Source organism: Natronosporangium hydrolyticum, assembly GCF_016925615.1.
In the GTDB taxonomy this organism is placed as follows: Bacteria; Actinomycetota; Actinomycetes; order Mycobacteriales; family Micromonosporaceae; genus Natronosporangium; species Natronosporangium hydrolyticum.
The window spans coordinates 1,320,908-1,378,578 of record NZ_CP070499.1 but is presented as its reverse complement, the minus strand read 5'-3'; the positions used below and the strand labels follow the sequence as shown (position 1 = coordinate 1,378,578).

The 57,671-nt window shown below is 70.2% G+C and carries 51 protein-coding genes (2 of these 51 running past the window's edge); 28 read left to right on the top strand and 23 right to left on the bottom strand.

Annotated elements, in window-relative coordinates:
- The 4 genes from JQS43_RS06345 to JQS43_RS06330 form a co-directional block, all read right to left on the bottom strand.
- Nucleotides 1-322, bottom strand: partial view of a response regulator transcription factor gene (locus tag JQS43_RS06345; RefSeq protein ID WP_239678136.1) — the 5' end (the start) only. 449 nt of this gene lie to the left of the window's left edge; 322 of the gene's 771 nt are visible here — the first part of the coding sequence; it begins with the start codon at nt 320-322; its stop codon lies off the left edge, out of view.
- 388 nt (nt 323-710) lie between these two features.
- Nucleotides 711-1,346 (bottom strand): NAD(P)-dependent oxidoreductase, encoded by a 636-nt coding sequence (locus JQS43_RS06340; RefSeq protein WP_239678135.1) that lies wholly within the window; start codon nt 1,344-1,346, stop codon nt 711-713.
- A 91-nt stretch (nt 1,347-1,437) separates the two neighbouring features.
- Nucleotides 1,438-2,229, bottom strand: a complete 792-nt coding sequence (locus JQS43_RS06335; RefSeq protein WP_239678134.1) for a maleylpyruvate isomerase family mycothiol-dependent enzyme — start codon at nt 2,227-2,229, stop codon at nt 1,438-1,440.
- Nucleotides 2,226-2,831 (bottom strand): NADPH-dependent FMN reductase, encoded by a 606-nt coding sequence (locus JQS43_RS06330; protein ID WP_420847654.1) that lies wholly within the window; start codon nt 2,829-2,831, stop codon nt 2,226-2,228. The genes JQS43_RS06335 and JQS43_RS06330 overlap by 4 nt, the downstream gene beginning before the upstream one ends.
- A gap of 466 nt (nt 2,832-3,297) precedes the next feature.
- Between JQS43_RS06330 and JQS43_RS06325 the strand changes: the two genes are divergently transcribed.
- From JQS43_RS06325 to JQS43_RS06295, 7 genes are read left to right on the top strand one after another with little or no spacing between them, the layout of a single operon-like run.
- Nucleotides 3,298-4,482, top strand: a complete 1,185-nt coding sequence (locus JQS43_RS06325; RefSeq protein ID WP_239678132.1) for a cytochrome P450 — start codon at nt 3,298-3,300, stop codon at nt 4,480-4,482.
- Between the two features lie 28 nt (nt 4,483-4,510).
- A complete protein-coding gene (locus JQS43_RS06320) occupies nt 4,511-4,708 on the top strand; it encodes a ferredoxin (protein WP_239678131.1) in 198 nt (65 codons plus the stop codon).
- A 3-nt stretch (nt 4,709-4,711) separates the two neighbouring features.
- On the top strand, nt 4,712-6,922 hold the full coding sequence (locus tag JQS43_RS06315) for an aminotransferase class III-fold pyridoxal phosphate-dependent enzyme (RefSeq protein ID WP_239678130.1): 2,211 nt from the start codon (nt 4,712-4,714) through the stop codon (nt 6,920-6,922).
- The gene (locus tag JQS43_RS06310; protein ID WP_239678129.1) at nt 6,919-7,944 is read left to right on the top strand and encodes a methyltransferase; all 1,026 of its coding nucleotides are present in this window, start codon (nt 6,919-6,921) and stop codon (nt 7,942-7,944) included. Before JQS43_RS06315 ends, JQS43_RS06310 begins: the two co-directional genes overlap by 4 nt.
- 18 nt (nt 7,945-7,962) lie before the next feature.
- Complete coding sequence (locus JQS43_RS06305) at nt 7,963-8,655, top strand: antibiotic biosynthesis monooxygenase family protein (protein WP_239678128.1); 693 nt, start codon at nt 7,963-7,965, stop codon at nt 8,653-8,655.
- Nucleotides 8,656-8,667: 12 nt separating this feature from the next.
- Nucleotides 8,668-9,090, top strand: coding sequence for an ester cyclase (locus JQS43_RS06300; RefSeq protein ID WP_239678127.1), 423 nt, complete (start codon nt 8,668-8,670; stop codon nt 9,088-9,090).
- Nucleotides 9,091-9,106: 16 nt separating this feature from the next.
- Entirely contained in the window at nt 9,107-10,309 is a 1,203-nt protein-coding gene (locus tag JQS43_RS06295) for an NAD(P)/FAD-dependent oxidoreductase (protein WP_239678126.1), read from the top strand.
- On the opposite strand, the gene JQS43_RS06290 is transcribed toward JQS43_RS06295, so the two are convergent.
- Complete coding sequence (locus JQS43_RS06290; protein WP_239678125.1) at nt 10,306-11,136, bottom strand: helix-turn-helix transcriptional regulator; 831 nt, start codon at nt 11,134-11,136, stop codon at nt 10,306-10,308. The genes JQS43_RS06295 and JQS43_RS06290 overlap by 4 nt on opposite strands.
- Before the next feature lie 117 nt (nt 11,137-11,253).
- Here JQS43_RS06290 and JQS43_RS06285 point away from each other — a divergent pair, with 117 nt between their 5' ends.
- Nucleotides 11,254-12,789, top strand: a complete 1,536-nt coding sequence (locus tag JQS43_RS06285; protein ID WP_239678124.1) for an MFS transporter — start codon at nt 11,254-11,256, stop codon at nt 12,787-12,789.
- Between the two features lie 45 nt (nt 12,790-12,834).
- Here the strand turns inward: JQS43_RS06285 and JQS43_RS06280 are convergent, their stop codons facing one another.
- On the bottom strand, nt 12,835-13,728 hold the full coding sequence (locus JQS43_RS06280) for an aldo/keto reductase (protein ID WP_239678123.1): 894 nt from the start codon (nt 13,726-13,728) through the stop codon (nt 12,835-12,837).
- A 95-nt stretch (nt 13,729-13,823) separates the two neighbouring features.
- Entirely contained in the window at nt 13,824-14,279 is a 456-nt protein-coding gene (locus tag JQS43_RS06275; RefSeq protein ID WP_239678122.1) for a nuclear transport factor 2 family protein, read from the bottom strand.
- Between the two features lie 271 nt (nt 14,280-14,550).
- Between JQS43_RS06275 and JQS43_RS06270 the strand changes: the two genes are divergently transcribed.
- From JQS43_RS06270 to JQS43_RS06220, 11 genes are all read left to right on the top strand, one after another.
- Nucleotides 14,551-16,341, top strand: a complete 1,791-nt coding sequence (locus JQS43_RS06270) for an acetyl/propionyl/methylcrotonyl-CoA carboxylase subunit alpha (RefSeq protein WP_239678121.1) — start codon at nt 14,551-14,553, stop codon at nt 16,339-16,341.
- Nucleotides 16,342-16,360: 19 nt separating this feature from the next.
- Nucleotides 16,361-16,690, top strand: coding sequence for a TcmI family type II polyketide cyclase (locus tag JQS43_RS06265; protein ID WP_239678120.1), 330 nt, complete (start codon nt 16,361-16,363; stop codon nt 16,688-16,690).
- Nucleotides 16,687-17,958, top strand: coding sequence for a beta-ketoacyl-[acyl-carrier-protein] synthase family protein (locus tag JQS43_RS06260; RefSeq protein ID WP_239678119.1), 1,272 nt, complete (start codon nt 16,687-16,689; stop codon nt 17,956-17,958). Before JQS43_RS06265 ends, JQS43_RS06260 begins: the two co-directional genes overlap by 4 nt.
- On the top strand, nt 17,955-19,166 hold the full coding sequence (locus tag JQS43_RS06255; RefSeq protein ID WP_239678118.1) for a ketosynthase chain-length factor: 1,212 nt from the start codon (nt 17,955-17,957) through the stop codon (nt 19,164-19,166). Before JQS43_RS06260 ends, JQS43_RS06255 begins: the two co-directional genes overlap by 4 nt.
- 54 nt (nt 19,167-19,220) lie before the next feature.
- Nucleotides 19,221-19,481, top strand: a complete 261-nt coding sequence (locus tag JQS43_RS06250) for an acyl carrier protein (RefSeq protein WP_239678117.1) — start codon at nt 19,221-19,223, stop codon at nt 19,479-19,481.
- A 16-nt stretch (nt 19,482-19,497) separates the two neighbouring features.
- Nucleotides 19,498-20,283, top strand: a complete 786-nt coding sequence (fabG, locus tag JQS43_RS06245) for a 3-oxoacyl-ACP reductase FabG (RefSeq protein ID WP_239678116.1) — start codon at nt 19,498-19,500, stop codon at nt 20,281-20,283.
- Nucleotides 20,284-20,308: 25 nt separating this feature from the next.
- Nucleotides 20,309-21,253: an aromatase/cyclase gene (locus JQS43_RS06240; protein WP_239678115.1), complete on the top strand. Its 945-nt coding sequence runs from the start codon at nt 20,309-20,311 to the stop codon at nt 21,251-21,253.
- Nucleotides 21,254-21,262: 9 nt separating this feature from the next.
- On the top strand, nt 21,263-22,702 hold the full coding sequence (locus JQS43_RS06235; protein ID WP_239678114.1) for an FAD-dependent monooxygenase: 1,440 nt from the start codon (nt 21,263-21,265) through the stop codon (nt 22,700-22,702).
- On the top strand, nt 22,699-24,165 hold the full coding sequence (locus JQS43_RS06230) for an FAD-dependent monooxygenase (RefSeq protein ID WP_239678113.1): 1,467 nt from the start codon (nt 22,699-22,701) through the stop codon (nt 24,163-24,165). Before JQS43_RS06235 ends, JQS43_RS06230 begins: the two co-directional genes overlap by 4 nt.
- A gap of 99 nt (nt 24,166-24,264) precedes the next feature.
- On the top strand, nt 24,265-25,806 hold the full coding sequence (locus JQS43_RS06225) for an acyl-CoA carboxylase subunit beta (protein ID WP_239678112.1): 1,542 nt from the start codon (nt 24,265-24,267) through the stop codon (nt 25,804-25,806).
- 43 nt (nt 25,807-25,849) lie between these two features.
- Nucleotides 25,850-26,062 (top strand): acyl-CoA carboxylase subunit epsilon, encoded by a 213-nt coding sequence (locus tag JQS43_RS06220; RefSeq protein ID WP_239678111.1) that lies wholly within the window; start codon nt 25,850-25,852, stop codon nt 26,060-26,062.
- Between the two features lie 52 nt (nt 26,063-26,114).
- Here the strand turns inward: JQS43_RS06220 and JQS43_RS06215 are convergent, their stop codons facing one another.
- From JQS43_RS06215 to JQS43_RS06185, 7 genes are all read right to left on the bottom strand, one after another.
- Nucleotides 26,115-27,803: a coenzyme B12-dependent isobutyryl-CoA mutase large subunit gene (locus tag JQS43_RS06215; RefSeq protein WP_239678110.1), complete on the bottom strand. Its 1,689-nt coding sequence runs from the start codon at nt 27,801-27,803 to the stop codon at nt 26,115-26,117.
- 88 nt (nt 27,804-27,891) lie between these two features.
- On the bottom strand, nt 27,892-29,274 hold the full coding sequence (locus JQS43_RS06210; RefSeq protein WP_239679329.1) for a YibE/F family protein: 1,383 nt from the start codon (nt 29,272-29,274) through the stop codon (nt 27,892-27,894).
- Between the two features lie 105 nt (nt 29,275-29,379).
- On the bottom strand, nt 29,380-30,105 hold the full coding sequence (locus JQS43_RS06205) for an Asp23/Gls24 family envelope stress response protein (protein WP_239678109.1): 726 nt from the start codon (nt 30,103-30,105) through the stop codon (nt 29,380-29,382).
- 102 nt (nt 30,106-30,207) lie between these two features.
- Nucleotides 30,208-31,089 carry an ABC transporter ATP-binding protein gene (locus tag JQS43_RS06200; protein WP_239678108.1) on the bottom strand — a complete coding sequence of 294 codons (882 nt, stop codon included), beginning with the start codon at nt 31,087-31,089 and terminating at the stop codon, nt 30,208-30,210.
- The gene (locus JQS43_RS06195; RefSeq protein ID WP_239678107.1) at nt 31,089-34,145 is read right to left on the bottom strand and encodes an FtsX-like permease family protein; all 3,057 of its coding nucleotides are present in this window, start codon (nt 34,143-34,145) and stop codon (nt 31,089-31,091) included. The genes JQS43_RS06200 and JQS43_RS06195 overlap by 1 nt, the downstream gene beginning before the upstream one ends.
- Nucleotides 34,146-34,239: 94 nt before the next feature.
- Nucleotides 34,240-35,199 carry a methylmalonyl Co-A mutase-associated GTPase MeaB gene (gene meaB / locus JQS43_RS06190; RefSeq protein ID WP_239678106.1) on the bottom strand — a complete coding sequence of 320 codons (960 nt, stop codon included), beginning with the start codon at nt 35,197-35,199 and terminating at the stop codon, nt 34,240-34,242.
- Nucleotides 35,196-36,368 (bottom strand): acetyl-CoA C-acetyltransferase, encoded by a 1,173-nt coding sequence (locus JQS43_RS06185; protein ID WP_239678105.1) that lies wholly within the window; start codon nt 36,366-36,368, stop codon nt 35,196-35,198. The genes meaB and JQS43_RS06185 overlap by 4 nt, the downstream gene beginning before the upstream one ends.
- A gap of 46 nt (nt 36,369-36,414) precedes the next feature.
- Between JQS43_RS06185 and mce the strand changes: the two genes are divergently transcribed.
- The 3 genes from mce to JQS43_RS06170 all read left to right on the top strand — a co-directional run bounded on the left by mce (nt 36,415) and on the right by JQS43_RS06170 (nt 39,950).
- Nucleotides 36,415-36,858, top strand: a complete 444-nt coding sequence (gene mce, locus JQS43_RS06180; protein WP_239678104.1) for a methylmalonyl-CoA epimerase — start codon at nt 36,415-36,417, stop codon at nt 36,856-36,858.
- Nucleotides 36,859-36,995: 137 nt separating this feature from the next.
- Complete coding sequence (locus tag JQS43_RS06175; RefSeq protein WP_239678103.1) at nt 36,996-38,231, top strand: coiled-coil domain-containing protein; 1,236 nt, start codon at nt 36,996-36,998, stop codon at nt 38,229-38,231.
- A gap of 126 nt (nt 38,232-38,357) precedes the next feature.
- Nucleotides 38,358-39,950: a coiled-coil domain-containing protein gene (locus JQS43_RS06170; protein WP_239678102.1), complete on the top strand. Its 1,593-nt coding sequence runs from the start codon at nt 38,358-38,360 to the stop codon at nt 39,948-39,950.
- Here JQS43_RS06170 and JQS43_RS06165 read toward each other — a convergent pair.
- Complete coding sequence (locus JQS43_RS06165; protein WP_239678101.1) at nt 39,937-40,497, bottom strand: hypothetical protein; 561 nt, start codon at nt 40,495-40,497, stop codon at nt 39,937-39,939. The two genes, JQS43_RS06170 and JQS43_RS06165, sit on opposite strands and share 14 nt — an antisense overlap.
- A gap of 45 nt (nt 40,498-40,542) precedes the next feature.
- Nucleotides 40,543-43,098, bottom strand: a complete 2,556-nt coding sequence (locus JQS43_RS06160) for a malectin domain-containing carbohydrate-binding protein (protein ID WP_239678100.1) — start codon at nt 43,096-43,098, stop codon at nt 40,543-40,545.
- 198 nt (nt 43,099-43,296) lie between these two features.
- On the opposite strand from JQS43_RS06160, the gene JQS43_RS26015 reads away from it, so the two are divergent.
- Nucleotides 43,297-44,025 carry a class I SAM-dependent methyltransferase gene (locus JQS43_RS26015; RefSeq protein WP_275581033.1) on the top strand — a complete coding sequence of 243 codons (729 nt, stop codon included), beginning with the start codon at nt 43,297-43,299 and terminating at the stop codon, nt 44,023-44,025.
- Here the strand turns inward: JQS43_RS26015 and JQS43_RS06150 are convergent.
- Genes JQS43_RS06150 through JQS43_RS06130 form a run of 5 tightly spaced genes read right to left on the bottom strand, consistent with a single transcriptional unit; the run spans nt 44,003 to nt 50,777 of the window.
- Nucleotides 44,003-45,598: a lipopolysaccharide biosynthesis protein gene (locus tag JQS43_RS06150; RefSeq protein WP_239678099.1), complete on the bottom strand. Its 1,596-nt coding sequence runs from the start codon at nt 45,596-45,598 to the stop codon at nt 44,003-44,005. The two genes, JQS43_RS26015 and JQS43_RS06150, sit on opposite strands and share 23 nt — an antisense overlap.
- A complete protein-coding gene (locus JQS43_RS06145; protein WP_239678098.1) occupies nt 45,562-46,452 on the bottom strand; it encodes a sulfotransferase in 891 nt (296 codons plus the stop codon). The genes JQS43_RS06150 and JQS43_RS06145 overlap by 37 nt, the downstream gene beginning before the upstream one ends.
- Before the next feature lie 10 nt (nt 46,453-46,462).
- Nucleotides 46,463-47,677, bottom strand: coding sequence for a protein kinase family protein (locus JQS43_RS06140; protein ID WP_239678097.1), 1,215 nt, complete (start codon nt 47,675-47,677; stop codon nt 46,463-46,465).
- On the bottom strand, nt 47,677-49,116 hold the full coding sequence (locus JQS43_RS06135; RefSeq protein WP_239678096.1) for an O-antigen ligase family protein: 1,440 nt from the start codon (nt 49,114-49,116) through the stop codon (nt 47,677-47,679). Before JQS43_RS06135 ends, JQS43_RS06140 begins: the two co-directional genes overlap by 1 nt.
- Entirely contained in the window at nt 49,113-50,777 is a 1,665-nt protein-coding gene (locus JQS43_RS06130; protein ID WP_239678095.1) for a Wzz/FepE/Etk N-terminal domain-containing protein, read from the bottom strand. Before JQS43_RS06130 ends, JQS43_RS06135 begins: the two co-directional genes overlap by 4 nt.
- A gap of 216 nt (nt 50,778-50,993) precedes the next feature.
- On the opposite strand from JQS43_RS06130, the gene JQS43_RS06125 reads away from it, so the two are divergent.
- From JQS43_RS06125 to JQS43_RS06105, 5 genes are all read left to right on the top strand, one after another.
- Nucleotides 50,994-51,920, top strand: coding sequence for a core-2/I-branching beta-1,6-N-acetylglucosaminyltransferase family protein (locus JQS43_RS06125; RefSeq protein WP_239678094.1), 927 nt, complete (start codon nt 50,994-50,996; stop codon nt 51,918-51,920).
- Between the two features lie 139 nt (nt 51,921-52,059).
- Complete coding sequence (locus JQS43_RS06120; protein WP_239678093.1) at nt 52,060-52,533, top strand: glycosyltransferase family protein; 474 nt, start codon at nt 52,060-52,062, stop codon at nt 52,531-52,533.
- On the top strand, nt 52,530-53,078 hold the full coding sequence (locus tag JQS43_RS06115; RefSeq protein WP_239678092.1) for a glycosyltransferase: 549 nt from the start codon (nt 52,530-52,532) through the stop codon (nt 53,076-53,078). Before JQS43_RS06120 ends, JQS43_RS06115 begins: the two co-directional genes overlap by 4 nt.
- Complete coding sequence (locus JQS43_RS06110) at nt 53,075-54,067, top strand: sulfotransferase family protein (protein ID WP_239678091.1); 993 nt, start codon at nt 53,075-53,077, stop codon at nt 54,065-54,067. The genes JQS43_RS06115 and JQS43_RS06110 overlap by 4 nt, the downstream gene beginning before the upstream one ends.
- Nucleotides 54,064-54,984 (top strand): glycosyltransferase family 2 protein, encoded by a 921-nt coding sequence (locus JQS43_RS06105; protein ID WP_275581032.1) that lies wholly within the window; start codon nt 54,064-54,066, stop codon nt 54,982-54,984. The genes JQS43_RS06110 and JQS43_RS06105 overlap by 4 nt, the downstream gene beginning before the upstream one ends.
- A 39-nt stretch (nt 54,985-55,023) precedes the next feature.
- On the opposite strand, the gene JQS43_RS06100 is transcribed toward JQS43_RS06105, so the two are convergent.
- Both JQS43_RS06100 and JQS43_RS06095 read right to left on the bottom strand, forming a co-directional pair.
- Entirely contained in the window at nt 55,024-56,634 is a 1,611-nt protein-coding gene (locus JQS43_RS06100; RefSeq protein ID WP_239678090.1) for an amidohydrolase, read from the bottom strand.
- 55 nt (nt 56,635-56,689) lie between these two features.
- Nucleotides 56,690-57,671: the 3' portion of a gamma-glutamyltransferase gene (locus JQS43_RS06095; RefSeq protein WP_239678089.1), read on the bottom strand. Its footprint extends 530 nt past the window's final position; only the last 982 of its 1,512 coding nucleotides appear in the window; its start codon lies off the right edge, out of view; it ends in the stop codon at nt 56,690-56,692.

The window sequence follows — 57,671 nt, the reverse complement described above, 5'->3', positions numbered from 1 at the left end:
CGTCGCAATCCGACCTGATCTTTCGGCAGATCTCCAACCCATCCAGATCGGGCAGTTCCAGTTCGAGCAAGATGATCTCGGCTTCGTTGTATGCTGCCAGCGCATCGCCACCATTTTCCACAGTGGTAACCTCGTGGCCGTGCCGGCGCAACCCTCTCGATAGCGCTTCTGCCTCGGCAAGATCAGCCTCGACAACGAGAATTCGCTTAAAGCCAAAGGAAACACTGGCATACCCTCGGCCCTCCGTGTCACCCGCGTCCGCATGCCTGACGCATGAGCATCGCTTGCCAACCTCGTGAAGTCTTGTCGATTGCGTCTGCATCGTTCCCTCAACCGGTCTTCGCAGGTCTATGGAAGTGGAAGTCCTTCGGATCCTACATAGGCCGGCGGCAGTCAGTCAAAGTTTTCGATCAACCGTCCATCGATGACGGGTGCGGTGATCCACATCCGAGCACCGGCGAGGCCTCCCAACAAATGGATTTATCCTGAGCAACCGTCCACTTCGACAGACGTCTGGTTTGGACACGAGCGAAGGCAGCCTGGCGCGGGTCAACCCCGGGGCCACATCTCCGAATTCCTATGTAATGTGACGGAAGTCTCGCCGTGCCTGGCCGACTGGGCTAACGGATCAAGCTCAGCCTGGCCGCACTGCCCGCGACCATCGCAGATGCGTCACCCTTCCTGGCGAGCGAATGTTGTTGCCCCAGAAACTAATTGGCGACGTAGGCGGCTTGGCCACTCAGCTCGTCGCGCCCCACCGCATCCAGGAGCGCGGCGGCGAGGTCGGGGTAGGTGAGGACACGAGCCTTCGGCAGCGGGCCGGCCGTGCTGAGCCGGTAGCCGCCCGTCGCCGGCTTATCCGTCAGCCGCGGCGGGCGGATCGAGGTCCACTCCACCTCGCTGCCGGCCAGGATCTCCTCCATCCGACGCATGTCCCGGTAGGTCGCGCCGAAGAACCGCTCAAGCAACGGCAGCACGACGTACCGATCGAAACGGGCATGCTCACTCCACGGACCCACCGGCATCGCGGAGACCACGATGATCCGCTTGATGCCGTGCCGCTGCATCCCGTGCAGCAGGTTGGCGACGCCCTGCGAATACGTCACCGAGGCAGCCTTCGAGGTGCCGATGCCCAGCGTTGAAATCACCGCGTCGACACCAGCGAGACCTGCTGCGACCGCATCGCGATCGAGCACATCGACCACCGAGGTGGTCAACCCCGGCTGGCTCCGGGTGGCCCGAAACTCCTGCCGCGCCAAGGCTGCCACCTGGTGGCCACGCGTGAGGGCCTGTTCGACGGTGAGCCGGCCGGTGCGACCGTTTGCTCCTACAACCGCGATCCTCATGACACTCCGATCTTGATTCTTGGAGGGGGCAAGAATCACCGCCAACCGAAAGAGCGCGGCTGGCGAGTGTGGCGGCGAGCATCTTGGTGGCTCAGTACCCCGGGAAAGTCTCGCGAAGATGATCGAGCGTCAGCTCGCCGCCCTCGACCACCGCCTCCGCCGGGGTATGGTCGAGCGCTAGCCGGCCGGTTACCAGCCGGATGAAGGCTTCAGCGGGGATGGTGAGCGTTGCCTCGGCGGCCGACGGTGGATCCACGATGCGTACCGGCTCGCTCAACTCCAGCCCGAAAGACCGGGTGGGCGCCTCGGTCCGCACGGACACCACGGCGCCGGCGGCGACGCTCACCGGTTGCCCGATCCAGCCGATGAGCATGTCCACCGGCTGGAATAGAAACTCGACCGCCGCCGCAGTCAACGTCTGGGTTGGCCGCGACACGACCTTGACATCCCAGCTATGCAGGACAAACTCGTGGAGCCGCAGCGACGCGGTGGTCAGCACGTCGACCGGCTCCGGCAGGAATCCGAGATCGATCCGGAGCCGTTCGAGTTGCTCGTCGTCGAACTCCTCGAACTGGCCCAGGAGGAGCTCGTTGCTACTGACAAAGGTGTCGGCCTGCTCCTGCGGTGGCATGGCGTTCCATCGGTCCCACACCGCGTGGCGCGACTCGGACTCTGGCGGCGGATCGCCTGCCAGCGTGGCCTCGATCGTGCCTCGCATGATCTCCGCGCCGCTGCCTAGGTGGCTCAGCACCTGGGCAATGCTCCACTCGCTGGCGGCGGAGCTTCGCTTCAGCTCGGACGGGGGCATCGCGCTGACGTAGGTGACGAGATCTTCGTGGGCATCACGAAGCACTGTGATCGCCCGCTTCGTACGCGCGGTCATGGCTGATAAGGGTTGTTGGTCCGTGCCTCCAGCAGTGCCTCTCCCCACCAGGCCAGCTGGTTCAGCAGCTCCGTTGCGGCACCCTGCGCCAGCTCCGGCTCGGCGAGGCTGCCATCTTCCTGGAACGACTCCCAGTAGTTGGCGAAGCTGACGGAGTTGCGCACCGTCGTCGCATGCATCTCAGCGAAGACCTGGCGAAGTTGCTCAACGGCGCGCAGCCCACCGGAAGCACCCCCATACGAGGCGAACCCGATCGGCTTCGCGCGCCACTCTGTGAAGTGCCAGTCGATCAGGGCCTTCAACGACGCTGGAAAGCTGTGGTTGTACTCAGGGGTAACGACGAGGAACGCGTCAGCCTCCTCAAGCGCCGCACTGACCTGTGCCAGCGCGGGTGGTTTTGAGTCCGCGGTGGCGATCGCGGGCGGCTCCGGACCGAGCTGCAGCGGTAGCTCGACCTCGGCCAGATCTATGAGGTTGACCTTGAAGCGACCGTGCTGCTCCGCCCGCTCGGCTATCCACTCCGCGACCACGGGGCCGAATCGCGCCTCACGGACGCTCCCCACGATCACCGCAAGTTTGAGAATTTTTGCCGACACGAACATCCTCCTTAGCGCGCCACCTGGCGACATTGCACCGCCGCTGACTGACGTTGCACCCGCTGCTAACGCACACCTTACGCAAATCCTGGCCGAAATCCGTGCGCGCTGCCAGGCCGGGACGAGACTGGCACCGTGAGGGCTACCCTGCGCCGCGACCGAGCGCTTGCTGCGCCCCGCCGGATCATGGCGCCCCGCCAGATCATGGCGCCCCGCCGGATCATATGCCTCGTCGGCCTGGCAGGTGCCGCAGCTCCGGCACCCGATCAGGATCTCCAGCGAAGTGTCACGGCGATCTTGACATCGAACCATCGAAAGTTCGCGAAGACTTGGAAAACGACGACTTGACCATTCAGGTGACGCCATCAAGACTGATGGCAGCCGCATCGAGAAGGGCCTCGACAGCAATTCTCAGATGCCTATTACTGCGCACTTTTATCGTTCTCATCGACGCAAAAGAGGAGGGCTCGACGTGACTATCACCGACATTCCCGTCTTTGACGTCGATCTCTATTCAGACGAATCCGTGCTCGACCCCTACGAGAACTACCGAAGGCTTCGAGAGCTCGGCTCCGCGGTCTGGCTCAGCAAGTACGAGGTGTGGGCGATGGGCCGCCACGCCGACGTCTACACGGCGCTGCACGATCACGAGACCTTCTCCTCCGCGGCCGGGGTCGGCCTCAGTGACGAACTAAACCGGGTCATGGCGGGCGGCACGATCGCCAGTGACCCGCCCGAGCATGACCGGATCCGGCGGGTCATCGGCCGGCAGCTCACCCCGAAAGCGCTGCGACAACACCAAGATCATGTACAGCGACGGGCGACCGAGCTCGTCGAGCACCTAGTCGAGCGCGGGTCGTTCGACGCGGTCGCCGACCTCGCCCAGAAATTCCCGGTCTCGATGGTTCCGGATCTGCTCGGCTGGCCGGAGGACAAGACCGACAACCTGCTGGCATGGGCGGCGGCCGGGTTCAACGCCCTCGGCCCCATGAATGAACGGACCGTGGCAGGCTTCCCGACTCTACAGAATCTCTGGGAGTTCCTCGCCGAACTCTCCAACTCCCGCGACCTCCGTCCCGGCAGTTGGGGTGCGAATCTGGCGGCGGCGGTGGACGCCGGGGAGGTCGAGGCGGATCGACTACCCACGCTGCTCGGCGATTTCCTCGTGCCCTCCCTCGACACCACCGTCAGCGCACTCGCGAGCGCCATGTGGTTGTTCGGCACTAATCCAGAGCAGTGGCAGCGGGTACGAAGCGACCCGTCGGCCATCCCGGACGCGTTCAATGAGGTGGTCCGTATCGAGACCCCGGCGCGCGGTTTCTGTCGGCTCGTCACCACCGACTACGAGGTCGCGGACGGCGTAACGCTTACGGCCGGATCAAGGATATTCCTGCTCTACGCCTCGGCCAACCGGGACGAGCGGGTCTTCAAGAATCCGGACACATTCGACGTACGTCGCCCCAACGTGGCCAGTCACCTAGCCTTCGGTCATGGCATACACGGGTGCGTCGGTCAGGGGCTAGCCCGGCTGGAGGCGCACGCCCTGATGAAGGCGCTCGCCGCCCGGGTGTCCCGGATCGAGGTTGGCGAGGCCGGATGGCGTGCCCACAACACCATTCGCGGCCTGGCCTCTCTACCGACGACCCTGCACACCTAAGCAGCTCTCCCCCCGCGAGGTGATGTCGATGCACATTATTGTCGATCGCGACCGGTGCGAAGGGCACGGCGTCTGCGAAGCCGCCGCCCCGGAATTGTTCCAGCTCGACGACGAGGGCGACCTGGTGTTTACGCGGGAGGGTCAGCCGATCCCGAAGGAGCTACGGGAGCCGGCCATCAACTCCGTCCTCACCTGCCCGGTAGCCGCGTTGAAGATGGAGGACTGAGAGGTGTCCGAGACCGAACTGCGGTCGGTATTCCGACCCGCGTCGTCGGCGACCATTGAGCTGATCGCTCGCCAGCACCAGGAGCAGCGCTGCGCTCTGCTGATGGCGAGCAACTACGTCAACCCAGCCGCAGCCAAACTGGGCTACCTGCTCGACCAGCTGGTGCCGGTCGAGTCGACCGGGCCACGAGTATCCTACCTGCTCAGCTCCGGGCTGGAAGCGCTCGCTACGGTGATCAAGCTCGCCCGGCACACGGCGGTCCAAGCTGGCCGGGACACCGGGGGGTGGGTGCTGCTGCTCGACCCGCGCGAGCGCTACCAACGGTTGATGGACCCGGTCGGCGCCGGCGTAGACTCCGCGCTGATCCCCCACGTGGTCAGCGCTGCCACCGCTGACGATGCTCGGCGGCGTTACCCCGGCTACCCTTTCACCGCCGTAATCGTGGTGCGCGACAGCGACCACCGGCTCGACGACCCCTCCCTCACCGACCTGCTACGGGAGTGTCGGCAAGCACATGGTCTGGTCGCGCTCTGCTGCATCGACCAGGAGCTCTCCGGCGCGATCTTCGACGACCCGATCGGTGCGGACGTCATGGTGTTCGGCGAGCCGCTGGCCGACCGGCAGGTACCTTTCGGCGCGATCACAATGTCCGCCGCCGCCCACCGGATCTGGCGCGACCGGGTCAACTGTTTCGCGCATACCTCGACCTATGGGGGCAATGCCCTGTGCGCGGAGCTGGTGTTGGACCGGCTGGACCACGCCGGGTTCGTGGCCGACCACCACCGGGATGTGATGGCCGAGATCGAGTCGGACCCCGCGACCACACTCGAGTACTGGGGGCGGCACATCAACCCGAACGTCGCGGAGATGGCCGCGGTCTTTCATCTCAACGTCGACGTTCGCCGCGCGGCCGGCGGCCGGTTGGTTACTGGCGATGGACGGGACGTCATCGACTGCGCCGGCGGCTTCGGCAGCAACCTCCGCGGGCACAACCCGCCCGACCTGGTCCCGCGTGTGCTGCGCAGTCACGATCCGGCCCATGACTACTTCGCCGATCTGGAGCAGGAGTTGGTTCGGCTGACCGGCCTCGGCCGGGCCTTTCCCGCGGTCAGCGGAGCCATCGCCAACCACGTCGCGGTCGAGGTGGCCGCACTGGCGCAGCCGCAGCGCCGCACGGTCGTGACCTTCAAAGGGAACTACGGCGGCAAGACCCTGTTCTCACTCAACCTTAGTAAGTACGGGCCGCAGAAGACCGAGTCGGTGGCTGAGGCGTTCCGCCCGTACTACTCCGACCTCGTCTACTTAGACCCGTTCGCACCAGACGCCGCGGCGCAGTTCGAACAGATCGTGCGGGAGCGCGAGGTCGCGCTGGTGTGGTTCGAGTACATCCAGGGCGCCACCTGCGCTCCGATCCCCGAGCCGCTGATCAACGCGATCGACCGGCTGCGGGACGAGGGCGGCTATCTGGTCGGCGTCGACGAGGTCCTCACCGGCGGTTGGCGCAGCAGCCCGAACTACCTCGCCCATCCCGCAACGATGCGGACCGCAGACATCGTCACCCTCGGCAAGACCATCAGCGACATGACCATGCCCGCCGCGGCCGTGGTCGTCTCCGACCAGGTTTACGAACGCGCCTACCACACCGCCCCAGAGCAGGTTGCAGAGCTTGCGGTTCGACACCGGCACAACCTCGGTGCCCACATCTCCTGGCACGCGCTGAGGACGCTCGTCGACGGCGGTCTCGAGCCGCATCAGCAGGCGTACGCAGAGCTACGCACCTGCCTGGACGACATCTGCCGCCGTTCCAAGGTGTTGGGCGAGGTCGTCGGCTCGGCCGCGCACCTGCGACTCACCATGGGCCACCGCCTGTTGTCCTTCTCGCACGGGTCGGCGCCGGGGACGCTGTTGACGCTGGCACTCTCCGATCTGATTTTCCAACGGGGCGGCGTCTACATGCCCCTGTTGGCGATTCGACACCGGGTCGCCGCCGACCCCGCTGACCTCCGCGAGTTGGCGGCGCGGATCGACACCGCGGTCCGGGACATCACCCCCGGCATGATCTACCGGTACGCGCTCGGCTGCCTGCTCGGGCAGAAGCTGCCCTGGTTGGGCCGGCTCCTGCGCGGAAAGGCGGCTCGGCCGCAGCCGCAGCTTGCCGGGGCATCCGCCGTCGGCGCGGCCGAAACCCCAACCACGAGGAGGAGACTGTCGTGACGCAGGTCGACGGCGAGCAGGCCTCGCCAGCGTTCCGGTTGCTGACCCTAGCTACGGCGAGTTGGATGGCGTCCGCGGTGAGCGCCGCCGCTGAGCTCGGGGTGGCGGATCAGCTCGCCGCCGGTCCTCGGCCGGTAGCGGAGCTCGCCGAGGCGTTGGGAACCCACCCACCGAGCCTGTACCGGCTGCTGCGGGCGGGTTCGGACATTGGGTTGTTCGAGGAGCGGGTCGGGCAGGAGTTCGCGCTCACCGAGCTCGGCGAGGCCCTCCGAAGCGATTCACCGAGTTCGCTGCGAAACTTCGCCCGGTGGGTGGCGCTACCGGCCGACCGGCATACCTGGGACGGCCTGGTGCAGTCGGTCCGGTCCGGCCGGCCGGCGTTCGTTGACGTACACGGCGAAGAGGTGTGGGAGCATTTCCGGCAACGGCCGGAGGTCGCGGAGATCTTCGACCGTGCGATGGACGAGCTCTCCCGGCAGGTCATCGCGCCCGCGATCGATGCCTACGACTTTGCGGGGGTCCGCCGGATCGTGGATGTCGGTGGCGGGCACGGGGCGTTGCTGGCGCAGGTCCTCACCGCGGCGCCCCAGGCCTACGGCGTTCTGTTCGATCAGCCTGAGGTGATCGAAGGCGCTGGCCAGCCGCTCATCGAGGCCGCCGTACGTGACCGCAGCGAGCTGGTCGCCGGCGACTTCTTCGTGGACGTACCGGGCGACGGCGACGCCTACCTGCTGTCGAACATCATTCACGACTGGGACGACGAACCAGCCCGACAGATCCTCGCGAACTGCCGGGACGCGATGGCTCCGGACGGCCGCGTACTGCTGGTCGAGGCGGTCCTACCGGACGACGCCGCCGCCGCGCTGACCGTGAAGTTGATGGACCTCGACATGCTCGTCATCAGCGGCGGGCGCCAGCGCACCGGGGCGCAGCTCGACGCGCTGTGCCAGCAGTCCGGCTTGAAGCTCGACCGCATCGTCGGCGGCGGGCTGTGCAGCATCGTCGAGGCGACCCGCGCGTAGTCCACGAGGAGTAGGAACATGCCGATCATCCAGGCGCACGACGGCTTTCTCACCGTCTTCAATATGTTTACCTGCGAGACGCTCGCCGGCCAGGACACGATCGTCGAGGAGATGAAGCAGATCGTCGACAACGCGGCCTATCCTGGATGGATCTCGTCGACGGTGCACGCGGGGTGCGACAGCCCGGGGACCGCCAACTACATCCAATGGCGGAGCCTCGCCGATCTCGAGGCAAGGTACGCGGGCGCGGATTATCAGAACGCCACGGTGCCGCTGTTTCAGCGGATATCTACCTCGGTCGCGCTCCTCAAGACCGAGGTGGTCTTCTCCCAACACCACCCCGACCTCGATCAGATCGAGATCTCCCCGCTGCGGGACGACTACACAGTGATCATTGTGATGGATGTCGAGCCGGCGAACCAGCCGGCCCTGGTCGACGCGCTTGGACGGCCCGACCACTGGCTGATGGAGGTGGCTGGCTACCGCTCGCACGCGATCTGCCGGGGTATCGACGGGACCTTCCTCATCCTCTACGCCCAGTGGGAGAACAAGCAGCACTACGACGCCTTCCACCACCTGCCCGAACATCGACGGCCCGCCGAGGTGCGGCAGGTGCGGGCATTCGCCGACACGGTCATCACCGGCCGCCGGGCCAACACCTACCGGGTGGTTCATAGCCGCTCGGCCGCCGCAGTGAACCGAGCCAACTGAGGAGAGAGAAAAATGTCGCACGAGGAGAACCTGGCGACCCTAGAGCGCTCGATCGAGCTGATCAACTCTGGCGCGGTCGACGCCGGAGTCGCCGCGCTCTTCGCCGCAGACGCCGTCGATCATGATCCTGCCCCCGGTCAGGGCCCCGGCCGGGACGGCCTACTCGACTTCTTCCGAAACCTCCGCACCGCCTTTCCCGACCTGCGAATGGAGCGTCGGCATCTGACCGCCAACGGCTCGCATGTGTCGATGGCGTTCACGGTCTCCGGCACCCACATCGGGGATTTCAACGGGGTCCCGCCCACCGGCCGCACGTTCCAGGCCAACGGGGTGGAGATCTTCCGGTTCAGCGACGGCCAGGTCGTCGAACGGTGGGGGCTCACCGACGACATGGGGATCCTGAGCCAGCTCGGCCTTGTCTCGCTGCCGCACTAGCGACGAGAGCCGAGCAGTGAAAGACTCAAAGCTCGTCGTTGTTGGCGCCTCGCTAGCCGGTCTGCGGACCGTCGAGGCAGCGCGACTGGCCGGCCACCGCGGCGCGATCACACTAGTCGGCGCCGAACCACATCTACCTTACGACCGGCCGCCCTTGTCGAAGGACTTTCTGTCGGGAATGGTCGAGCCGCCGTACTTCCGGGGTGTGGAGTCGCTGCGGACCGAACTCGGTGTGGACCTGCAGCTCGGTGCCCCGGCCACCGCGCTCGACCTCGCCGCGGGCACGGTAACCGTAGGCGGGGACCTGCTCAGGTACGACGGCCTGGTGTTGGCTACCGGGGCCCGGGCGCGACCGCTCCCCGCAGCCGGGCGGCACGCCGGAGTGCACACCCTACGCACCCTCGACGACGCGTGGCGGCTCCGGCGCGCGCTGGTGCCGGGAGCCCAGGCGGTGATCGTCGGCGCCGGCTGTATCGGCATCGAAGTGGCGTACGCCGCCATCCGGCGCGGCGCCCGGCCAGTCGTCGTCGAGGCCGAGCCCGTCCCGATGAGCCGGGCGGTCGGCGCCGAACTCGGGGCTGCGCTCGCCGGAGTGATCCGAGGCCACGGGATCAACCTGCGGTGCGGGGTCACCGTCGAGTCGTTCGGCGGTACCGACCGGCTTCGCTCAGTGCGGCTCTCCGACGGCACCGAGCTACCGGCTGACCTGCTCATAGTCGGGATCGGAGCGGCGCCGGAGACAGGTTGGCTCGCCGACTCCGGGTTGACCATCGACGATGGTGTGGTGTGCGACGAGGCGTTGAACGCCGGCGCTCCGGGGGTGTATGCAGCGGGTGACATCGCACGCTGGTTCAACCCGGTCTTCGCCGCACCGATGCGGCTGGAGAACTGGACCACCGCGGCCGAGCAGGCGGCGCTGGCCGCCCGCAACGCGGTCGATCCCGCCGCTGCTCGTCCGTGCCGCCTCGTTCCGTACCTCTGGTCGGACTGGGGCACGGACCGTCTCCAGTTCGTCGGGCTGCCCGATGCCGAGGAGGTAGCTATGGTGGTCGGCGCTCCCGAGGCTGGCCGGTTCCTGGCGATGTACCGGCGGGGCGCCCGGGTGATCGGCGGGCTCGGCCTCAACCACCGCCGGGCGATCCTGCAGCTGCGGACCGCGATCGCGAACGGCGCGGGCTGGGCCGCCAGCGTCCGGGAGATCCGGGAACGCTGGGGCTAGGTCTGACCGGATCCTGGCTGCAGCTTCGCCAAAGCGTCGCGGCTGTCATCATCAGCCGGCAACAGGACGACCAAGCGAAGGTCGGGATCGGACAATTGCAGCGTCTCAAAGGCCAACCGCACCGTGCCGATCTCCGGGTGGCGCAGCTCGCGGGTACCAGTACGCCGGCTGCCCAACGGGCGCCGCTGCCAACGGTCGCTGAACGACTGCCCGGCTGCCCCGGTCAACTCCTCGGCGAATGCCCGTACCGCGGGGTCGCTCCAGCGAAGTTCGTTCAGGTCGGCGACGTGCTCGTCGGCGACCAGCTCCCAGTCAAGGTAGACGGCCCGAGCCCGGGGATCGACGAACGTGAACCACAGCACGTTCGGGTGTGCCGCGTCCAGGATCCCGGACGGCCCCATCAGCGCCCGGTAGCCGTCGGTCCACACCAGCAGATCACCCAGGTGGTTGACGACGAAGCACGGCGCGGGCTCCAGCTGCGCCAGCAGCTCTCGCACCGAGGGCCGGACCGTCCGGGTGACCTCGTGGATCCGTGGGCCGACCTCAATCCCAGAGGTGACCGCGGCCAGCCGGTGCAGGTGCTCGGCATCCTCCGCGCCTAGCCGCAACGCGGTGGCCAGGGCGGAGAGGACCCTGGCCGAGGGATGGGTATCCCGTCCCTGCTCGATGCGGGTCAGGTACTCCACGCTCACCCCGGCGAGAGTGGCGAGCTCCGCGCGGCGCAGGCCCGGCGTGCGACGCCCGGGGTTGGCGGGCAGTCCGACCTGGGCCGGCGTCACCGCCTCCCGACGACTGCGGAGAAACGCGCCGAGCTCTCCCCTAACCATAGCGGCAGGTGCGCCGAGGGTGGCCCTGACAGGTATACGCCTCGCCCGGCCTCCCCACGGGAGGGGTGACCAGCAGACCATGGACACGAGATATGTCCAACGGATGGGGGAACACGGATGAGCGCATCGGGCACCGATCCTACGCTACGGGCGGGGCGTAGGGAGTGGCTCGGCTTGGGCATGTTGGCGCTGCCCGCGCTGCTCGTGTCGATGGATCTGACGATCCTCCACCTAGCCGCGCCCGCGATCAGCGCTGACCTTCAGCCCACCGCCGCACAGCTGCTCTGGATCATCGACATCTACGGCTTCCTGATCGCCGGCTTCCTGATCACCATGGGCACTCTCGGCGACCGGATCGGCCGACGCCGACTGCTGTTGATCGGCGCGGCCGGATTCGGCATCGCATCCGTGATCGCCGCGTTCTCGGTCAACGCCGAGATGCTGATCGTCGCGCGGGCCCTGCTCGGCATCGCCGGTGCGACCCTCGCTCCGTCGACCGTGGCCCTGATCAGAAATATGTTCCACGACCCGGGACAACGGGCGACCGCGATCTCGATCTGGTTCATGGCCTTCATGACCGGCTCGGCGATCGGACCACTGATCGGCGGCGGGCTCCTGGAGATGTTCTGGTGGGGCTCGACCCTTCTGGTCGGTGTGCCCGTAATGGTGCTGCTGGTGCTGCTCGGTCCCGTGCTCCTCCCCGAGTACCGTGCCCCCGCGCCGGGCCGGATGGATCTGACCGGCGCGGTCACCGCGTTGATCGCGATCCTCAGCGTGACCTACGGGCTGAAGCGAGCAGCCGAGGACGGGTTCACCATGCTGCCGGTCCTGGCGATGCTGTTCGGCGGGCTCGTCGGCGTGATGTTCATACAACGGCAGCGAACGGCCGCCGCGCCGTTGCTCGATCTCAGCTTGTTCCGGCTGCGGACCGTGAGCGTCTCGGTGGTGGCGCTGACGCTCGGCGCGGTGGCGGTCGGCGGCATCGGCTACCTGACCGTACAGTACCTCCAGATGGTCGCGGGCCGGTCGCCGATCATGGCGGGTCTGTTGATGGTGCCGCCGCTGCTGACCGGGATCGTGACGACCCTGCTCAGCCCGGTCGTCGCCAAACAGATGCGGCCAGGGGTCAAGATCACCCTTGGGTTGGCGATCGCGGCGGTCGGGCTTCTGCTGGTGAGCCGAGCCGAAGACGGCTCCGGCGTCGGTTGGGTGGTGGCGGGACTCGTTCTCCTCTTCGGTGGCATCATGCCGGTCCTGGCGCTCGGGGTAACAATCGTGATCACCGCTGCGCCGCCGGAGCGAGCCGGCGCCGCCTCGGCGATCACCGAGACCGCGCAGGAACTCGGCATCGCACTCGGCATCGCGTTTCTCGGCAGCATTACCGCGACCATCTACCGCCAGCAGATGACCGACCTGTTCCCCTCTTCCCAGGTCCCGACCGAGGCCGAGGAGGCCGCGAGCGCGACGCTCGGCGGCGCGACCGGGGTCGCCGACCAGCTCGCTCCGGGCATGCTGCAGACCGCGGCACAGGCGTTCACCGACGGACTCCAGCTAGCGGCGATCGTCGCCTCGATGATCTTGGCTGCGGTCGCGATCACCGCTGGGGTGCTCCTCCGCCGGACTCAGATACCGAGTGACAGCCCACATCCGTAACCCGCCACCGCACATCGCAGCACGGCACTCATCGGGGCGCGCCGGTCACCCGGGCTGGCTGGCTCCGTCGAGGGCGGTCAGCTCCGCTGGGTCCAACCGGAGATCGACCGCCGCGACGTTCTGCTCAAGGTGTGCGGTACGGCTGGTGCCCGGGATCGGCACAACCGGCAGCTCCCACACCTCCGCGCGCTGCTGGACCCAGGCCAGGGCGACCTGGCCCGGGCTGACTCGACGGTCTTCGGCGACGGCCCGGACCACCTCGGCGAGCGTTGCCGAGGCACCGGCGATGTGCGGCGGGCGGGGCGGCGGCGGACGGTCGAGGTTGAGGCCGCCCGCACCCTGTGGGCAGTAGGCGACCACGCCGATCCCCAGGGCGCGGCAGGTCGGCACGACCTCCTCGACACTCCGGCCGACCAGCGACCACTCCGCCTGCACCGCCGCGATCGGGTGGACCCGGTGCGCCGCCCGAATGTCGTCCTCGGCCACGTTGGATAGCCCGAGATGGCGGACCTTGCCGGCGGTGACCAGCTCCGCCATCGCGCCGACCGTCTCCTCGATCGGCACCGTCCTGTCTCGATCGTGAAGGTAGTACACGTCGATCACGTCGACGCCGAGGCGGGCCAGGCTGGCATCGACGGCGGCGTGGACATAGCCGGCATCCCCTCGCACCCCGAGACCGTCGGGGGTCCGTACCACCCCGAACTTGGTGCACAGTAGTGCTTCCTCCCGGCGCCCGCGGAGCGCCTGGGCGAGTAGTCGCTCGTTGCTTCCCCCGCCGTAGAGGTCAGCGGTGTCAAGCAACGTCACCCCGAGATCGAGCGCGCGATGGATCACCTTTACGGCGGCGTCAGCCGACGGATGCGCTCCGGTCAGCCGCATACATCCGAGCCCTTGCAACGGCACGACCGGACCAGCCGAGCCCAAGGTTACCGTCCTCATCAAACCCCTTCACTATCGACACACTCGGCCAGGGTACCCCGCCACCCGGCATTTGCCTTGGCCCCCGACCGCTGGGAGCGTCGACACCCATAGACCTAATCTCTGGAGATCGGCGGCTCGCCGGTCATCCACACGAGCTCGATCGTCAACAGCGCGAGCCGCCACCCGGCCACGGTCAGTTGGGCCTCGCCCCGCGCCAGCGTACCGGTGACGAATATTGACATATCATGCTTGACCTGCGTCGACATCAGGTTCGCCCGCAGGAAGGCACGGTTGCCAGCCAGGTCGACGACCGCTGGTGAGCCCATATGTTGGGTCCGGTGGAACTTCCCGAGGGCAGTCCGGTGGAAGCCCGCTAGGCCACCGATACCCTCGTGCCGACCCACCGGGAAGGTCACCACCGCGTCGGGGGCGAACAACGACCGTGCCCACTGGTCATCGAGCTGCTCGGTGTCCAAGGTAACCAGATAGCGGTCAAGCAGGCTGGCGACAGCCAGCCGCCGAAGGTCGTCCATAGCGGTCGTCATCGAGTCGAACGTGGGTGCGGACACCGTACCTCCTAGCTCAAGCCAGCAATATCCAGCAGGCTCGCCAATACATCCATACAGATCAAGGCTGTTGACGCTGAACTGGATGTCCCGCCGGATCCTTAACTCACATCTGACATCGCCGCAACCGGCCGCCGGTGCGGCTGTAAGAAGCTGACCCAAATCTGGAGTACTCAGTGTTGAAACCACTCGGCAGCATCGACGACGATGGCTACGTCAGCGAATCGAACGCTCCGGCCACCGCCGAACAGCTCTAGAACGGGAGGCTCGCACGGTGCACAAAGTGCTCATCGCCAACCGCGGCGAGATCGCGGTGCGGCTCGTCCGAGCCTGTGCCGACGCGGGGCTCGCCAGCGTAGCTGTCTACGCCGCGCCAGATCGGGACGCCCCCCATGTGCTGGCCGCCGACACGGCTTACGCATTGGGTGGCGATACCCCCGCCACAAGCTACCTCGACATCGACGCGGTGCTTCAAGCAGCAGTGCAGACCGGCGCGGACGCGATCCACCCGGGCTACGGCTTTCTGTCGGAGAACGCGGATTTCGCCCAGGCGGTGCTGGACGCCGGTCACATCTGGATCGGACCACCGCCGGCGGCGATTCGGGCGCTGGGCGACAAGGTCAGTGCCCGCCGGATCGCCAAGCGAGTCGGCGCCCCACTGGTGCCCGGGACGGCCGACCCTATCGATGACCCGGCGGCGGCGGTGGCGTTCGCGCACCAGCACGGCCTCCCGATCGCGCTCAAGGCGGCGTTCGGCGGGGGCGGTCGCGGGCTTCGGGTAGTCCACGACATCGGCGCTATTCCGGACCTCTACGCGGCTGCGGTACGAGAGGCGACCGGCGCCTTTGGCCGCGGCGAGTGCTTTGTCGAGCGCTTTCTGGATCGGCCACGCCACGTCGAGACTCAGTGCCTGGCAGACCGGTTCGGCAACGTGGTGGTGATCTCGACCCGCGACTGCTCGCTGCAGCGCCGCCACCAGAAACTGGTAGAGGAGGCACCCGCCCCGTTTCTTAGCCAGCTTCAGCGTGATCAGCTCTACACCGCCTCGAAGGCGATCCTCAACGAGGTCGGTTACATCGGAGCGGGCACCTGTGAGTTCCTACTTGCCCCGGACGGGACCATCTCGTTCCTTGAGGTCAACACCAGACTGCAGGTGGAGCACCCGGTTACCGAGGAGGTGACCGGGATCGACCTCGTCGGCGAGCAGCTGAGGATCGCCGCCGGCGAAGCGCTGGGGTATGACGATCCACCGGCCCGGGGTCACTCGATCGAGTTCCGGATCAATGCCGAGGACCCTGGACGAGGATTCCTGCCGGCCCCCGGCACGGTGGCACGGATCGACGCTCCGACCGGCCCGGGCGTACGGTTCGACTGTGGCGTGACGTCGGGTTCGGTCATCGGTCCGGCCTGGGATTCGTTGCTGGCCAAGCTCATCGTGACTGGCATGGACAGAACTCATGTGCTGCGCCGGTCGGCACGCGCCCTCGCCGAGCTACGGGTCGACGGTATCGCCACCACCGTGCCATTCCACCGCGCCGTCGTTGCTGACCAGGCGTTCAGCGGGCCGGACTTCGACGTCCATACGAGATGGATAGAGACTGAGTTCGGCAACCAGATCGACCCCTTCACCGCCGAGGCGGCGACCGCCGATGCGGGGCCGGTCGGTTACCGGGACGTGGTGGTCGAGGTCGGGCGCAGGCGGATCGAGGTCGCCCTACCGGCGGAGCTGCTCGATCCTCCGCAGCCGAAGCCAGCGCACCGGCCGGCCGCGCACCGCGCCGCCCCCGCGTCCCGGCGCAGCAACGGTGGGAAGCCGGCCAACACCAACGGCGCCAACGGCACCGGCGACACGGTCGTGGTGCCGATGCAGGGGACGATCGTCCGAGTCGCTGTCAAAGAAGGACAACAGGTCGCCGCGGGCGACCTACTCGTCGTCGTCGAGGCGATGAAGATGGAGCAACCGATCAACGCCCCCAAGGCCGGCACGGTCTCGGCCCTCGACGCCGAGGTCGGACGAGTGGTGAGTAGCGACACCGGCATCTGCGAGATCAAGGCGCTGCCGTAACGCCAACAGGAGGAGTCTCATGCACAGTACGCTGATCGTCGCACGGATGGCGTCGGGGTCCGACCGCGCCGTCTCCGAGATCTTCGCGGACTTCGACCGTACCGAGATGCCAACGCTCATGGGTACCCGCCGCCGGCAGTTGTTCGCCTACCGGGGTCTGTACTTCCATCTCCAGGACTTCGAGGCCGGCGACGGTGCGACTCGAATCGAACAGGCCAAGACCGACCCGCGGTTCGTCGCAATCAGTGACGACCTGCGGCCCCACATCCAAGCCTACGACCCGCAGACCTGGCGCTCGCCTGCGGATGCCATGGCTACCCGCTTCTACCACTGGGAAGCGTCGGCATGACCGGACGGAGGGTCGCCATCACCGGGGTCGAAGTGCTCGCGCCCGGTGGCATCGGCACGAAGGCGTTCTGGGACCTCCTCACCGAGGGGCGCACCGCCACCCGGCTCATCACGTTCTTCGATCCAACACCGTTCCGGTCGCGGGTCGCCGCCGAGATCGACTTCATAGCAGAGGATCACGGTCTCAGCCCACAGGAAGTCCGCCGCATGGACCGGGCCGCGCAGTTTGCGGTGGTCGCCGCCCATGGCGCGGTGGCCGACAGCGGGGTCGACCTGGCTCAGGTCGACCCGTACCGGCTCGGCGTGACGGTCGGCACCGCGGTCGGCGCGACCGTCGGGCTGGACCGGGAGTACCGGGTGGTCAGCGACGGTGGCCGGCTACAACTAGTAGACCAGGCCTACGCCGTGCCCCACTTGTACAACTACCTGGTCCCGAGTTCGTTCGCGGCTGAGGTCGCCTGGCGGGTCGGAGCACAGGGACCCACCACCGTCGTCTCCACCGGCTGCACCTCCGGAATCGACTCCGTCGGTTACGCCGCCGACCTTATCCGGGAGGGGGCCGTCGACATCATGGTTGCCGGCTCGACCGACGCCCCGATCTCGCCGATCACGATGGCCTGTTTCGACGCGATCAAGGCGACAACTCCACGGTGCGACGACCCGGGTACGGCATCGCGGCCATTCGACGGCACCCGCAACGGATTCGTGATCGGCGAGGGCGCCGCGGTCTTCGTCCTAGAGGAGTTGGACCGCGCGATGGCACGCGGCGCCAACCTGTACGGAGAGATCGCGGGCTACGCCACCCGCAGCAACGCCTACCACATGACTGGTCTCCGCCCGGACGGTGTCGAGATGGCCGAAGCGATCCGGGTCGCGCTCCAGGAGGCGCGAATGAACATCGACGAGATCGACTACATCAACGCGCACGGATCCGGTACCAGACAGAACGACCGGCACGAGACCGAAGCGTTCAAGCGCAGCCTAGGGGACCACGCTTACCGCACTCCGGTCAGCTCGATCAAGTCGATGGTGGGTCACTCGCTCGGCGCCATCGGCTCGATCGAGATCGCCGCCTCCATCCTGGCGATGGAGCATGGCGTGGTCCCGCCGACCGCCAACCTCCACACGCCGGATCCCCACTGTGACCTCGACTACGTCCCGGTCACCGCCCGGAGTCACGCCACCGACGCCGTCCTCACCGTCGGCAGCGGGTTCGGGGGGTTCCAGAGCGCGATGGTCCTCGCCCGGCCGGATCGGCGGAAGCCATGAGCGCCGCGGTCGTAGTGACAGGTCTGGGGGTGGTCGCCCCCAACGGCGTCGGCGCCGGCGATTACTGGGCCGCCACCCGCAGCGGAACGAGCGGGATCGGCCGACTCAACCGCTTCTCTCCCACCCAGTATCAAGCACGGCTCGCCGGCGAGGTCCATGGGTTCGAGGCACCGGAGCACCTTCCGAGTCGGCTCTTGCCCCAGACCGACCGGATGACCCAGCTCGCGCTGGCCGCCGCCGACTGGGCGCTGGCCGACGCCGCGATCTCACCGACCGAGCAGCCCTCCTTCGACATGGGGGTGATCACGGCGAGCTTCTCTGGCGGCTTCGCATTCGGACAGAACGAGTTGGAGAGCCTCTGGCGTAGAGGAAGCCAGTACGTGAGCGCGTACCAATCCTTCGCGTGGTTCTACGCCGTCAACAGCGGGCAGATCTCGATTCGGAACGGCATGAAAGGGCCGAGCGGGGTAGTCGTCAGCGACGAGGCCGGCGGGCTCGACGCGGTCGCCCAGGGGAGACGACAGGTCCGGAAAGGGACGCAGGTGGTACTCACCGGCGCCGTCGACGCGACGATCTGCCCCTGGGGCTGGGTGGCCCTCCAGACCAGCGGCCGGCTCAGCACTAGCGACGATCCGGCACGTGCCTACCGCCCGTTCGACCGGGACTCGTCCGGCCACGTTCCCGGCGAGGGTGGCGCGCTGCTAGTGCTGGAGCCGAGCGAGTCGGCGAAGCGGCGGGGCACCAAGGTCTACGGCGCGATAGCCGGTTACGCCGCCACCTTTGATCCGCCCCCGACCTCCGCGCGGGAACCGGGGCTTCGCAGGGCAATCGAGCTCGCGCTCGACGACGCCAACGTCGAGGCTACCGACGTGGATGCGGTCTTCGCTGACGCAGCTGGGGAGCCGTACCTAGACCAAGTGGAGGCCGCCGCGCTGCGGGCGGTATTCGGCCCGCACGGTGTCCCGGTGACGGCACCGAAGACAATGACCGGCCGGCTCTACTCCGGCGGAGCCCCGCTCGACCTGGTAACCGCGCTCCTCGCACTTGACGAAGAGCTCATTCCGCCAACGGTCAACGTGGCCCCGTCGCCAGAGTACGAACTTGACCTGGTCGTCGCGGCCCGGACGACCCCGCTACGGACGTTGCTGATCCTGGCTCGCGGATACGGCGGGTTCAACTCAGCGATGGTGGTGAGCCGCCACCCATGACCAGCAAGGCCGGTCTCGCCTAACTCGACGATCTCAGGAAGGGAACCAATAACGATGTCCCGAGAAATCTCCCTATCCGATCTGCGGCTGATCCTCCGCGAGGCTGCCGGTGCCGACGAAGGCGTCGACCTCGACGCCGACATCCTGGACACCGCCTTCGCCGACCTGGGTTACGACTCGCTTGCCTTGCTAGAGGCCAGCAGTCGGATCGAGCGCCAGTTCTCGGTCTCGCTGGAAGAGTCCATGTTGGCCGAGGCGGCGACGCCCCGGGAATTCCTGGACGTCGTCAACGCTCACCTCGACTCCGCACGCTAACGAGGAAGGACCGACCATGACCTCACCGGAGCATCGGATCGCATTGGTAACCGGCGCGACAAGCGGCATCGGCCTGGCCGTCGCGCGGTTGCTCGCCAGCCAGCAGTACCGGGTCTTCATCGGTGCCCGCACGCCGGAGGCGGTTGCCGCGACCGTCAAGGACCTCCGCGGACAGGGAGGGCAGGTAGCCGGGGCACCAGTTGATGTGCGCTCGGATGAGGATGTCTCGGGATTCGTCGGGGCCGCAGTCGACCAGTTCGGCACGATCGACGTACTCGTGAACAACGCCGGCCGCAGCGGTGGCGGGGTGACCGCGGACATTCCAACCGAGCTGTGGCTCGACGTGATCGAGACCAACTTGAACAGCGTCTTCCGGGTCAGCCGGGAGGTACTCAACGCCGGTGGCATGCGGTCCAAGCAGCAGGGCCGGATCATCAACATCGCCTCCACCGCCGGCAAACAAGGCGTCGTCCTCGGGGCCCCCTACTCAGCCTCGAAGCACGGCGTAGTCGGATTTACCAAAGCGCTGGGCAACGAGCTGGCACCGACCGGCATCACGGTCAACGCCGTGTGCCCCGGCTATGTCGAGACGCCCATGGCACAGCGGGTCCGCCAGGGGTATGCCGGCGCCTACGACACCACCGAGGCGGAGGTCTTCGCGAAGTTCGTCGCCAAGATCCCCCTTGGCCGCTACTCCACCCCGGAGGAGGTCGCCGGCCTGGTCGGTTACCTCGCTTCCGACCAGGCGGCATCGATCACCTCGCAAGCACTGAACGTCTGCGGGGGACTCGGCAACTTCTGACCATACGAGCCCTGAGGAGTCCGTCATGTCCACGTCACCTCACCGCGAGGTTGAGCACGAGATCGTCATCGCCGCGCCGGCCAGTAAGGTCTACCGCTTGATCGCCGAGGTAGAGAACTGGCCACAACTCTTTCCACCTACGATCTTCGTGGATCATATCGAACGCAGCGACCGCAGTGAGCGGATCCGTATCTGGGCGCTCGCCAACGGCCAGGCGAAGACCTGGACCTCCCGCCGGGAGTTGGACCCGACGAGCCTGCGGATCACCTTCCGACAGGAGGTTTCGGCGCACCCGGTCGCCGCTATGGGCGGTGCCTGGTATTTCGAAGCCCTCACGCCCGACGAGACCAGGGTTCGGCTACTCCACGACTACCGGGCGGTCAACGATGAGCCGACCGACCTCGCGTGGATCGACGAAGCGGTCGACCGGAACTCACAGGCCGAGTTGGTCGCCCTCAAGAGTATCGCCGAGACCGCCGAGGAGACCGCCGAATTGACCTTCGCCTTCACCGACACAGTCCAGGTCGACGGCTCCGTAAAGGACGTCTTCGACTTCATCAACCAGGCCGAGCGATGGACTGAGCGATTGCCGCACGTCGCCGCGGTGACGCTCGCAGAGGAGCAACCCGGGGTGCAGACCCTGGAGATGACCACCCGGGCGAAGAATGGCTCCACCCACCTCACGAAGTCATACCGAGTGACCTTCCCGCATCAGCGGATCGCCTACAAGCAGGTAACCCTGCCGGCGCTGCTGGCCGTCCACACTGGCATCTGGACGTTCACCGAAAACGGGTCCGGGGTCGCCGCCTCATCCCAGCACACCGTGGTGCTCAACCCCACCAACATAGCCCACGTACTCGGACCGGACGCCGACGTGGCGCAGGCCCGCAGCTACGTACGCAACGCGTTGAGCAGCAACAGCCTCGCCACGCTCGAGCACGCCCGCACGTACGCTGAACAGCATCGCTAAGGAGCCGGCGTGGACGTCCAAGTCGTCGTCGTGGGAGCCGGTCCGGTCGGGTTGTTACTCGCGGGCGAGCTGCGGCTGGGGGGCGCTACCGTGGCCGTGCTGGAGCGGCTGGTCGAGCCGACCGTCGAGTCCCGTGCTTCGACGCTGCACGCCCGAACCGCCGAGGTGTTGGCGAGCCGCGGCCTGTGGGAGAGGCTCGGGCCCGCCCCGCACATACCGCGGGGACACTTCGCGGGCATCCCGATGGATCTCACGCTCCCCAGCCGGTTCGCCGGTCAGTGGAAGGTTCCGCAGACCCTCACCGAGGAGGTACTGGGTGACTGGGCGCTCGGGCTCGGCGCGGAGCTGTATCGAGGCTGGACGGTCCGGGCGGTGCACGACGACGGCGCGGGGGTGACGGTCGAGGCGGACACCCCGGACGGGGTAGCCCGGCTGCGCACCGCGTATCTGGTCGGGTGCGATGGCCACGAGAGCACGGTCCGCCGGCTCATCGGAGCGGATTTCCCCGGCTGGCCAGCCACCCGCGAGCTACTGCGCGCCGACGTGCGGGGAGTGGCGATTCCGAACCGGCGGTTCGAGCGACACGACCGCGGGTTAGCCGTGGCCGCCCGTATCTCGGAGGGGACCACCCGGGTGATGGTCTACGAGCACGGCCGTGACGTCGCCGAGCGGCGGCCGGCCCCGCCCGAGTTCACCGAAGTCGTCGCGGCTTGGCGGCGGGTGACCGGCGAGGAGATCGGTGGCGGCGAACCGGTGTGGGTGAACGCGTTCGACGACGCTCACCGACAGCTGTCCCAGTACCGACACGGCCGGGTGCTGTTCGCCGGTGACGCCGCCCACGTCCAGTTGCCGATCGGCGGCCAGGCCCTGAACCTGGGCCTGCAGGACGCGGTCAACCTGGGGTGGAAACTGGCGGCACGGGTCCGGCGCGGAGCACCAGCCGGGTTACTCGACACCTACCACGCGGAACGGCATCCGGTAGGGCGGCGGACGTTGACCAACATTCGCGCCCAAGCCACGCTCCTGCTCGGCGACCGTTCGGTGGAACCGGTCCGGTCGCTGTTCGCCGAACTGGTCACGATCGACGCCACCCGGCGCCGCCTCGCCGGAATGGTCAGCGGTCTCGACATCCGATACCGCCCCAGCGCTGACGAGCATTACACCGTCGGCGACTACCTGGCCGAGCTGGCGCAGCCGGACGGTCGCGGGCTACTGCTCGCCGTACCGGGGAGCCCCGCCGCGACCGCGGCGGCGCCGTGGCGGGAACAGGTCACGGTCGCGCCACCGCCCACTGCGCCGGTCGACGCGGCCGCGATCCTGGTGCGCCCGGATGGCCACGTCGCCTGGGCCGGCACGTCGGCCGAGGCGGCCCATACCGCCCTATACCGATGGTTCGGCCCTCCCAGCCACAGCCGAGCACACTCTCGCCCCGTTAAGGAGATCTCGTGAGTACTGACGTCATCATCGTTGGCGCCGGCCCCACCGGCTTGACCCTTGCTGGAGAGCTTAGCCTCGCCGGTTGCCGGGTCGTCATCGCCGACCAGCTCCCCGCACCGACCGGGCAGTCCCGGGGACTGGGTTTCACCGCCCGGACCCTGGAGACCTTCGATCAGCGGGGCATCCTGCCGCGGTTCGGGGCACTGGAGACCAGCCCGGTCGGTCACTTCGGGGGTGTCCAATTCGACTACACAGTGCTGGCGGACTGCCACTTCGGCGCGCGCGGAATTCCGCAGTCGCAGACCGAGGCAGTGCTGGAGGAGTGGGCTACCGGGCTCGGCGCCCAGGTCCGCCGTAGCTGGGAGCTGGTGACCTTCGCCGAATCCGGTTCCGAGGTACGGGCCGGTTTCCGAACCCCCGACGGTGAGCAGGAGCTCGCCGCGTCGTACCTGGTGGGTTGCGACGGCGGGCACAGCGCCGTCCGGCGATTGGCCGGCATCGACTTCCCTGGTACGGCCGCAACCCGTGGCATGTACCTGGCCGATGTGACCGGCTGCGAGATCGAGTCCCGGTTCCTCGGCGACCGGTTGCCTAACGGCATGGTGATGGCGGCGCCGCTCGGCGAGGGCGTGACTCGGATCATCGTCTGCGAACACGGCACCCCGGCTACCGACCGGGCGCGGGACACCAGCTTCGCTGAGGTCGCGGACGCCTGGCAGCGGATCACCGGCGAGTCGATCCACCATGGATCAGCGAGCTGGGTCAGCTCGTTTACCGACGCGACCCGGCAGGCGACCGAGTACCGCCGAGGCCGGATCCTGCTCGCCGGTGACGCGGCGCACATCCACCTGCCGGCCGGCGGTCAAGGACTCAGCACCGGAGTGCTCGACGCGGCGAACCTCGGTTGGAAGCTCGCCGCCACCGTTGCCGGCTGGGCACCGGCGAACCTGCTCGACACCTACCACGACGAACGGCACCCCGCCGGGGCCAGGCTGCTGATGAACACTCGCGCCCAGGGCATGATCTTTCTCGGCGGTGAGGAGGCGGACCCGCTGCGCGAACTGCTCACCGAACTACTCGAGGACGACGACAACAAACGATACCTCGCCGGGCTGGTCAGCGGCCTGGACATCCGCTACGACGTAGGCCCTGGTGACCACCCGTTGCTGGGCCGGCGGATCCCACCACGGCGCCTGCGTACCGCCGACGGTGAGACCGACACTGCCCGACTGCTCCACTCCGGCCGTGGTGTCCTGCTCGACCTCGCCGACGATGTCGGTGCCCGCGCGATCGCTGCGCCCTGGGCGGATCGGGTAACCGTCGCCACCGCCCGCGAGGTCACCACCGCCACGCTCGGCGCAGACACTGCGCTGATCCGTCCGGACGGGTACGTCGCCTGGGCGGGCCACGACCCGAAACAGCTGGAGATCGCGCTGCAACGGTGGTTTGGCCCTCCCCAGGAGGTCCGCGCCTGAGCTCGTTCGGGCGGACGTCACGGAGCTGAACCGCGGGTGCTACCACCTGCGAGCCACCGGATTCGCGGAGCAACCAATCGCGACGGAGAGGATTGAGACGTGGACCGAGTCACCGAGTTGACGCGGCTGAAGGCGGCGATCCTGGCCGGGCCGGACCCGGGGGCGACCGAGCGCCAGCATGCCAAAGGCAAGCTCACCGCCCGGGAGCGGATCGCGCTGCTGCTAGACAAGGATTCCTTTCAGGAGACCGAGCCGCTGCGTCGGCACCGGGCGAGTGGGTTCGGGCTGCAGGCTCGCCGGCCCCACACCGACGGCGTGGTCACGGGCTGGGGCACGGTCTACGGACGGACAGTCTTCGTCTACGCACACGACTTCCGGATCTTCGGCGGCGCGCTCGGCGAGGCGCACGCCGAGAAGATCCACCGGATCATGGACATGGCCATCGCCACCGGCGCTCCGCTGGTCTCGTTGAACGACGGGGCAGGCGCCCGCATTCAGGAAGGTGTCGTCGCGCTCGCGGGGTACGGCGGGATCTTCCGGCGCAACACTCGGGCCTCTGGCGTGATACCGCAGATCAGCGTCGTCCTCGGCCCTTGCGCGGGCGGTGCGGCGTACTCCCCGGCGTTGACCGACTTCGTGTTCATGGTGCGGGACACCGCGCAGATGTTCATCACCGGGCCGGAGGTGGTCACCGCGGTAACCGGTGCGCAGGTCAGCCAGGACGAACTCGGCGGAGCCGACGTACACGCCTCGGTCTCCGGTGTCGCCCACTTCGTCCACGACCACGAAGAGGCCTGCCTGGAGGACGTTCGCTTCCTGCTGTCGATGCTGCCGTCGAACAACCACGAGACGGCCCCGACCGGACTGACCGACGACTCCCCCGAGCGTCGGTGCGACGGGTTGGTGGACCTCGTGCCGACCGACGGCGCCCGCCCGTACGACATGCGGGCGGTCATCGAGGAGGTCAGCGACGACGGCCAGTACCTTGAGGTACACGAAGGATGGGCGACCAACGTCGTAGTCGCCCTCGCCCGGCTCGATGGCCAGGTAGTCGGGTTCGTCGCGAACCAGCCGCAGTCGTCAGCCGGCGCGCTCGACATTCACGCCAGCGAGAAGGCGGCGCGGTTCGTGCAATTCTGCGACGCGTTCAACATTCCACTGGTGACTCTCCTCGATGTCCCGGGCTTCCTCCCGGGGCTGGCACAGGAACACGGTGGCATCGTCCGGCACGGCGCGAAGCTGCTATACGCGTACTGCAACGCCACGGTGCCGCGGATCTCGGTGGTGCTACGGAAGGCGTACGGCGGCGCGTACATCGTGATGGACTCACGAAGCGTGGGGGCGGACCTCTCGTACGCCTGGCCCAACAACGAGATCGCGGTGATGGGCGCGGAGGGCGCCGCGAACGTCATCTTCCGACGACAGATCGCCGATTCTGAGGATCCGGGAGCGACTCGAACCGACCTCGTCCAGCAGTACCGTGACGAGCTCATGCACCCTTACTACGCCGCGGAGCGAGGACTTGTCGACGATGTCATCCACCCCGCCGACACCCGCGCAGTGTTGATCCGGTCGCTTCAGACGCTACAGACCAAACACGCCGACCTACCGGCCCGCAAGCACGGAAACCCACCGCAATGATCCGCACATACTCGTCAGATCCCCGTCATGTCGGGAGGTATGGATGGCACACTGGTACCGGATCCTCCGTGGTGACCCCACCCCGGATGAACTCGCTGCGTTGACCTCGGTCCTCGCGGTGATCGTGGCCAGCCGAGTCGCAGCCGCCGACGCCGGTCGGGCCGAGCCTCGTCGAGGCCGGTCCGGTCCGCGCTGGCGGCGACTAGGCCCGGTCAGCCACTATCGTAACCCGGTCAGTTGGCAGCGCCTCGGCTAACCCTGGACCGCGAACGTCCACCGCATCCGGGACGCGTCCCCTGCACCATCGGCTAGAACCGGGCGGGTTCGCGATACGAACCCCACTGCTCGCGGAGCGCGTCGCAGATCTCGCCGAGGGTGGCTTCGGCCCGGGCGGCGTCCAGCATCGCCGGCAGCAGGTTCTGATCGGTCCGGGCCACCTCGACCATCCGGCGCAGCGCCGCGTCGACCACGGCCTCGTCCCGGGCCGCCTTCCGTTGCGCCAACGTCTGCTTCTGCTCGATCTCGACCTCGTGCGAGATCCGCAGGATCTCCAACTCCTTGGCGACCGTGCTGGTGTGGCAGTTTACCCCGACGATCTTCTTCTCGCCCTTCTCCAGCGCCTGCTGATAGGTGAAGGCGGAGTCGGCGATCTCGGCCATGAACCACCCGTCCTCGATGCCGCGTAGGATCCCGGCGGTCATCGGGCCGATGTGGTGCTCCGCCTCTCCGCCCATCGACCGGATCCGTTCAAAGATCGCCTCGGCCTCGGCCTCGATCTGGTCGGTCAACGCCTCCACATACCAGGAGCCGCCCAGCGGATCGGCGACGTTGGTGACCCCGGTCTCCTCCATCAGCACCTGCTGGGTCCGCAACGCGATCTCGGCCGACTCGTCGGTCGGCAGCGCCAGCGTCTCGTCCAACGCGTTGGTGTGCAGCGAATTCGTCCCGCCGAGCACTGCCGCGAGCGCCTCGACCGCGGTGCGGACCACGTTGTTGACCGGCTGCTGGGCGGTGAGTGACACCCCGGCGGTCTGAGTGTGGAACCGGAGCCACAGCGCCCGTTCGTCGGTGACCCCGTAGATCTCTTTCAGCCAGCGGGCCCAGATCCGGCGAGCCGCCCGGAACTTGGCGACCTCCTCGAAGAAGTCGACGTGCGAGTCGAAGAAGAAGCTCAGACCGGGGGCGAACTCGTTGGCGTCCAGCCCGCGCGACTGCCCCAGCTCCACATATCCGAAGCCGTCGGCCAACGTGTACGCCAACTCCTGGGCGGCGGTGGAGCCAGCTTCCCGGATGTGGTAGCCGGAGACCGAGAGCGGCTTGTAGCGCGGGATCTCCCGGTGGCAGAACTCCATCAGGTCACCGATCAGTCGCAGGTGCGGCTCCGGCGGGAAGAGCCACTCCTTCTGCGCGATGTACTCCTTGAAGATGTCGGTCTGCAGCGTGCCGTCCAGCCGCGAGATGTCGGTGCCCTGCCGCTCCGCGGCCACCAGATACATGCAGAAGATCGGCACCGCCGGACCGGAGATGGTCATGCTGGTGGTGACGGCGCCGAGGTCGATGTTGTCGAACAGCACGTCCATGTCGGCGGCGGAGTCGATCGCCACTCCACAGTGGCCGACCTCCCCCAACGACTGTGGATCGTCGGAGTCCCGCCCCATCAGGGTCGGCATGTCGAACGCCACCGACAGCCCGCCGCCGCCCGCGGCGAGCAACATCTGGTAACGCTCATTGGTCTGCCGCGCGTTACCGAACCCGGAGAACTGCCGGATCGTCCAGGTCCGCCCCCGGTAGCCGGTCGGATAGAGCCCGCGGGTGTACGGGTACTCGCCTGGCCAGCCGATCCGTTCGAAGCCTGGGTACGCGACCCCCGGCGGCGGCCCGTACACCGGCTCGACCGGGGCGCCCGACAGAGTGGTGAAGTCGGCGTCACGCTTGCGGGCCGAGTCGTAGCGGGCCTGCCAGCGTTCCCGGCCGGCGGCGATCTCCCCAGCGTCCATGGGCGTCTCCTCCAGACTTCGATGTCTACCCCAGCCCGATGATAGCCGCCGCCTGAACGAGCGCTAAGCGAACCGTAGCCAACCTCCGTTACCAGGGGTCGGAGCGATGCTCGGGAGCGAGCGCCTCGCCGGCGTCCACCCGGCGGTGGCGTGGGCGGCGCGGCAACGGCGGCGGGAGTGACGGCGTGGTCGACAGCGCGGCGGGGGCCCCAGCGGCGTGCTCAGGGCCGCTGGCCACCCCGCCGGCCGGGCTCGGCACCTGCTCCGGACCACCGGAGGCCACTCCCCCGGCCGCCGTCCGCGCGGAGCCGCACACCACCGCCGCCAGCAAGGTCGTCAACGGCACCGCCGCCACCAGGCCGATCGTCGCCACCACGCTACGTACGATCTCCTGGGCGATCGGCTGCGCGGTGAGCACGGTGCCCATGTCCTGGCCGCTGGTGCTCAGCACGATCAGCAGCAGCAACGGCAACGAGGCCCCGGCGTAGGCGAGGACGAGGGTGTTAACCACCGACGCGATGTGCGCCCGGCCGACCCGGATACCGGCCTTATACAGCTGCCACCTGGTAAGCGTGGGATCGGCGCGGGCGATCTCACTGACGGTCGCCGACTGGCTCACGGTGACGTCGTCGAGCACCCCCAGCGAGCCGATGATGATGCCGGCGAGCAGCACCCCGCGTAGGTCGAGGTCGGGGATGCGGTGGAACAGGGTCAGCTCGTCGTTGCCGACGAAGCCGGTGAGATGGGTCGCGGCGGTGGCGAGGAAACCGAGCAGACCGGTGACGATCAAGGCGCCGAGGGTCCCCAGCACCGCGACCGAGGTGCGCACGCTGACCCCGTGCACCAGGTACATGATCACGAACATGACCATGGCCGCGCCGACCACCGCCACCAGCAGCGGTGGCTGACCACTGATGATCGCCGGCAGCACGAAGGTGAGCAACAGTGTGAAACACGCCGCCAGCCCGGCCAGCGACGCGAGCCCGCGTCGCAGCCCGAACGCCACGATCACCAGCGCGAAGAGCGCCCCCAGCAGCACCAACGGGGTACCCCGCTTGTGGTCGGCGATCCCGTACTGCTGATCGGTCGGGTCGCCGGGGTTGGTGACCACCGCGACCTCGACCTGGTCACCGGCGCGCACATCCGGCGCGCCCGGACCATCCGGCAGCGGGGTGGTGACCTCCTGCCCGCGGTCGGGACCGTCCGCCAGCAACACCGTCGCCTCGCCGCAGCGCGTAAGCCCGGACTCCGCCGCCTCCGGCGGGCAGGTCTCCTCGGCGACGGCGGTGACCCGCCCGTCGTAGTAGGTGCCGCCGACCGGCTCCGAGGGCTCCGGAGACGGTGGCCACAGCAGCGCCAGCGCGAGCACCGTCGCCGCTACCAACGGAATCATCACCCAGGTCAGGACCTTTCGGACCTGGGGGGATGCGGGCATGATGCCGACGCGGTCGTGGTCGTGCCCTCCGGCCATGGTCACCTCGCCTCCGTGCGCTGCGGGCAGGCCAGCAGACGATGGTACGCGGGCCGTACCGGCCTCGGATCACCCCATCGGCCGGGTTGGGCAGGTTAGGGAGGATCAGTCCTCAACGTCGAAGGTGACGTCGGCCACCAGGACGTTCACTTCGGTCACAGTGAGTCCCAACAACCGCTCCACCTGCTCGATCACGCCGCTGCGCAGCTGCTCGACCAGGTCGTGGACGGCGTACCCGAACGCCACCCGGACCGAGATCGAGATCTCCGCCTGGTCGCCGTCGAGCGTCACCGCTACCGGTTGGCCCTCGTCTGAGTGCAGCCCTCGAACTCCGCCGACCTCGACCACGGTGAGATTGACGATCTTGTCGATGATCTGCTCGATGACGTCCTCGGCGATCGTGGTCTTCCCTCGGTCACCACCTGGGCGGGGCGGCGCGGTCTCCGCCGGGCCGGCCGGCGGCTCCTCCCCGGCGGGTCCGCTCGCCACCAGCCCGCTCTCCGCTGGCCCGGTCTCCGCTGGCCCGCTCGCGGGCCCACCCGAACCGTCCGAACCGCCGTCGTACCGGCGCTCGCCCGTGCCGTAGACCCGGCCGGGTGGCTCCGGCGGCAGCGCGGTCATGGTCGGCGCCAACGGCTCGGCCGACGAAGCGGTCATGGTCGGCGCCAACGGCTCGGCCGGCGAAGTAGCCGCCGGCGAGCCGGGCGGCGGCGGCACCACCGGCAGGCCGCCAGGTGACTGGCTCACCGGCGAGACGAGGGTGGTCGCGTCCTCCGGCGGCAACGCGGTCAACTGGGGGTTGGTGGGCCCGTCCGGGGTGGGGTCAGTCATCGCATCGTCCTCTCTCCGAGCCGCCCCGCGCCGCCATCGCCGGTGCGCAGGGCCGTGTGGGCCCGAGCGTAGCCCTCGCTGGCAACCCGACCCGCCGGGCAGCTAGGCGGCCGCCGAGCCGGGGCCGGGCAGCTGCGCCGCCGCCGGGTCGACATCGGATGCTGCCGGCCGGAGCAGCACCCCACCGTCCGGCTGCGGCACCACCTGCAGCAGCGAACCCGGTGGCAGCTGCGCCATCGCCGCCGTTGGCAGGTGGAGAGCGCCGTCGCGACCGACCACCGCGTACTCTTCGCCGAGCCGGCCCTCGGCACCGACCCGGCCATCCCGGATGGTCACGGTCCGGCCCATCGCCGCCCCCACCGCCGGGTCGTGGGTGACTACCGCCACCGTGCACCCGGCGCCGGCGAGTCCGGCTAGGACCGCGATGACCTCATCCCGGGCGGCCCGGTCGAGCTGGCTGGTGGGCTCGTCCGCGAGCAGCAGCCCGGGTTGATTCGCCAACGCCACCGCCAACGCCAATCGTTGCCGCTGCCCCGGCGCCAACCGGTCCGGCCGCTGGCTCGACCACCGGCGGTCGGCCAGGCCCACCTGCGCCAACACCTCCCGCGGTGGCGATCCGCCCCGCCGACGGCCCGCCACCTGTTGCGCGAACCGGACATTCTGCTCCGCGGTCAGGTACGGCAGGAGGTTTCGGTCGGCGCCCTGCAACGACACCCCGACATCGGTCGCCCGCATCCGCGCCCGCTGCGCCATCGAAGCCTTCGCCAGGTCGTGCCCGCCGACGGCCACCCGGCCAGCCGCCGGCGGCAACAGCCCGGCGAGCACCCCGAGCAGCGTCGACTTGCCGGAGCCGGACGGGCCGAGTAGCGCCACCGCGGCCCCCGCGGCGATGTCCAGGTCCACACCGGACAAGGCCACTACGTCGTACCCCTCCAGGCGATAGATGTAGACGACCCCGCGACAGGTCACCGCGACCGGCGCCATCATCGACTCCCCCGCTCCACGCCGCCGCCGGCAGCCGCTCGACCGGCCGCCAGCGCCGCCGTCGCCAGCAGCCCGATCGCGGTGGCTGCCACCGCCACCGGCGCCCACCGCAGCCCTGCCCATCCAGAGAGGAGCAGCCCGGACGGCGCCGCCGCGGAGCCAGCCGTCACCAGCGGCAGCCCCGGCAGCACCAGCGCCGCGGCCGCGATCCCCGCGGTGACGCCCCCGACCAACGCCGGCCAGGTCAAGGCCGCGTACTCCCGCCACACCGCCCGCCGCAGCACCCGGTCGCCGACACCGGCGAGGCCGAGCGCCGCCGCATCGGCGGCCCGCTCACGCCGGGCGAGCTGGGTAGAGAGCATCATCGCCGCGACCGCCAACGCCACCGCCGCGCCCGCCGCCAGCAGCCCCAGCCGCAGCCCGAGCGCGGGTGCGGCGCGGCCCAGCTGCGCCCCGGTCTGGGTGAGCGTCTCCGCCGACCCGACCGTCACCCCCTGGTCAGCCAGGCGCTCCGGGAGGTCGGCGGGTGCGTCGCGCGCCGCCCACACCTCATACCGGAGTCCGCCGTGGTCGGCCAGCGCGGTCGTGCGCTCCGCCGCCGCCACCGCGTAATCCAGATCCACCAGCAGCGCCCGTTCCCCCGCGCGGGGCGCGTGCGGCACTCGGTCCACCACCACGAACGGCTCCGGCCGCTCCGACAGGCCGGGAAACCGGAACTCTTCGGCGGCCGGGTCCTCGGCGGGCGCGTCGCCGGCCAGCACCACCGGCACGGCCGCGGGCCGATCGAGATAGGTCAGCGACACGTCGTCGGTATGCCCATCCGCGACCGTTACGGTCAGCGCCGACCCCGCGCCGACCTGCACGTCCGCTGGCGCCTGCCACCGCTGCGGGTCGGTGAACTCCGCCGCCACCGCGGTATCCCCGGAGCTGATGCCGGTGATCGCCACCGACAGCTGGTACGCGCCGGCCACTGCGACCGAGCCCAGGGTGAGCCCGAGCAACCGGCAGCCCGTAGCGCACTCCGGCACCCGGGCAGAGTACGACGACCGATCCAGCGCGAGCGTCCCCAGCGAAACCGCCCGCGGCGGGTGGCCCGGCGTCGAGAGCAGCGCGGTCAGCCGTACCGGGTCGCCCGCCAACTCGGTGACCTCGGCGGTGACGGTGAGCCGGTCCGCCACCGGCAGTGGGACGGGCGGACTGGGCCGCAACGCCGCCGCCCGGCTCGTCTGCGCCGCCGCATCCTGCCCCCGCCACTGCGCCACCTGCGGCAGCGCGGCGCTCGCCACCGCCAGCAGCTCCACGTTCCCGCCGGCGTACTGCTGATTGGTCCGCACTACCGGCATCGACCGGCCGGTGGGGTCGGCCGCCGCCACCGCCTCGCGCAGCGCGGTCGGGTGGTCGGCGTGGACGGTGTAGACCCGATCTGCGCCCACCTGGTCGATCGCTCGATCGGACCGGGCCTGGGCGGCGACATCCCAGCCGATAGCGGCGAATGACAGCAGCGCCACCGCTACCGTCACCACTACGATCGTCTGCCGGCCGGTGTTCTGCCGGGCCAGCTGCGCCGCGGCGAGCAGCGCCGGCAGGCCGCGGGGGTCGAGCCGCCCTCGTTCCCGCCACCACCGGAGCCGGTGGGCCGCGCGCCAGCTGACCCAGCCAGCGACCGCGATCCCCGCGAGGATGCCCAGCAGCGCCGGTGCCAGCAACGCCAGTGGTGTCGTGCGGTCGCCGGTGAGCAAGACCGCCACCGCCGCGACCGACAGCGCCGCGACCGCCGCCGACGCCGGCCCCAGCCGCCTGCCCCGCCGCCGAGGTACCCGGCGCAGCAGGTCGAGCGTGCCCTGTTGCAGCGTCGACCAGGCCGCGACTCCGGCGCCGAGTAGCGCCGCGGCGACCGCCCCGAGCACGGCGCCGACCACCGGCCACCGCAGCTCCACGCCGGTACCCGGGGCCAGCGACAGCCGGGCAACGAGCTCGACGGTGAGCAGGCCGATCCCGAGCCCGATCGGCCCCGCCGCCGCCACCAGCACCAACACCTCGCCCAGTCCGAACCGTGCCGCCTGCTGGTTCGGATAGCCCCGCAGTTTGGCGAGGCCGATCTCGTGGCTCCGCTCGGCCACCACCGCCCGTACCGAACGCAGCAGCACCAGCCCGGCGAGCAGCACCAGCGGGACAGCGACCAGCGGCGCGGTCTGCCCGATCGCCCGCTGTTCCTGCGCCACGTCGTCGAGCAGCGCCGGCAGCTCGGTGGTGAGCTCGGCGCCGGCGGCGCCGGCCGCGTGGTGGAGCTGGTCGAGCTCCGCCCGTAGCTCCGGCAGCGCCGCCAGCCGGATCTGCGACGGCTCCAGCGGATAGGTCACGCTGCTGGTGACGGTCGCGTCGGCCGCGGCGGTGACCGCGGCCGGGTCGCCGGTGAAGACCGCGTCCACTCGGGGCGCCCCAGTCGTCGGGTCGTAGCCACCGTAGGCGAAGTAGACGTGCCGACCCCAGTAGGGTTCGGCCGGATCGAGCGGCCGGTACGTACCCACGACGGTGCGGGTGGTTCGTTGGTCACCGAGGTCGACAGCGACCTCGTCACCGGGTGAGACCCCGTGTTCGGCGGCGAGTCGGTCGCTCACGAGCAGCTCGTCATCGCCGCTCGGGCAAGCACCGGTGATCGCCAGTCGGGTGCAGACCTGATCGCGGTAGACCAGCCGGCTGGCGAGCGGCTCCGCCCCCAGCGGCCCGCCGCCGAGCGCGACCTCGGCCTCGCTTCCGGTCACGGCGGCGGCGAACCCGTTGCCCGGGCCGGTCACTCCGGGCGCCGCGGGCGCCAGCTGCGCCGCGAGCGCCGCTGGCGGCTCGTGCGCCAACGGGGCCAGGGCAGCGGTGCCGGTGCTGGTGACGGTGGCTGCGGCGGCGCTGGCCGGGGCGGCCGAGAGTTCGTCGGTCAGCACCGACTGCTGCGCTGCCCGGGTGTAGGCGGGGGCGAGCACCGCTGCCGCTACCGCGATAGCGGCCAGCACCACCACGACGGCCGCCCGGCCGCGTCGGTACCAGATCCCCCGCAGCAGCACCCCGTACCCCTCTCCGCTCCTGCGCCGAGCCCTTCTGCGCCGATCATGGACTTTGGTCGCTGATCGGAAGCCGATCAGGGACCAAAGTCCATGATCAACTCATGTGGGTGGTCAGGCCCAGCTCGGCGAGGATAGCCGCCGCTGCTGCGTACGGGTCGTGGGTCCCGGCGATCACCGCCGGTAGCTGGTCAGCCACCGCCGCGGGGAGGCGTTCCCGCAGCGCCGCGAGCACGATCGCCTCGATCTCCGCCGCCGCCCGCGCCTCCCGGCGACGGCGCAGCTCGTCGTGGCGGACCAGCCAGTCATGGTGCTGATCGATCGCGGCCAGGATCTCGTCGATGCCCTCGCCGCGGCTCGCGATCGCCCGGACCACCTTCGGCCGCCACTGGCCGGCGGCCCGGTCGGCGAGCCCGATCATGCCCTGGATGTCGTGGTAGGTGGCGTCGGCACCCGCTCGGTCCGCCTTGTTGACCACGAAGAGGTCGCCCACCTCCAAGATGCCGGCCTTCGCCGCCTGGATCGCGTCGCCGAGGCCCGGCGCGAGCACCACCACGGTGGTGTCGGCCAACGAGGCGATCTCGACCTCGGCCTGGCCGACCCCGACCGTCTCGACCAGGATCACCTCACAGCCGGCTCCTTCGAGCACCCGCACCGCCTGCGGGGTCGCGGCCGCCAGGCCGCCCAGCTGGCCCCGGCTCGACATCGACCGGATATAGACCCCCGGGTCGGTGGCGTGGTCCTGCATCCGCACCCGGTCACCCAGGATCGCGCCCCCGGTGAACGGGCTGGACGGGTCGACCGCCAGCACCCCGACCCGCTTGCGCTGCGCCCGCAACGAGCGCACCAGCTCGGTGGTGGTGGTGGACTTGCCTACCCCGGGGGAGCCGGTCAGACCGATCACCTGGGCGGTACCGGTGTGCGGCGCGAGCGCCGCGGCGAGCTCCGGCAGCGCCGGATCGCTCGACTCGACCATCGTGATCAGCCGGGCGACGGCGCGCGGATCACCGTCCCGGGCCCGCTTGACCAGCTCGGACACCGCCGCCGGGTCGCTCACGAGCTCGGCACCCGCAGCAGCAGCGCGTCACCCTGGCCACCGCCACCGCAGAGCCCGGCGGCGCCCCAGCCGCCGCCGCGCCGCCGCAGCTCCAGCGCGAGCGTCAACGCCAGCCGGGCGCCGGACATACCGATCGGGTGGCCCAGGGCGATCGCGCCGCCATTGGCGTTCACGATCGCCGGATCCACCGCCAGCTCCCGAATGGACTGGAGCGCCACCAGGGCGAACGCCTCGTTGATCTCGACCAGGTCGAGGTCGGACGGGGCGAGCCCGGCCTTACCGAGGGCGTGGCTGATCGCCTGCGCCGGCTGCGAGTGCAGTGAGTTGTCCGGACCGGCGACGCAGCCGTGAGCACCAATCTCGGCCAGCCAGGTCAGCCCCAGCTGCTCGGCGGTCTCGCGGCGGGCCACCACCACCGCCGCGGCGCCATCGGAGATCGGCGACGCGCTGCCCGCGGTAATCGTGCCGTCAGCGGCGAACGCCGGCCGGAGCTTGCCGAGCGACTCCGGGGTCGACTCCGGCCGGACCCCTTCGTCGGTGGTCACCGAGGAACCGTCCCGCAGCTCCACCGGGGTGATCTCCTCGGCGAAGACGCCGTTCTTCTGGGCGGCGGCGGCGCGCTGATGGCTGGCGGCGGCGAACGCGTCCTGGTCAGCGCGGCTGATGCCCAGCCCGGCGCCGTGCCGCTCGGTCGACTCACCCATGGAACAGGCGTCCCAGACATCGGAGAGCCCGTCGAGCGCCATGTGGTCGCGGACCGTCAGGTCGCCGTACTTGTGCCCGCGACGCAGGCCAGGCAACAGGTGGGGGGCGTTGGTCATGGACTCCATGCCACCGGCCACCACCAGGTCGCACTCGCCGGCCCGGATCAGCTGGTCGGCGAGCGCGATCGCGTTCAGCCCGGAGAGGCAGACCTTGTTGATGGTCAACGCGGGGACCGTCATCGGGATCCCCGCGGCCACCGCGGCCTGCCGGGCCGGAATCTGGCCGGCGCCGGCGGTCAGCACCTGCCCCATGATCACGTACTGCACCTGCTCCGGCCCGACGCCAGCCCGGGCCAGGGCGGCCCGGATCGCGACCGCGCCGAGCGCGCTCGCCGGAGAGTCCTTCAAGTTGCCCAGTAGCCGCGCCATCGGGGTACGGGCGCCGCTGACGATCACCGAACTCATGGGTCCCCACAATCGGTCTGAACGATTACTCAGCCAGACTAACCCTATGGAGACGACGAGCATCGGGCTGCTGCGGATCGACCACGTGGGGGTGGCAGTCACCGACCTGGCGGAGGCGATCCAATTTCACGAACGGGTCTTCGGCATGCGCTGCGTCCACGTGGAGACCAACCATCGGCAAGGAGTCCAGGAGGCGATGTTGGCGGTAGGCCCGACCTCGGAGGGCGGCTACCTGCAGCTATTGGCGCCGCTTAATGCCGAATCGCCGCTCGCGAAGTTCCTCGACCGGCACGGCCCCGGTGTCCAGCAGGTCGCCTACACCGTCGCCGACGTCGATACTGCTTGCCAAACGCTGCGGGAACGGGGAGTGCGGGTGCTCTACGAGCAGCCCGAGCCGGGCACCGCCGGCTCCCGGATCAACTTCGTACACCCCAAGGACGCTGGCGGGGTGCTGGTGGAGCTGGTAGAACCGGCAGCGGCCGCGGATTGACCAACGTGTTCGCTCATCCGGGGGTACGGACCGCCCAGCCACCATGATCATCGGGTACCGTACGACCGGGCGGAATCGGGCGACTTCCAGTGCCCTGGCCTTGCGTTGCCCCCCTAGGCATCTGCCAGTATGTTCCAATGCCCCAGCAGCAATCGTCGCTGGCGTTCTTCGATAACGCCAACAGCACCCCAGACTTCACGGTCGGCCTCCGCGGCTACGACCGTGAGCAGGTAAACAACTACATCGCCCGGCTGCACCAGTCCATGGCCCAGCAGAAGGCGGACAAAGAGGAAGCCGAGAAGCGACTCAGCGACGCCCAGCGCCGATTGCGCGCCGCCGAGCAGCGGCTCAGCTCCATGGAGCAGAAGCTCACCGACACCAACAAGCAGCTCGAGGAGAACAGCCGACCCACTCTGTCGGGGCTCGGCACCCGGGTCGAGCAGATCCTGCGCCTCGCCGAAGAGCAGGCTAACGACCACCGCGGTGAGTCCAAGCGGGAGTCTGAGGGCATTCTGTCGGCGGCCCGGCTGGAGGCACGGGAGATCACCGACAAGGCCCGGGCCGAAGCGGCGGCGATGAAGGCCACCGCAGAGCGCGAGGCGAACGAGCTGACGACCAACGCCGAGCGGGAGGCTGCTGAGGCTCGCGTCCAGGCCCGCCGGGAAGCGGACACGCTCCGGGCCGACGCCGAGCGGGAGACCAAGGCCCTACGCACCGCCACCGCGCACGAGGTCTCGGAGCTCAAGGGCAACGTGGAGCGAGAGGTGGCCACGCTGCGGGCCACCGCCGAGCGGGAGATCACCCAGCTGCGGGCGAAGGCCTCACGCGAGGCCGAAGAGAAGCGGGCCGAGGCGACGAAGCTGCTCAGCGACGCGAAGGATCAGCGAGACCGAGAGCTACAGGCGCTGGCGCTCGAGATCGCCGAACGGCGCGAGAACGCCGAGCGCGAGGACGCGGCCCGCCACGCCGCCCAGGTCGCCGCGACCCAGGAGATGGTCGAGGTGGCCGAGGATCGCGCCCGCGCCGCCGAAGAGCGCAAGGCCGAGATCGACCGGCAGGCGGAGACCCGCCGCACCGAATCCGAGCGGCAGGCCAGCCAGCTGATCGCCGACGCCAAGGCGCAGGCGGAGAAGGCCCGCAACGAGGCCAACACCGAGGCGAACCGGGTGCTCACCGAGGCCCGCGACGAGGCCGAGCGCACCACCAACGCCGCCCGCGACGAGCTCGCCGGGCTCACCCGGCAGAAGGAGGCGGTCACCTCCCAGCTGGGGCAGATGCTCTCCGGCCTGGCGGGGATCGTCCCCGGCGTGGGAGGCGGCGAATCCGGGGCCGACGAGCCCGAAGAGAACGACAAGGCGGAGACATCGGCGTAGACTCCACAGACTTGGTGAAGAAGGCGCTCTCGCTCCGATACACCGGCAAAATCCCCTCGATGCCGCGTCTCGTCACGTTCCCGGGGTTTCCGGGCGGGGCGGGACGCGGCATGTGAGGATGGGGTTATGTCGCACAGCGGGGATCTGTTCGCTCTGGGCGAGGGCGTCAGCACAGAGGCCAGCTTCGAGACGGTGGTGCGCGGCTACCACAAGAGGCAGGTCGATCGCTACGTCGCCCAGGTGGAGGCCGAGATCGCCACCCTGGATTCGGAGCGGGAGCAGGCGCTCGCCCAGATCCAGGCCCTCGCCGGCCAGGTTGAACAGCTACGGGCCGAACTAGCGCAGCTGCGACCCCGGGTGGGCACCCCCGATCGGGTCTCCTTCCGGCACCTTGGCCCCTATGTGGAGCAACTCCTGAGCGTCGCCGAGCGGCAGGCGGAGGAGATCCGCAGCGAAGCCGCGCAGGAGATCAACGACCGCCGGGCCGAGCTCGACCGGCTGCTCCGGGAGGCCCGGGAGAAGACCGGGCAGGCCCACCGCGACTTCGAAACCGCCCTGGCCGCACGGCGCGCCGAGGAGGAGCGAGTCGACGCCCAGCGGCGGGCGGAGCTCGCGGCGGAGATCGCCCAGGCCCGGCGGGAGATCAAGCAGCAGCGCGCCGACGCCGCTGAAGAGTTGGCGAATGCGCAGCGCGAGGCGCAGCGGATCACCGACGAGGCCAGCGCCCACGCCGCCCACGTCACCGCGGACGCCGACGCCTACTCCCACACCACCCGCAGCGAGGCCGACGAGTACGCCGCGACCACCAAGTCCGACGCCGAGGCCCACTCCGCTCGGCTGGTCGCCGATGCCGAGCATGCGGCGCAGCGGATCACCGACGAGGCCACCGCCCGCGGCGCCGAGGTCACCGCCGAGGCCGACGCCTACTCCCAGGACACCCGCCGGAGCGCCGACGAGTATTCGCAGGCCACCCGGGCGGGCGCCGACGAGTACGCCGCGACCACCAAAGCCGACGCCGACGACCGGGCCGCAGCGACCGTCGCCACCGCCGACGAGTATTCCCAGACCACCCGCGAGGAGGCTGACTCGTACGCGGAGGCCACCCGCACCGACGGCGAGTCCTACGCCGCCCGGCTGGTCGCCGACGCCCGCAGCGAAGCGCAACAGATCACCGACGAAGCCGCCGCCCGCGCCGCCGAGGTCACCGCCGAGGCCGACGCCTACTCCCAGGCCACCCGTTCCGATGGCGAGGCGCGCGCCGCCGCCGTCACCGAGCAGGCGACCGAGGCGGCCGCCGCCGGCCGGGCCGCCGCCGAACGGGAGGCCGACGCGATCCGCAGCGCGGCCCGCAACGACGCGGATCAACTGCGCGGCGACGCCCAGCGGTACGCTGCCCAACTGCGGGAGCAGGCCGAGCAGCAGGCCTCGGCGGCGGCCCAACGCGCCGCCTCCGCCGAGCACGAGGCGGAGGAGTTCGCCGCGCAGGTGGCCGAGCACCGCACCGAACTCGCCGAGGCGAAGCGGCGCCTCACCGAGCTGATCGCGCGCCGGCAGGAGGAGAGCTACGAGGTCGAGCGGGCGCAGCGGGAGCTGTCAGAGCTCTCCGACCAGCTTGAGGAGGAGCGGCGGGCGCACCACAGCCGGACCACGGCCGCCGACGGCCAGCTGACCAGCGGCGGCGACGAGGAGGAGTCCGGCGCGGCGGCTAAGCTGCGGTGACCTGATACGTGAGGTCGAGCACGGCGATGTCCTCGTCACTGACTCGGCCAGCCACCTCGATCCGGTAGCCATGCCCTTGGGTTCGCAGGGTGCCGGTCTCCGCCGCCACCTCCACCCGCGGCCGTTCGAAACCGGCGTCGCCGAACTCGCCCGCCAACTCGTCGACGGTGGTGGCTAGGTCGCCGGCGACCCGCAGATACAGGTGGAACGAATCGCCGCCGCCCGGTGGGTGAGCTGCCTGGAGCACCACCGCCCCCGCCGGCAACGGGATCTCCGACGGCCAATGCTCAGGCAGCTGAGCCGGCTCCCGATCGCCCGCGAGCGCCTCCGGTGGCGGGGGCGGCGGAGGCGGCGCCGCCGAGGGCTCCGCCGCTCCGGTGGTCCCGCCGGTCGCCGGGTCGGACGCGGCCGGAGCACCACCGGATGTGTCGTCGGCGGCGGTGGGAGTCACCTCCGCCGCCGACGACACATCCGGGTCCCCCCCGCATCCGGTCAGCGGCGCGGCCAACAGGACGGCGGCTAGTGCCACCGTGGCTCGACGTCGCATCGGTCCCCCCATTCGTCGCTGCCGTGACCGCGGTTGCGGTGCCTACTACCGGAGGAACGCCCCGGGTGTCCGCCAGTCCACCCCGTCGACCTCCGGCCCACCGACCACCTCCGCTGAACCGTCCCAGGTGTACTGCCGGGAGGCGCTGCCGGCGGTGGTCACCTGTTCGCTGCCGGAGCCCGAGTCGAGCAGCGGCCGCCGGAGCAGCCGGCCGTCATCGGCCCGGGACCAGTAGACGTGGCCGTCCGCGACGAACAGCACACCGGAGGTGTTGCTGAGGTTGTTGACGCTGCCGGAGTTGCCGCTGCCGGCGAGGGTGAACTCCCGCGAGCCAGCCAGGCCGTTCTCCGGGTTGAACCAGCGCCAGTAGAGCGTGTTCTGCCCGGCGCGGGTGTAGAAGACCCGGCCGTCGGTGTAATACATGCCGCGCATACTGGCGATGTTGGCGGCGAACGAACTCGGTTCGCCATCGTATGTGGAGCTGCCCGAGTGGGTCTGCACTCCGTCCCAGTACGGGTCGAGGTGCGGGGTGAGCGGCTGCGGCAGGCCGACCACCGAGCCATCGAAGCTGCGCCGCCAGAAGGTGCCGTCAGCCATGCCGTAGAAGAGCACGTCGTCGACGAGGAAGGCCCCGCGCAGTTCGCCCCATTGGGTGCCGTCGGCCCCACCGACCGCCACCAACTCGTCGGCCTCATCGCCGTCGTAGAAGCGCTTACCGATGCCCGGGCCGGGCTCCCCGTCACCGGTCTGGTCCCGCACGATCTCGATCGCCGAGACGATCGGGGCCTCGACCACCGGTTCGAACTCGATCTCCACTTCGCCGTCGCTGGTGACCGGGTACGACAGCATGGTCCCCCGGTTGTAGGCGGCGCTGTCGACCACGTCGTACCCGTCGGCGACCAGCACCCCGTCGATGAGGATGTCCATGACCCGGTCACCGGGTTGGTGGGTGCACCAGCAGCGGTCGGCGAAGTAGAGCCGGACCTCCAGGTCGGTGCCGGCCGGGACCGGGAACGACCAGGTCAGGTTGTCGGCGCTCGCCGGATTCCAGCGGGTGGAGTTGAACACCTCGATCGGGGTGGTCTCGGGCACCGGCGCCAGCACTCCCGGCACGTTGTTGGCGTTGGTGGAGATCAGGCTGCCGGAGTTGCGGTACGGGCTGCTGGTGCTGTTGTCGGCGAACCACTCCGGACCGTCGTCGAGCGCCGGCAGCGCCGGCCCGGCCGCGTTGACCCGGTAGAGGATGTCCGGCAGGCCGGCGCCGACCTCGACCTCCACATCGGTGAAGTGCACGTCCGCCGGGATGGTCGCCGACTCGCCCGCAGGCGGCTGGTGCCCGCCGGCGAGCGGGAAGAAGGCGAGCTTCGGCCGGTAGTGCTCCCAGTTGCCGATCCAGTCGGTGTCCGAGCCGACGTAGAGCCCGTCGGCGGTGGCGTAGAGCACGGTCGCGCCGTACCCGCGCGGGTTGCGCCCGGGGTTCCAGGACAGGTCGACCCCGCTGACCGGGTCCATCGCGTTCAGCCCGGGCCGGCCGACCGCGCCGGTGTCGGGGTAGTCGGTCCCCCAGTGGTTGTTCATCCATCGCTGGTGGCCACCGGCGTAGACGGCGGTTTCGGTGACCGCTACCGAAAGCAGCGTGTCGCCACCCGACCAGTTCACCCAGGTGGGGTGCTGCTCGCTGCCGGTGGCGTCGGTCTCCCAACGGGAGACCGCGTCGCAGAGGGTGTTCCGGTGCGGGCCACCGGTGGTGACGACGACGAAGTAGCTACCGTCCGGCGAGAAGCTGACGTCCCGCACCCACTTGTCGAACGAGCGCCACGAGCACCGGGGCTTGAAGTGGTTGGTGTGCCAGTCCCGGATCTCTGCCTCCTCACCGGTGAGGTCGAGCAGGAACACCTGGTCGCGATCGAGCTCGTTGGCGAACCGGAAGTTGCCGATGACCACCGCGGTACTGCCGTCCGGGGTGATGTCGATCCGATCGGGCCCGACCGGGGCCTGGGCTCCGGAGCTGCCGTCCCAGTTGTGGTTCTCGGTGACGTGCACGTCGAGGAATGGGTCGATGTCGCCGGTGAGCGGGTCGAGCGTCACCAGCCCACCCCGTTCCTCGGTCCCGGCGAGGGTGAACTTCCCGCCGACGTAGAGCCGGCCGCCGGCCGCTTTCGCCGAGAAGACCGCCCCGTTCATGGGCGGGGCGTGGAAGTCGGTGCGCACCGACCCGTCGGTGAGGTCCATGAGCACGATCTTGTTGTAGCCCTGGTTTCCGCCGGCGTGGTTGAAGCGGCCACCGACGTAGACGGTGTCCGCGGTCGGGCCGGGGTGCAGGGTGAGGACCTCGGCGGCGAGCGACGGGGTGAAGTCGGTGTCCACCGCTCCGGTGGCGGCATCGAAGGCGAACAGGTAGGGCCGCTGGTGCAGCGTGCCGCCGCCGGGATCGCGGACCTCACTGAACGAGCCACCGACCAGGACTCGGTCACCCACGGCGACGATTGCTTGCGGCAGGCCGTCCTGAATCTCGGGCGTCCCAGTCGCTGGTACGTCGGAGACGACCCGGTCATGGCCGGGTGGCCCGGCGGCGACAGCGCCGTCCGGCTGACCGACCATGACCGTTAAGCTCGCGATGAGGCCCCCCACGGCCATCGCCGCGGCACCTTTGGATATCTTTCGCACAGCCCCTCCCACCACGCGACCGCACCGATCGCGAGCACCTTCCCCACGATTCGTCGCGAGGGCAAGTCTTCTGACAAGAATCCGACTGTCCACCGCGTAGACCGGTGCCGCGCCGGCAGGGACAATCTAGCCATGCCGAGTGTGGAGTGGAACCAGCGGGTCTGGGGTGAAGAGCACGGCTGGGAGCACGCCGGTGACGAGTGGCGCGGCATGGCCGACCACTGCGGAGCCTCCTATCCGGCCTGGAAGCAGGGCCTGGTGGCGACGTTCATCGAGCCGGTGCCGACCGGCTCCCGAGTGCTGGAGATCGCCCCGGGCCACGGCCGGTGGTCGGGCTACCTGCTCTCCCGGGCCGAGTCGTTGGCGCTGGTCGACATCGCACAACCATGTCTGGACGCGTGCCGGGAGCGCCTCGACGGCGATCCCCGCGTCAGCTATCACCTGACCGGCGGTTCTTCGCTGGCTCCGCTGGTCGACCAGAGCGTCGATTTCGCCTGGTCGTTCGATGCCTTCGTCCACATGGATTGGCCGATCATCCAGGGTTATCTGTACGAGTTGGCGCGGGTGCTCACCCCCGGTGGCACCGCCGTCATTCACCACGCCGGGCAGGCCGACTGGGCGCTGTCGCTGGCCCCGGTTACCCGCCGGCTGGGCCGGGGCGGGCGGGTGCTGCAGCGGTGGGCTGGCCAGCGGCGGCTCCGGGACAGCGGCAACCGTTCGCCGGTCTCCGCCCGGCTGCTGGCGCAAGGGGCCGACCAGGCGGGCCTGCGGGTGCTGCGGCAGACCGACCGGTGGGGGGCCACCGGCCAGTTCACCGTGGGCAAATACCGCGACTGCATCAGCGTTCTGCGCCGGCCGTGACCCGACCCGCCCGGCGCACGATCGCCGCGAAGGCGGTCAGCTCCAGCAACCGGCGAGCTCGCCACAGCACCGCGGCGTAGCCGACCGCCCCGAGCAGCGCCGCGCCGACCGCCGCAGGGCTCCCCCACCAGTACGCTGCCGCGGCCGGGAGCAGACCGAAGCACACCCCGGTCGCGGCCACCGCGACCCACACGTTCGCCGCCGACGGATGCAGCCGGTAGCTGCGGTGGAGCAGCCACAGTGGGGCGAGGTTGTTTACCGCGATCGCACCGAGCCAGGCGATGGCCGCGCCGTTGAGCCCGATCAGCGGGATCAGCAACAGGTTCAGCCCGACGTTGACCACCAGGGCGGCGATCGTGAGTAGCAGCACCGACAGGCTGCGGCCCGACATCTCCAGCACCATGCTGACCATGCCGCACCCGGTGCCGAGCAGCATCGCCGCGCAGAGCAGCTGCATCACCGCCGTGGCCGCCGGGTACTGCGGGCCGAACAGCCCCAGCACCGGTTCGGCGAAGACGAGGCAGAGCAGCAACAACGGCCAGGTGCCCAGCACCAGCCAGGCGGTGGTGGTCTGATAGAGCCGGCGGATGGTGGCGAGGTCGCCGGTGGCGAAGAGCGCGGCGAACCGGTGCTGCGCGGCGACCCCGATCGCCTGGTTCGCCAACTGCCCTACCACCAGGAACCGGCTGGCGGCGACGTAGAGCGCCACCGCCACCGGCCCGAGCAGCGCCGCGACCAGAATCAGGTCGAAGCGTTGCAGCCCCACCTGGGCGAGCCCGGTGCCGCCCCGGGGGGCCGAGAACCGCCAGAAGCTACGCCAGTCCGTCCGGGTCGGCGGGTCCGGGGTCACGGCCGCGCGGCGTTCCAGCCGGCGTCGCATCCGCACCGCCCAGGCGGCCGCCAGCACCGCCGCGAGCAGGTACGGCGCCGCCCACGCCGCGCTAACGGCGACGGCGGCTCCGAGCGCCCCGAGCCCGATGGTGGCTACCGCAGCGAGCTGCAGCGCGGGTCGGACGAACCGTTCGATCACCACGAAGGGTCGGGTGCGACCCATGCCGCGGATCGCCGAGACGGCCAGGTGCAGCAGCACCGCCGCCGGGATGAAGAGCGCCACCGCCCGCAACGCTGCGGTCGCCGCCGCGTGCGCCTCGTCGACCAGCTGCTCCGCCAGCCGGGGAGCGCCGAACCACACCGCCGCGGCCACCAGCACCGCGCCCGCCAGCGCCGGCCCGGCCGCCACCCACCACACCGCCCGCAACCCGGCGACCTGGCCCAGCGCGCGGCGGCGGGCCAGGGTGTAGACCAGACCTACCCCGGCGCCGAGCCCGGCTACTGCTTCGGCGATCAGGAAGACCGTCATCGCCACGAAGAAGACCCCGGCGACCGAGGGCGAGAAGAGCCTGGTCACCGCGAGCGTTAGCAGCAGCCCCAGCACCGCCGAGACCGCCGCGCCAGTGAGGTTGAGCGCCCCGCTGCGCGCGGCGGCGCCGATCTCGGCCGTGGCCCGCTCCGCCGGGCGGGTCGGCACCGGCTGGGTCACCCGTACGCCCGCCAGCTCGGGGTCCGACCCCACCAGCGGGCCAGCTCCTCGTCAGCCGTCGCAAAGGAGTCCTCCAGCCGGCGGCGCAGCCCGGCTGGCAGGTCGCTGCGCGGCCGGGCGTTGTGCCGGGCAAACCGGACTCCGGTGGTCCGCGGTGGAATCTCCAGGAACTCGCAGAGCTGGCTGAACACCTGCTCGGGCGCCGTAAAAAACTCCTCGCTGTCGATGACATGCAGCCGTTCCCGCCCCACCAGGTCGCTGAGTCGGGTCAACTGCTCGTGGTAACGGCCTCGGGCCAGGTAGGCCTGGTGCTGCACGGCGTGGCTGGCGTAGCCCGGGTCGTCGGTCATCTTCGCCACCTCGCCCGCCAACCGGGCCGGCTCCAGCTCCACCGCCCGCTCGAAGGGCTCGGTCTCGAAGCCGCGGGCCAACTCATGGGCGTGCGCCGAGTACGCCCGCTCGACCGGGTCGCGCAGCATCGCCACCACTTTGACGCCGGGCAGGTCGGCGGCGATCCGAGCCGGTGCCAACGGGTGCCACATGTAGTACGGGCTGAATTCGCCGGTCACTACCGGCGCGCCGAGCGTTGCGGCGACGGCCGCCGCCCGCCGCCGGGTGGGGAAGTGCGCCCGATACCAGGACATGGGCCGGTGGTAGGCCATGTCGAAGTAGTGCACACCTTTACGCAGCCGGGCCGGCAGGAAGGAGGGGTGCTGGCGCAACGCCTGGTAGAGCGAGGTGGTGCCGGCCCGTTGGGCGCCCACCACCAGGAAGTCCGGGGTCAGCCGGCGGTTGGCGGAGAGCCGCCCGGTGGTCCGGGCCAACACCACCGCTCCCTGCCACGCCTGCTGACGTAGCCGGCCTCGAACCGCGGTTACTGTCCCCATCAGCTCCTCCTCACTCCGATCCGGAGTCGACTTCGGCCGGTGGCGGGAGCGCCAGCCGGCTCAACGCCCGGGGCAGCCACTGTGCCGCCGCGAGCAGGCCCCCGCCACCTGCCTGGTTGCTGTCGGTGCGGTAGCGGGTAGCGATCTCGACCAAATAGAGCGCGGCGACCACCGGCGCCTGCGCCGCCGGCACCGCTAGCGGGGCGAGCACCTCGGCTGCCCGTTCGGCCATCCGCGCCGCGGCCTCCGGCAGCGCCCGGCCCCGCACCAGCAGCTCCGACATGAAGGTGTGGTGCAGCGCGTCGAAGCCGACCGGGACTCCGGTGGCGAACCGTTCCCAGTCCCAGACCAACACCTGCGAGCCGGTGACCGCGAGGTTGCCGGCGAAGAAGTCACCGTGCCAGCAACCGAACTCCAACCGGCGGTCGGCGGCCACCGTCCGGGCCAGCGTCGCCGCGAGCAGCTCGCGGTGTGGGTCTGCGGGCAGCGCCGCCACCTGCGCCGCCAGCCGGTGGTGATAGTCGCTGCCGGCCAGGTCGGCGACGACCACCGGGCGCAGCCGCGCCAGCTCGGCGGCGGCGGCGAGGATCAGCCCGGCGCCCCGACGACCGGCCCCGGCCGCCGCCTGCGCCACCGGTAGGGCGCTCACCACCACCAGGTCGGCGCCGTGCCAGTCGCCCGCATAGCGCAGCCGGGGCACCCGCACGGTCGCCAACTCCGCGGTGGCGAGCTCGGTCAGCGCGGTCCGCTCGGTGGCGAGCAGTCGCCGGGTCAACGGGGTCACGCCGAGCTTCGCGTAGCCGACCACGGTGCATTCCCGATCCAGCAGCGCCAACACCGGCTTCTGGTTGGCCCGGGGTGGCCCCAGCCGCAGCCCCAACCGCACTGGCTGATCCATCACCTCGGAGAGCCAGCCGGCCAGGGTGGACGAGCCGGTGAGCGCCAGCCGGTCCCGGAAGAGCAGGTCCCCGAGCCCGGCGGTGAGACCGGCCCGGGTCGCCCACTGCCGAAGCCGCGACCGCCAGGCGAACGCGTGGTGGGCGGCTGCGGCGGCCGCCGCAGCCGCTCGCCGCTCGCCCGCCGGGACCAGCAGCCGTGGCCGGCTGCGGGAGGGAAGCACGAGATATCGTTCGCCCGCTGGCCGGCGGCGATCCCGCCAACGGGCACGCTCAACCGTCGGCTCCGCGTCACCGTTGAGCAACCGCCCGAGCTCGATCGCCTCCATCACCCCACCCCCGCGCTCATCGGGCGGACCGGCGCCGCCGGGCTCGCCGCCGGGGCCGCGACGGCCCGCTCTGGATCAGCCTCGGCGGTAGCAGACCGCCACCAGAGGCCCATCCCGACCATGGCGATCAGCAGCGGCATCCCGAGTGCAGTATAGATCGGTAGATAGAAAATCATCAGCGTCAGGTTAGCTGCGCCCGCGACCCCCACCAGCGAGCCGTCGCGCCGGTAGCGCCACCCGAACCGGCCAAAGAAGGCGAGGTACGCCGCGGTGCCCACGAAGCCGGTGGTGACCAGCAGTTGCCACAGCTGCCCTTCGGCACCGACCTCCCGGTTACCACACATCGGGCACTCCGGGCTGGCCCCGATCGCGATCGACCGGCCGCTGCCGATCGTGGAGAGCTGCCCGCCGTACCCCACCAGCGGTGAACTCAGCGCCACCTGGAACGCGGCGGAGCTGAGGTTGCTGCGGCCGTCGTTGGAGTGCGGGTTGTCCAGGCGGTCTAGCATCACCCCGGCGAGCGGGCTCGCCAGCCCGATCACTGCGGCGAGCGCGCCGGCGGCCAGGATCGTCGCCGCCGGCACCAGGCTCCCCCGCCGGACCAGCCGGATCAGCGTGTATCCGGCAAGCACCAGCAGCGCCAACCACAAGCCACGGTTCAGCGAGTAGACCACCGGCACCGCCGCGACCACCAGCACCGCTATCGCCGCCACCCGCCGCCCCACGGTACGGGCGCCGAGCACCGCGCCGATCACGAACCACGGTAAGAGTAGCGAGAGGACATATCCCCAGGTGTTGGTCCACGGGAACGGCGCGGCCGGTCGTGGCTCCAGCTGCTCGCCCACGATGGAGTGCCACTGGGCGAAGCTGACCGTGGTGAGTTGGCGGACGAAGTCGTTGCTCAGCAACGCACCGGGCAACACCAGCTGACCGAGCGTCGGCACCTGCACCGGGGGCAGCACCAGCCCCGCCACTCCGCCCGCCACGGTCACCGTGAAGAAGGTGCACAGCCAGCGGATGACTCGTCGGGTCGGCAGCTCCCGCTCGGTCAGGTTGCCCACGAACAGCAGCACCACCGCCGCCACCAGGTAGTCGGCGAGCCGCATTCCAAAAGCCAGGTAACGCCCGAAGCCGCTGTCTTTCGGGAGCGTGTGTGGTGCGTGCTCGCCCAGCATCAACACCGAGAGCGCCACCACCGCTAGCAGGATGATCCACCAGCCGAACCCGGCCGGCACCCGGCACCGGCGGCGATAGAGTTCCCACGCCATCGGGATCGCCAGCAACGGCGCGGCGACGAAGGCCAGCCCGGACAGCCACAGAATCGGGTAACCCGCCAGCAGCAGGCCCAGCGGCCATACCCGGACCCGGCTGCTCACCCGCCGGCTCGGCAGCCCGCTGATGACCGGCGTGGTCGAGGCGAGGGAACTGTCGACGGTCACGAGGAGCCGCGGTCGGATTGAATCCGCCCGAGCACCACCGTGTCGTCCGGCGCTGACGGCGGCGAACCCGACGCCGGTGGCCGCGGACCCGGCTGTGGTTGCCCCGGCGGTGGCGGAGGTTTCGGCGCCGGCGACTTGGCCGGGCCGGCGCTCGGCGCCGCATCGGCGGATGGGGCCGGGTCTCCGGCCGAATCAACGAAGGATGGGATGATCCGGGCGGTCGGCCCGGCGCCGCGCCGCGCCCGCCCGCTCGGCGAGACCAGCAGCACCCCGGCGAACGGGGCATGCACCTGTTGGAAGTCCCGGACCGCCGCGGCCACCTCCGGCCCGGTGGTCCGCTGGCACTCGGCGACCAGGAGCAGGGCGGAGGCGGTCACGCCGAGCGCCTGGGCGTCGATGGACCTGGCCATCGGCGGCGACTCGATGATCACCCGGTCTACTCCGCTGGCGAGCCGGAGCACCACCCCCATCGTCTCGCCGACCGTCAGCTCCTCGCGCTCGTCCAGCCGACCGGGTCGCAACACCGAGACCCGGTTGACCACCGGCGACGGCACCGTCGCGTCGCCCGGTGCCACCGCACCGGCGAGCACGTCGGCGAGGCCGCGACCGGGGCCGGCGGAGACCCCGAGCGCCTCGAAGACGGCGCTGGCCGAGTCGCTGGCGACCACCGCGACCCGTTCACCGGCCCGCGCGAACGCGGCGGCCAGGTTGGCGGTGACGAAGCCGGCGGCGGTGCCGGCGCTCACCCCGCAGACCAGCAGCACCCCCGGGGCCGAGCCGGCTCCCCCCGGGGATCGGGCATCAGCGTTGGCCCGCATGACGTTGCGGAGCCGGCTGAACTGCCGACCCATCGGCGTGGTCGGCCCCATCACCTGGGCCGCCGGCCGGCTGCCCGCCAGCTCCAGCAGCACCTGGTCGACCACTTCGGCGGGCAGGTCCGCGGCCCGGAACACCCGCCGGTCGAACCGGTGCACGAGCAACGCCGCCGCCAGCCCCAGCAGCAGGCCGGCGACCAGCCCGCTGGCCAGGTAGAGCGTGCGGTTCGGTGAGCTGGGCTGGCCGGGCAGGTTGGCCGGACTGCGGACGTCGCCGCCCCGGATCGGCTCCGACTGCAACAGCAGCTGCTGGTGCAGCAGCGGCAGCACTACCTGTTCGTCGGCTTGTTGGGCCCGCAGCGCCTCGATCTGGTTGCTCAGCCGCTCGATCCGGTCGTTGACCTCCTGCTGTGCGGTCTCCTCCCGTTGCGCGAGGTAGGCCTCGGCGAAGGCGTGCGCGCCGGCCTGGGCGCGTTCCGGGGTGCCCGCCTCGAAGGAGATCTCCAGGAAGGTGGTGTTCGGCGGGACCAGCACGTTCACTCGGCGGGCCAGCTCGGCCGGTGGCTCGGTGGAGTTGATCATCTCACCGACCCGGCTAGCGGTATCGATCGAGCGCACCACCTGCGCTTCGGTGTCCAGGTTGAGCCGGCTCTCGGCCGACTCCGGCCCCACCTGCTGCACCTGCACCAACGTGCTGGAGGCGTAGGTGGGCGACTGCAACACCGCCGCCAACCCGCTGACCCCGCCCGCCACCAGGATCGACAGCACCACGATCCACCAGCGCCGAAGCACCCACTCCAGCAGGTCCGCCAATGTGGGCTGTGGCGTCGCCGCCTGGTCGACCATTACTCTCCCCTGTTTCGTCGGCGCCGTCGGCGCCCACCCGCCTCGCGCCGGCAACGACGCCGGGCGAGGAGGCTCATCGAACTCATCGGATTATCCATCGTCGCGGGGCCGGCCCGCTCCTCCGAACGGTCACCGCATCGCTACTGGCGGATATCTGACACTCCCCGCCCCGGGACCGGCCGGACCACGGCGCCGGAGCCAGCCACACTGGAGCATATGCGGGTCTGCTACAACATCCACTCCCACCACCTGCCGGAGCAGCTGTATCACCTGGTCGAGACGATTACTCGCGGTAGCCCCAACAGCGTCGTGGTGATCAGCCACGATCGGGCGGGGGCGCCGATCGACGAGACTGCGCTCCGCGCGTTGGGCGAGGTCACCGTCCAGTACGCGATCGGCGGGTACGGTGATTTTAATCACATCGATCGATGGTACGCCGCTGTGGAGTGGCTCCGGACCACCGGCACCAGCGTGGACTGGCTGGTCAACCTCGCTGGCCAGCATTATCCACTGCAGCCGTTGCCGGTGATCGAGCGCGACCTCGCCGCCACCCCCACCGACGGGCTCCTCCAGTACTTCCCGGCGTTCGGCCCGGGCCACCACTGGCCACCCCGCCGAGCCCGCTCCCGTTACCTGTTTCACCACCGACGGCTGGCCAGGCTCTCGCCGGCCTGGCAACGACGACTCCGGCCGCTCCAGGCGATCAACCTGGTCCAACCACTGGTCCGGGTGCATGTCGGGTACGGCCTGACCGTGGGCAGACGGGTGCCCGGACCATTCGGTCCCGACCTCCGGCTCTATGGCGGTTCCTCATTCATGTCGTTGACCTGGCCTGTCGTCGACTATCTCTGGCACTTCCGGCGCCGCCGGCCGGACCTGGTCGACCACTTCCGGCGTACCCTTTCGCCGGAGGAGGCGTTCTTCGCCACTGCCCTGCTCAACAGTGGCCAGTTCGCCTTCACCAACGACAAACGTCGCTACTTTGTCTTCCGCGGTCCCGGCGCCGGGCTGAACCGCTCCCGTACGTTGGGAGTGGCTGATCTGGACGCGGCGGTGGCCTCCGGTGCCCACTTCGGCGGCAAATTCGACATGTCAGCCGACCCGGCGGCGATCTACCAGCTGGATGCGCTGGTCCGCGGCTGATGCGCGGGGGCGGCCTTGTGGAGTGTCGGATAGCCGACCGTTACCTCGGCACAGCTAGCACTTCCCTTCGCCCGACCGACTGAGCTAGCGTCTTGGCGACGATTCAGCCGACCTGTGTGGTGGATTCTGGGGGAGCAGCGTGGCCGAGGATGACCCTGAGCAGCGATCACTGCTGTTGGTCGGATCGAGCGGCGGCCACCTCGCGCAACTCCTCGCGTTGGAGCCCTGGTATCACCACCGTCGGCGCCGATGGGTGACTTTCGACACTCCAGACGCCCGGTCGCAACTGGCCGACGAAGATGTCACCTGGGCCTACCACCCCACCACCCGAAACGTGTGGAATCTGCTCCGCAACTCGCTGCTGGCGATCCGCCAGGTACGCCGAGGGCGGGTAGCCGCGGTGATCACCACCGGCGCCGGCGTCGCCTTCCCGTTCGTCCTGCTCGCGCGGGTGCTCGGGATCCCCACGATCTACATTGAGGTCTTCGACCGGATCGACTCCCCCACCCTCACCGCTCGGCTGTGTCGGCCGTTCCTCTCGGCGATGCTGGTTCAGTGGGAAGAGCAGCGACGCCTCTACCCCGAGGCGACAGTGGTCGGGAGACTGCTGTGACCACCGTGCTCGCGGTGCTGGGCACGGACAAACACGGGTTCGACCGGCTGGTCGGTTGGTTGGAGAGTTGGCACCGCACCGCGACGGCGGTCCGGTTGCTGGTGCAGCACGGCTTCAGCCGACCCCCGACCGGGCCGGAGGCGGTCGACTTCCTGGACCATGCGCGGTTGCAGGCATCGCTGCGGGAGGCCGACCTGGTAGTGACCCACGGCGGTCCGGCCACCATCACCGAGGCCCGGCGCGCCGGCCACCTGCCGATCGTGGTGCCGCGCGACCCGTCCCGCCGGGAGCACGTCGACGACCACCAGCAACGGTTCGCCCGCCGGCTCGCCCAAGACCGGATGGTGGTGCTCTGCGAGTCCGAACCGGCGCTGGTGGCGGCGCTGCGCAGCGGCCTCGACGACCCGGCCGGCTTCCGCTGGCGCGCCGACCCCGCCGAGTCCCGGCTCCGGGCGGCCGCCGTCGCCCGGGTCGGCCAGATCGTCGAGGACCTCATCGCCGGCGACACCGGGCGCCCACCGACCCGCCTGGGCGGTCAGCGATGACTGGACCACCACCGGAGGTTGAGCCACCACCGACTTCCGCCACCCCGGCCCCGGTGCTCTTCATCGGCGGCCTCGGCCGCAGCGGATCCACCCTGCTCGAGCTGGTGCTCGCGCAACATCCGGACGTCTGCGCGCTGGGTGAGGTGGTCCACCTGTGGCAACGGGGCCTGGTCGACGACGAGCGCTGCGGCTGCGGCGAACGCTTCGCCGGTTGTGAGTTCTGGCAGGAGCTCGGCCGGCGGGCCTTCGGCGGCTGGTCGAAGCTGCCGCTCGACCGGGTGACCGAGCTGAAGGCGGCGGTCGACCGGACCCGATACATCCCGCGGCTCGCCCGGTACCGGCTGCCCGACCAGCTGCGCCGGGAGGTCCACGAATACACCTCCTACTATCAGCGCATCTACCAGGCGGCGCGGGAGCTGACCGGCGCCACCGTCGTGGTCGATTCCAGCAAGCACGCCTCGCTGGCGTTCGCGCTGCGGCACTCCCCCGGGCTCGACCTTCGGGTGCTCCACCTGGTCCGGGACAGCCGAGGGGTGGCCTACTCGTGGGCACGGCAGGTCCGCCGGCCCGAAGTCGTCGACGCCGACGCATACATGCCCCGGTTCTCGACGCTGACCGTCAGTGGGCTGTGGACGGTGCAGAACGGCGCCTTTCACCTGCTGAGCCGGGCCGCGCCGGTGACCCGGCTACGCTACGAGGACTTCACCGCCGACCCGCAGGGTTGGCTGCGCCGGATCCGGGAGCTGGTGGACCTGCCGGACGACCCGGCGGCCGGGGCGATCCTGCGGGATCCGCCGACCTCGCCGTCGCCCGCGCACACGGTGGCGGGCAATCCGCTCCGGTTCGCGGCCGGCCCGCTGCGGATCAACCGGGACGACCGGTGGCGAGCTGCGCTTCCCCGACCGCGCCGCACCATGGTGAGCCTGCTCACCCTGCCACTGCGGCTCCGGTACGGCTATTACCGCGGACGCAGAGAGGCGACGACGTGACCCCCGAATCCCCAACGGTGAGCGTTGTCGTACCGACCCGGGACCGGCCGGAGATGCTGCGGGCGGCGCTCGCGGCCATCCGCGACCAGCAGTACCCGGGTCGAGTAGAGACGGTGGTCGTCTACGACCAGTCTGAGCCGGACGAATCGCTCGTCGGCGACCACCCGGACCGGCCAGTGCGGGTGATCCGCAACCAGCGGACACCCGGGCTGGCCGGTGCCCGGAACAGCGGCATCCTCGCCGCCGAGGGCACCCTGGTCGCGTTCTGCGACGACGACGACGAGTGGCTACCGGGCAAACTCACCGCGCAGCTCGCTGCGTTCGCCGAGCAGCCCGCAGCGGAGCTGGTCAGCTGCGGCATCCTGGTCCGGTACCGCGACCGGGACGTGCCCCGCACGCTGCCCTGGCGGCGGGTGCCGCTGGCGGCCCTACTGCGCAGCCGGCTCACCGAACTGCACCCGTCGACCTTTCTGTTCCGGCGGTCGGCGCTGCTCGACGGGGTTGGGCTGGTCGACGAAGAGATCCCCGGCAGCTACGCCGAAGACTACGAGCTGCTGTTACGCGCCGCCCGTCGACACGACCTCGGCAACGTCCCCGAACCGCTGGTGGCGGTCCGCTGGCACGAGCAGTCGTACTTCGCGCAACGATGGCAAACCATCGCCACCGCGCTGCAGTGGTTGTTGGCCCGGTACCCCGAGTTCGCCGGGGAGCGCCGCGGTGAGGCCCGGGTGACCGGCCAGATCGCTTTCGCCACCGCGGCGAGCGGGCAGCGCCGGGCGGCGTTCGGGTGGGCGACCCGGACACTGCGGCGGCATCTGCGTGAGCCACGGGCGTGGCTGGCGCTGGCGGTCTCGATCCGACTGCTGCGGCCCGACGCTGTGGTCCGCGCCGCCCACCGGCGCGGCCGGGGGATCTGACCCGCCCTCGCGCCGGGTTTGCCGGTCGCCGGACGCTGGCTAGCCGCCGCTGACGACGCCCGCCACCACGGTCGCGACCACTCGTCCCGACAGCAGCGCCGAGGGCTCCGGGGTGAGCGGGTCCACGTCGAGAATGGCCAGGTCCCCGGGGCCGCCCGGATACAGCGTGCCGCTACCGGCGCCCGGCCTACCGGCCGCGGCTAGTTGCCCAGCGCCGGTGGTGAACAACGCGAGCGCCTCTTCGGCAGTAACCGCCTGTCCCGGACCCAACGGTTCGTCGCGGCCCCGCACTCGCCGGGTCCGCGCCTGCCACATGCCGTGCAGTACCGAGACCGGCGGCCCGGGCGCGTCCGAGCCTCCGCCGACCAGTACCCCGGCGTCCAGCCAGCTCCGGAGCGGGTTCGCCGCCGCGGCTGCCGGCTCACCGAGCCGGGTGAGCAGATCGCGGCCGACGTGCCACTGCAGCGCCGGATGGGCCGAGACCCCGATCGCGAGTCGCCGCGCGGCGGCCATCGCCGCAGCGGTCGGCCCGAGGTACGCGTGGATCACGTGAAATCCCTTGCCCGCCACCGGGGTACGCCGGTCCACGTCGGCCAGGACCGACAAGGTCAGCGCCACGGCGGCATCCCCTACCGCGTGCACGCCGACGCCCCGGCCGGCGGCGGCCGCCGCCGCGCAGTGCGCCCGAAGCGTGCTCGTACGCAGACTCTGGTGACCGTGGTAGCCGTCGGTCCCCGGCCACGGCACCGACCGCAGCGCGGTGCCTAACGACCCGCCGCCGTCGAGAAACAGCTTGGTCGGGCCGACCCGCAGCCACGCCGGGTCGGCGGCGGCGAGCCCCGCTTCGGCGACTGCGCGGCGCAGGTCAGCGTCGCTGACCTGGTCGTCGCCGAGCGGCATCACCACCGTCCGGCCGGCTAGCTCACCGGTACGCTCGGCCTGCGCATAGGCGGCCAGGTCGGCCGGCGCGACCGCCGGGTCGACCGCGGTGGTGATGCCATGCCGCAGCAGTTCGCGCTGGCCGCCGACGATCCAGCCGACCCGAGTCGCCAGATCCGGCGCTGGCACCACCGCCCGAACCAGCGCGACCGCCGGATGCTCGACGAGCAGCCCGGTCGGCATGCCCTGCGGGTCGCGGTCGATCCGGCCACCCGGCGGGTCCGGGGTGGCCGCGGTGATGCCGGCGTACCGCAGGCCCGTGAGGTTGACCAGCGCGTCGTGGCCTTTCCGGTCGAGCAGCAGCGGGCGGCCCGGGGCGGCGGCTTCCAGCTCGGTCGCGGTAGGAAGTCGACGCTCGGCCAGGTCCGGGGGGTCGAAGCCGGCATCCGCCTCGATCCAGGACCGGCCGGGGTGCGCTGCCGCGTATCGGCTGATCCGGGCCTGGATCTCGCCGATCCCGGTGGCGTCGGCGAGCGCCACCCGGCTGGCGGCCCGGCCGGCCCACATCAGGTGTATGTGGCTGTCGACGAAGCCGGGGAGCACCACCGCCCCGGCCGGCGCGAGCTCTGGTGTGCCGGCCGGCAGCTGCCGGCGCAGCTGTCGCCAGTCCCCCAGCGCCACCACTCGGCCCGCCCGGATCGCCACTCCAGCGGCTCGGGGACAGCGCGGATCCATCGTCCGGACGTCCCCGATCACCAGTAGGTCGGTCATGAGCCGGCCTGCCCGCCCAGCAGCTGCGCCGCCCGTTGCGCCGTCGGCGAGGCCGTCATGCCGGTACCGGCAGTACCGCTGCGGCGCCGTCGGCGCGCGGATCGGTCGCGGCGTCCAACCCGGCCGGGGTCAGTCGAGCGAGCTGCACGTGCCCGGCGTCGTCGTGCCGCGCCGGCCACTGCGTTACCGCCCGGCCGAGCCGCGCCGCGGTCGCTCGCAGCGCGTCGGCCCCCGGCACGTCGGGCTCCAGGACCAGGCTGGGTTCGGGCCGGCCGAGTTCCCGGCCACCGATCACCCATCGCGGCTGGGCGAGCAGGCCCGCCGGATCGCCGGTGGTCAGCGCGGCGGCGACCTGGGCGAGGATCCAGGGCTGGGCCCGGCCGCCCTGGGCGCCCAGCGCGACCAGCTGGCCGGGGGCGGTGGCGACCGCCGGGCAGAGGCTGTGCGGCGGTCGCGCCCCGGGTCGCAGCCGGCCGGGATGCGTGGGGTCAAGGCTGAACGCCGAGCCTCGGTTGTGGAGCACCACCCCGGTAGTCGGTTCCAGGATGCCGGCGCCGAAGCTCTGGAACACGCTCTGAATCAGGGTGACTACGGTGCCGTCGCCGCCGACCACGGTGATCGCGGCGGTGTCGCCCGCCGGCTTCGGCCCGACCGGCGCCGGCGGGGCCGGGGCGTCGCGGTGCAGCAGCAGCCCGGCGAGGTCGATCGGGCCGCATCGGGGGTCCCCGAGCAACGCGTCCCGCCGCTGCTCCGCACGGTGGGCGGTGGTGAGCGGATCGGCGTGAGCGTCGAGCATGGCCAGCAGGGCAGCGCCCTGGCTCGGGGGTGGCGCGACCGACCAGGTGGTGGCGCCAGTGGTGAGCTGCAACGGTTCGGTCAGCTCAGCGCGGTGCGCTTGCAGGTCCGCGACTCGCAGCGGGCCGCCGAGCCCCTGCACCCCGGCGGCGAGTTGGTCCGCCACCTCGCCCTGATAGAAGCTGCGCCAGTCGTCGCCTACTGTGGCCAGCGTGCGGGCCAGGGCTGGCTGGCGCAGCACC

What these genes read in the sequence shown, in the direction of transcription:
- JQS43_RS06340 (WP_239678135.1), bottom strand. Translation starts at nt 1,346, where the DNA reads ATGAGGATCGCGGTTGTAGGAGCAAACGGTCGCACCGGCCGGCTCACC.
- JQS43_RS06335 (WP_239678134.1), bottom strand. Translation starts at nt 2,229, where the DNA reads ATGACCGCGCGTACGAAGCGGGCGATCACAGTGCTTCGTGATGCCCAC.
- JQS43_RS06330 (WP_420847654.1), bottom strand. Translation starts at nt 2,831, where the DNA reads ATGTTCGTGTCGGCAAAAATTCTCAAACTTGCGGTGATCGTGGGGAGC.
- JQS43_RS06320 (WP_239678131.1), top strand. Translation starts at nt 4,511, where the DNA reads ATGCACATTATTGTCGATCGCGACCGGTGCGAAGGGCACGGCGTCTGC.
- JQS43_RS06305 (WP_239678128.1), top strand. Translation starts at nt 7,963, where the DNA reads ATGCCGATCATCCAGGCGCACGACGGCTTTCTCACCGTCTTCAATATG.
- JQS43_RS06300 (WP_239678127.1), top strand. Translation starts at nt 8,668, where the DNA reads ATGTCGCACGAGGAGAACCTGGCGACCCTAGAGCGCTCGATCGAGCTG.
- JQS43_RS06290 (WP_239678125.1), bottom strand. Translation starts at nt 11,136, where the DNA reads ATGGTTAGGGGAGAGCTCGGCGCGTTTCTCCGCAGTCGTCGGGAGGCG.
- JQS43_RS06285 (WP_239678124.1), top strand. Translation starts at nt 11,254, where the DNA reads ATGAGCGCATCGGGCACCGATCCTACGCTACGGGCGGGGCGTAGGGAG.
- JQS43_RS06280 (WP_239678123.1), bottom strand. Translation starts at nt 13,728, where the DNA reads ATGAGGACGGTAACCTTGGGCTCGGCTGGTCCGGTCGTGCCGTTGCAA.
- JQS43_RS06265 (WP_239678120.1), top strand. Translation starts at nt 16,361, where the DNA reads ATGCACAGTACGCTGATCGTCGCACGGATGGCGTCGGGGTCCGACCGC.
- JQS43_RS06260 (WP_239678119.1), top strand. Translation starts at nt 16,687, where the DNA reads ATGACCGGACGGAGGGTCGCCATCACCGGGGTCGAAGTGCTCGCGCCC.
- JQS43_RS06255 (WP_239678118.1), top strand. Translation starts at nt 17,955, where the DNA reads ATGAGCGCCGCGGTCGTAGTGACAGGTCTGGGGGTGGTCGCCCCCAAC.
- JQS43_RS06250 (WP_239678117.1), top strand. Translation starts at nt 19,221, where the DNA reads ATGTCCCGAGAAATCTCCCTATCCGATCTGCGGCTGATCCTCCGCGAG.
- fabG (WP_239678116.1), top strand. Translation starts at nt 19,498, where the DNA reads ATGACCTCACCGGAGCATCGGATCGCATTGGTAACCGGCGCGACAAGC.
- JQS43_RS06240 (WP_239678115.1), top strand. Translation starts at nt 20,309, where the DNA reads ATGTCCACGTCACCTCACCGCGAGGTTGAGCACGAGATCGTCATCGCC.
- JQS43_RS06220 (WP_239678111.1), top strand. Translation starts at nt 25,850, where the DNA reads ATGGCACACTGGTACCGGATCCTCCGTGGTGACCCCACCCCGGATGAA.
- JQS43_RS06215 (WP_239678110.1), bottom strand. Translation starts at nt 27,803, where the DNA reads ATGGACGCTGGGGAGATCGCCGCCGGCCGGGAACGCTGGCAGGCCCGC.
- JQS43_RS06210 (WP_239679329.1), bottom strand. Translation starts at nt 29,274, where the DNA reads ATGGCCGGAGGGCACGACCACGACCGCGTCGGCATCATGCCCGCATCC.
- JQS43_RS06205 (WP_239678109.1), bottom strand. Translation starts at nt 30,105, where the DNA reads ATGACTGACCCCACCCCGGACGGGCCCACCAACCCCCAGTTGACCGCG.
- JQS43_RS06200 (WP_239678108.1), bottom strand. Translation starts at nt 31,089, where the DNA reads ATGGCGCCGGTCGCGGTGACCTGTCGCGGGGTCGTCTACATCTATCGC.
- JQS43_RS06185 (WP_239678105.1), bottom strand. Translation starts at nt 36,368, where the DNA reads ATGAGTTCGGTGATCGTCAGCGGCGCCCGTACCCCGATGGCGCGGCTA.
- mce (WP_239678104.1), top strand. Translation starts at nt 36,415, where the DNA reads ATGGAGACGACGAGCATCGGGCTGCTGCGGATCGACCACGTGGGGGTG.
- JQS43_RS06175 (WP_239678103.1), top strand. Translation starts at nt 36,996, where the DNA reads ATGCCCCAGCAGCAATCGTCGCTGGCGTTCTTCGATAACGCCAACAGC.
- JQS43_RS06170 (WP_239678102.1), top strand. Translation starts at nt 38,358, where the DNA reads ATGTCGCACAGCGGGGATCTGTTCGCTCTGGGCGAGGGCGTCAGCACA.
- JQS43_RS06165 (WP_239678101.1), bottom strand. Translation starts at nt 40,497, where the DNA reads ATGCGACGTCGAGCCACGGTGGCACTAGCCGCCGTCCTGTTGGCCGCG.
- JQS43_RS06160 (WP_239678100.1), bottom strand. Translation starts at nt 43,098, where the DNA reads ATGGTCGGTCAGCCGGACGGCGCTGTCGCCGCCGGGCCACCCGGCCAT.
- JQS43_RS26015 (WP_275581033.1), top strand. Translation starts at nt 43,297, where the DNA reads ATGCCGAGTGTGGAGTGGAACCAGCGGGTCTGGGGTGAAGAGCACGGC.
- JQS43_RS06145 (WP_239678098.1), bottom strand. Translation starts at nt 46,452, where the DNA reads ATGGGGACAGTAACCGCGGTTCGAGGCCGGCTACGTCAGCAGGCGTGG.
- JQS43_RS06140 (WP_239678097.1), bottom strand. Translation starts at nt 47,677, where the DNA reads ATGGAGGCGATCGAGCTCGGGCGGTTGCTCAACGGTGACGCGGAGCCG.
- JQS43_RS06130 (WP_239678095.1), bottom strand. Translation starts at nt 50,777, where the DNA reads ATGGTCGACCAGGCGGCGACGCCACAGCCCACATTGGCGGACCTGCTG.
- JQS43_RS06125 (WP_239678094.1), top strand. Translation starts at nt 50,994, where the DNA reads ATGCGGGTCTGCTACAACATCCACTCCCACCACCTGCCGGAGCAGCTG.
- JQS43_RS06110 (WP_239678091.1), top strand. Translation starts at nt 53,075, where the DNA reads ATGACTGGACCACCACCGGAGGTTGAGCCACCACCGACTTCCGCCACC.
- JQS43_RS06100 (WP_239678090.1), bottom strand. Translation starts at nt 56,634, where the DNA reads ATGACCGACCTACTGGTGATCGGGGACGTCCGGACGATGGATCCGCGC.